Origin of the sequence: Bacillus cereus group sp. BfR-BA-01522 (genome assembly GCF_022662635.1) — a bacterium.
GTDB lineage: Bacteria > Bacillota > Bacilli > Bacillales > Bacillaceae_G > Bacillus_A > Bacillus_A cytotoxicus.
Genome location: NZ_JAKUDY010000004.1, coordinates 1 through 57,671 on the forward strand (window position 1 = coordinate 1; position 57,671 = coordinate 57,671).

Consider the following 57,671-nt stretch of genomic DNA (forward strand, 5'->3'; position numbering starts at 1 on the left):
TTATAAGTTAATCCTTTGCCTGTCTCTTTGTATGCGTCATTCCATTGTGCTAAAAAATGATTGAATACAAAACGTGAACAACCGATTGTTTTTGCAATTAGAATTTCTTGCTCCTTGTTTGGATAGATACGAAACTTATACACTTTGTTAACTAACATTGATTTCACCTCCTTTTAGCATATACTCATTATATACCAAACATAAGTATATACTGAAATGGAAGTGAAGTAGTATGGAACGTATTTCAAAATTAATTACGTTTCCTGCTGATTTAGTGGCAGAAATCGAAAAATACCAAAAAGAAAATTACATCACGAGTTTTGCAGGTGCGGTTTACGAGCTTATTCGTAAAGGTTTAAGTGTGTCGGATCGTTAACGTGGCATAAGCCACGCCCTATCCGAAGGCGATTCATCCCCCACCTACTCATTGGGCTATGCCCTGCACGTTCCTTGAGGTGGGTGTCTTCTCGCCTAAAAAGATAAAAATAAAGAAGATAGGCACAAACTGTTCCCTTCCGTAAAAGCACGACTTGTTCAACCAATAGTAAACGAAAAATAGAGAAAGTTTCTCTTTTATTCAGGTCTTTTTCTCTTCTATTTTTTACACTTCTTGTAAAATGCTACATAAACAGAAGAAAGCAGCCTATTCATGGCTGCTCAACCGTCTTGTTTTTTATATTATACCATAGCCTTTAGATAAAATCCTGCTTTTTACGAAATGGATATTCTCTGTCCTGGCTCATATTGTAAGTAGTGATCTGGATTTGTGCTTAGCAGGCGCACAATCGAATACGATTGATCTTTTTCTAAGTTCACTACCATTTCTACACCACTTACATGAATAACTTTTTGCCCTTCATTTTGCGAATAATCTGGTGGATAAATGAAATGTTCCGGCATCATTGTGTATAAAATCATTGTAACAACTTCCCATCTTGATTTTTCCCTGTCGCTCTCATATCGATCAATGCATTCAATTTTTGAATCGCATCTCCTATTCCTCCCACATCATCGATTAAGCCGTATTTCACCGCATCGCCACCAATTACATTTGTTCCAATGTCACGCGTTAAATTTCCTTTTGCAAACATAAGCTCCTTAAAACGATCTTCTGTCACTTTAGAATGCTTTGTTACAAATCGAATGACACGTTCTTGCATTTTATCCAAATACTCAAATGTTTGCGGCACACCAATGACAAGTCCTGTTAAACGAATTGGATGAATCGTCATCGTTGCTGTTTCTGCAATATAAGAATAATCGGTCGACACAGCAATTGGGACACCGATGGAATGGCCACCACCTAACACAAGAGATACTGTCGGTTTTGAAAGCGATGCTACCATTTCGGAAATAGCTAGTCCCGCTTCAACATCTCCACCGACTGTGTTCAGTATTAATAATAACCCTTCGATTTTCGGATTTTGTTCGATTGCGACGATTTGCGGAATGATATGTTCATATTTCGTCGTTTTATTTTGTGGTGGCAATTGAACATGCCCTTCTACTTGCCCTACAATTGTCAAACAATGAATTTTAGACTCATTCATTTGCGGCACGTTCGTTTGACCTAGCTGTTGAATCTTCTCTATTACTGATGCTTCTTTCGCATCTCCTTTTGGTTCAGCTTCCGTTTCTTCATTTGTATAACGTTCATGCTCTGTCATATCGCATCCCCTTTCGCTCGTATACACCTATTATTTCTTAAGTTGTAAATTTCATTCGAGAGGGATGAAAAGAAAAAAGGTCACCCACACATTATATTTAGGTCATAGATGTTAAACTCAATAAAATCAAAGGCAGGAACATATTTGATATGTATAAAATATTCCTGCCTATTTTATTATGTGGAGTTCCACCACATCCATCAACTTAAGAATTTAATAACACCCATAAAACAAATTCTGATCATTTATAAAAAAGTTTGATAATTATTAATAAAGTTTGATAAGAAATTCTGTTAGTTAAAGTTTCTTATGCAACTAACGGGGCAGTTTAGTTCGAAGCTGTCAGTTGCCGAAAACTTTATTTTATTTCCGACAAAGAAAAAACCCAATGCAATTACATTGGGTTTAAACATTGGTACAACCGCGTTCGCCAAGTAACCGAGTCAATGTAGCCCCATCTTTCACCAATAAAATACATAAGATTTGGGATGCCCTACCTTTCATCATGGAGAGTATGTAACTGTTGTCTTGAGAGCCTATGGGGTATACCTTTCCTGTAAAATTTGAGCTCAGGGCATTGGATGTTTAGCAAAGAAAACAAATATGCATAATTTTCTATTTTTATCCATACCACGCTAACGGGAGCTTTAGTGGAATAAGGAGCCTTAAAATAATCAAACTTTATTCCAAAGCTACATTTGGGGTATTTGCTTTTCTAAGCTTGATTGTGATAGACTACTGCCAGCATTTCAGAAAAAAACATGTTAAGCAAAAAAATACAATAAGCTGCCCCTATCAGCAGCTTATTTACATAATTTTCGAAAGCGGAAGTAGATTGTAAAAGGTTGGAATGATTATATCCAACCTCTTTTTATGAACTCTTAATTATATAACAGTTGATGTTATTTTGATGGTTTTATAGCATCTACTATAAGAGAAACAAAACCGAGCTCTCCATCCTTATTTCTATGGTCAAAACGTTTAGATCTGTAAATAAACCCTTGTTTTTCATCCCATTCATGAAAATGAAAATCTCCATTTTCATTACAATATTCTAGAAGCTTTACCTCGAAACCGGCTTCGTTAAACATGGAAGTTATAGTTTTAAAGTTATGTACAATTTTATGGCTTGCTGCTGGATGATCTTTAGGACCTGGTCCCCCCACTTGTACTCCATTTTGATAATCTTTATCTGGGAAAAAACTATCGGGAACGGCACAACGGATGTAACCACCAGGTTTTAGAAAATCAAAGCATATTTTTGCAGCTTCTTTCCCTTCTTCATAGGTTAAGTGCTCCCATACATGTTCAGCTAAAATAGCTGTTACAGTGTTAGGTGAAAATTTTTTCTCCCAATCATCTCGTTTTAACAAGTTTAGTTCTGTCTCTTCTGTTTGTATCCATTCGGGATTGTTATTGTATCCTCCAACACCAACAACCACTCTTATCTCTTCTTTCAAAAGCACAAGGTCATCTCCTTTACAGTATGTATAATCAAATACTTTACTTTGTATTATACCGTTTTATCTCAAAATTAAGAAATGTATATCATATTCATATAAAGTTAACATAACGTCTCATTATTGGTAGCAAGAAAAAGGCGAATCCTTACTCTTAGAATGAATCCCCTTTTATATTTTCTATAACTCTATTCATCTTTTTATACATTCCTATCTCGGTATGGGTTTTAGAGGTCTCGTTTGTTACTGGATTAGCCGAAAAGCTGTATAAAATCTTGCATACCCTTAGCGTATTTTTTTAAAACGGGCAATCCTCTAATATGTGTGGTCTTGCTTTATAACTTCGAAAAGTAATCAGTAAGCTTTTCATTTTCTCTTTCGCGTAATCGCTTATTTTCCTCTTCGAGCTCTTTTTTTCTTTTTTTCAGCTTTTCAATCTTTCTTTTAAGAGATGCAAGACATTTTGATTACTTTCATCTCGTTTAATTCTAGAGTCTACAAATGCTTTTTCTTGTTGATTCCGTAAGAATTTAATACGTTCTTTAAGTTCTGGGTGATTATAAAGCGTAGCTTTACTTACACCAGCTTCTTCCGCCACACTGTTAAAGTTAATTGCCTTAGAAATCTTTGTTAAGCGTTTAATAGCTTCCTCAACTTTAACTTTGGTTGTTTGCTTTCTTTTTTCGTGTAACTTCCTCAATTGTTCTTCACGGTTAACACCTTTCCTTTTCTTGCCCTCTAGCTACCTTTTTATACGTTCAAAACGTCCAAAAATGGTATTTCCTTTTTTAATGGTTTTATAAATGTTTTTGTATCTTTTTAAGTTCCTTTCGTTTGCTTTGACCATATCTTGGCGACCATATTCCTTTGAAACTTCAATTATTTTAGTTGTACTTTCTATATGTAGCTCATATTTTTTTACATCAAAGCTTGTCATACCAACCGATAAGTCAAAACAAGGTTTTCCATCGTTTGCTGTAAGGCAAGGGGGCTCTACTGCTAATGGACAATTACCATTAACTCGAGCACGACACATCCCGTAAAAAGGTGTAAACACATTTTAGACTATCATTTATATGTTGCTTTGGATTAGTTTTTTATATTTCAAATTATTTTTTGCATAATAATGAAGATACTCTAAATAGTTCTCGATATACTTTCTTGTAAGAGTATTTCGATTACTCCAGTTAGGTTCTAGTTGACTGATAAAATTTAGAAATCTTGAAACAAATCTTAGATAATTCATAGCTGTACCCACCGAAAATTTCTTTCCGCCTAGTAATCTAATTTTAATATATTTTTTAAAATGCTGTTTAAAAACATCGTTATGAATAGTTGTGAAATGCTTCGAAGGATCCCTAAGGCAACATCGTCCTTTTAGTTATCTATTTTGGGTCCAATTTTAAACGCATGAGCTGCTTTTTCCCAATTCTCTCGGATTGCACCATAAGAAGGGGGAACATATAGATTGATTGTTGTTTGGACTTGCGAATGTCCCAAACACTCTTGTACCATTTTAATATTTTTCGTTTCGAGATAGTAAATAGTTCCGTGTGTATGACGAAATAAATGTGGGGTTATATGAATGCCGTTTTTTCTCTCAATCTCTTTAAAAGTGACATATACATCCGAATAGGTCATTGGTTCACCAGAATTTTTCCCAAGAAGCTTTACAAAAACAAAATTATGATCCAGATTATAGTCATCATATAAGTTCATTAATGACTGAGAAATATCTAATTCCCGAGATTCTGCTTTTAACTTACCGCCATTAGGTAATTCCCCTCTATCTGTTAATTTGAGCTTATGTTTTCTTTGTTTAGCATCAAATTGAAAATCTTTAAGGAATAAAGAGATAGCTTAGCCAATACGTAAACCAGTTTCAAAAAGCAAAAGAACTAGAAATCGATCTCTAATATTCATAGTTAAATGATAGATAGTTTCAACTTGTTCTTTTGTAAATATCTTTGTTTTTTCTTTGGGTTCTTTTTCTTTATTATGTTTTTGGGGTAACTTTGTAAGGAAATGATCTTGTTGTTCCTACATGGGGTTCTAAGCCAGGTCACATAGTTAGATAAAGTCTCAAAATTGACTTGTTGGTAATCAATTTTTATTTATTGTAAGTATGTAAAATAGTGTTTTAAAGCCGTACAGTATGTCTTTAAAGTATTGCTTTTACTCTCTTTGTTATAGAGATGTTTCATATACCTAGCTACTGATACAACGGGTACTCCTTTCGAATTTAGTAGAAGATATGCCTTTCTATTACCAATGGATATTTCTTGAACTCTCATTAAAACACCATCCCATCCTTTGTCTATCTTTAAGAGTACCTCTGATTGTTTTTTAAGATCCTCGCACTGAAATTTTGCCCTCCTCCAAAAACCAAACAAACTATTCAAATTACACACCTATATTATACTAATTAAACTAAATATTCAATCTTTACTTCCCCATTCATTATATAAATAAAAAAGGATAATCAGCCCTCATAATGGACTAACTATCCTGTAATTTATTATCTAAATTTAAAGTAAAGGTAACCTGTTACACTTCCATAATAATCGGTAAAATCATTGGTTTTCTTTTCGTTTCTTCATATAAGAATTGTCCTAATAGTTCACGAATGTTTTGCTTCAACATAGACCATTCAATCGAATATTCTTTAATAGACTGTTCTACAATTGTACGTACAATGTCTGTAGATCTTTCAATTAATGCCTCTGATTCACGAACATAGACAAATCCGCGTGAAATAATTTCTGGACCAGAGATTATTTTTTTCTCTTCTTTTCCAAGCGTTACTACAACAACTAAAATACCATCTTGTGATAACATTTTTCGATCGCGCAGAACGATGTTCCCAACATCTCCTACACCTAATCCATCAATAAGAACATTACCTGCTTGTACTTTGCCAGCTGGTTTTGCCTCATCACCTTCAAAAGCAATTACATCACCCTTATCGACAATGAAAATATTTTCTCTTGCAATACCTACATCTTCAGCTAAATACGCATGTGCTTTTTGCATACGGAATTCACCATGTACGGGTATAAAATATTGCGGTTTCATTAAATTTAACATTAATTTTAATTCTTCTTGACTACCATGACCAGAAACGTGTACTTTTCTTTCACCATAATAGACAACTTCCGCACCGGCTCTAAATAATAAATCGATAATTTTAGATACCGACACTTCATTACCAGGAATTGGAGATGCTGCAATAATAACTGTATCTCCTTTGCGAATGGAAATTTGTTTATGAGATTGCTTTGCCATTCTTGAAAGGGCTGCCATCGGTTCACCTTGGCTACCTGTTGTTAAAATTGCCACTTTCTTCTCCGGGAAGTTCTCTACTTCTTGCAATGAAATAAGCATGCCATCCGGCACATCTAAATACCCAAGACGTCTTGCAATATCTACTACTTTCACCATGCTACGACCAACAACCGCTACTTTACGTCCTGTTTCAGCCGCTGCATCAAAAACTTGCTGAATACGGTGAACATTGGATGCAAAAGAAGCAACAATAATGCGTCCTTCTGCGCCATAAAAAACTTTTGATATTTCCATACCAACTTCTTTTTCAGAACCTGTGTAACCAGGTCGTTCCGCATTCGTACTATCAGATAATAAGCAGAGCACACCTTCATTTCCGATTTTTGCCATCTTTCCAAGATCTGCTCCGCTATTACCAATCGGTGTTTGATCAAATTTAAAATCTCCTGTATATACAATCGCACCTTTTGATGTATGGAAGCATACACCAACAGAATCAGGAATACTGTGCGTTGTTCCAAAGAATGAAACCGTTGTCGTATTAAATTCAACTTCCGAATTTGAATCAATTGTTTTTAAGTCTACACGACCAAGCATTCCTGCTTCATTCAGCTTTTCTTGAATTAATCCTACCGTTAACTTGGTTGCATATACCGGAATGGAAAGCTTACGCATTACATAAACAATTCCACCAATATGGTCTTCATGACCATGTGTAATAAATAAACCTTTTACTCGCTCTTGATTTTCTATTAAATATGTAATATCAGGGATTACGATATCAATTCCAAACATCTCATCTCCTGGAAACATTAAGCCTGCATCGACGATAAAAATTTCGGAATCAATTTCGACGCAGTACATATTTTTTCCGATTTCACCTACTCCACCAAGAGCAAATACCTTTACAGAATCAATCTCTTTTCTCTTCATGTTGTTGCCTGGTTTAAAAATCTTGTAAACACTGATTTCACTAAAATTGTAGAGACACCAGGGAAACTCTACAACCACCATATATTCACCGTCCAAGACGAATGTCCTTACCGTTATGCGATATCATGTTCTTTTTCATTTTTTAAACCAGGTTTCACCTCTCTTTCATTTATATAAATCAAATATCTTATGCGATATCATATGAAAATGCCGTTGAATTGTATTTTTTTCCACTTTTGCTAAGCATACCCGTACTAAGCTACTTAGCCATATTATAACTGATATAAGAATTGGAACACAAGTTAAATCGTGAGAAAGAGAGGAAAGCAGACAAATTCCATATAAAATATTCCTTTACGTTCGGCAGGAAAACAATCATCTCACGGGAATAAAAAAGGAAAGGGGAGCCATTTACATGGATTATTTCATTTTCGAATCGCTTCCAAATAAAAAGATACAAGAGGAAATCATTCAATTACACAAACCATTTTCAATCATTCGAATGATTGAATAAAACAAATGCAAAATAAACCAAAGTTACTCATCAATTTAGCTATGCACAATCAACAAGTAGTCGGTTATAAAATCGGATATGAACTGAATAACGAAATGTTTTATAGCTGGTTAAGCGGCGTTGCTGATCAGTATAGAAATCAGAGGATTGGCTCTAACTTAATGAAAGCTCAGCATCAGTTATTAAAAGAAAAGGGGTATTCTATCGTTCAGACGAAAACGAAAAAGAAATGGCGTAATATGCTCATTCTCAATATAAAAAGTGGCTTTGATATTATCGGGACATATACGAATGAGAAAGGAGAACCTAAAATTATTCTTCAGAAACGTTTATTATAAATGTAATTTTTGTTTCAAAATAAAAATGACCTAGCTGAAAACTAGGTCATTTTTTATTAACGCGGGATTGATTGTATCACTTCTTGTAAAGTTACTCGTTCTTCTTCTGTTAGTGGAAGAAGCGGTAAACGTACAGATCCTACATCTAATCCAACCATTTGTAACGCTGTTTTTACTGGTGTTGGACTCGGTGCCATAAATAATGCATTTGTTACTCTTAGAAGTAATTGATGCAATGTTTGTGCCTTCTTAAAATCTCCTGATTGGAATGCTGAAATCATTTCTTGCATTTCCTTTCCAATCACATGAGAAGCAACAGATACAATACCTTTCGCCCCAACTGCCATAGCTGGTAACGTTAACCCGTCATCACCGCTGTATACAGCAAAATCGTCCGCTGTTTTTTCAATGATTTCTGTCATTGTTAATACATCGCCGCCCGCATCTTTAATTGCAACGATGTTTGGAATTTTTGATAAACGAACAACTGTATCAACAGAAATTTGAACAATAGATCGTCCCGGAACATTATATAGCATAATCGGAAGTTCAGTACTCTCAGCAATCGCTTTAAAGTGCTGATACATTCCTTCTTGACTTGGTTTATTATAATACGGCGCCACTAACATCACTGCATCGACACCAACTTCTGTCGCTTTTTTTGTTAGCTCAATAGAAGCATGTGTATTATTGCTACCTGTTCCAGCGATTACGGGCACCCTTTTATCGACAACAGATACGACATGGCGATATAACGCTACTTTTTCTTCTGATGATAATGTAGGTGACTCTCCAGTTGTTCCTCCTACCACGATTGTAGTTGTACCGTTATCTATTAAATAATTTACCAATTTCGTTGTCTTTGCAAAATCGATATTTCCGTTTTTATCAAACGGCGTTACCATCGCAGTTGCAATTGTCCCAAAATCTATCATGGTCTCACTCCTTATTGTTCCAGTTGCTTTTCTTTAGAAAGCTCAAATGCACTATGTAATGCATTTACAGCCTCTACTAAATCTGTCTCTTTTACAAGCACCCAAATCGTTGTATGGCTATCTGCAGATTGTAAAATTTGAATACCTTTTTCTGCTAATGCAGTAACAATTTTGGCAGTAACCCCTGGAATGCCAGCCATTCCAGCTCCAACAATGGATACTTTTGCACAATGTTCCGTTACAATTGGTTCATATCCAAGTGTTCTTAATAATTCAATCGCACGACCTGAGACATGATCGCTCACTGTATACGCCACACCTGTTGGGGAAATATTAATTAAATCAACACTAATCCCTTCACTCGCCATCTCTTTAAAAACTTGTTGCTGTAAATCATATGCTCCATCTTTCGCAAGCACTTTAATTTGTGTCACATTCGATACGTGAGCAATTCCTGTAACAGGGCGTTCCTCTACATCGCGCCCTTTCGTAGCACCATCATATGCTGCAATAAGCGTACCTTCGCTATCAGAGTACGTAGAACGTACGCGAAGCGGCACTTTCGCATGCATCGCAATTTCAACGGCGCGCGGATGAACAACTTTTGCCCCTTGATATGCCATGTTACAAATTTCATTGTATGTTACAGTTTGAAGATGACGTGCATCTTTTACAATACGTGGATCTGCCGTCATTACCCCTTCTACATCTGTAAATATATCTATATATTCCGCATGAAGTGCAACACCTAATGCGGAAGCGGATGTATCACTGCCTCCACGTCCAAGCGTTGTCGTATCTCCAGCTTTCGTTTGACCTTGAAATCCTGTAACGACAATAACATCTACATTTTGTAACTCTTCATATATACGATCGCAATTCATTTCAATAATCTTTGCATTCGTAAAGTCGTCATTCGTTACAAAACCAGCTTGCGCACCATTTAGCGCCGCTGCTTTTATTCCATTTTCATTTAGCATATTTGAGAAGACGACAGCTGAGATTAATTCTCCACATGATAACAATAAATCTTGCTCACGTTTTGAAATACTGCATTTCTCTTGATTCACAAGACTTAATAATGTATCTGTCGCATATGGCTCGCCTTTTCGTCCCATTGCTGATACAACCGTAACTACTTTATAGCCAGCATCTAATGATTTTTTAATATGGTGAAGTGCATGCTTACGTCCATTTTCATCACGTACTGATGTCCCACCGAATTTTTGAACAATAATTTTCATCTTTGCACCTTCTCTTAGCCGTTTACACTAATTGTAATTTGATTAATCGTTCTGCAATTTGAACAGAGTTCCATGCAGCGCCTTTTAATAAGTTATCAGATACGACCCAAAGATGGAATCCTTTTTCGTTATTTAAATCTTTACGAATACGTCCAACGAATACTTCGTTTTTACCAACTGCAGTAGATGGCATTGGATATAGCTGTTCTGCTGGATCATCTTGTAATACTACACCTTCTGCACTTGCAAGTAGGTTCTTCAAGTCTTCTACTGTTACACCTTCTTGATCTACTTCGATATAAACAGACTCAGAATGACCTGATACAACAGGTAAACGGACACATGTTGCAGCAACTTCTAACTCAGGCATATGCATGATTTTTTTCGTTTCATTAATCATTTTCATTTCTTCAAATGTAAATCCATTATCTTCAAACTTGTCGATTTGTGGAATCGCATTAAAAGCAATTTGGAAATGTTTTTTATCACCTGATACAGGTAAAACATTTGCTTTTACTTCTTCACCATTTAAAATCGCTTGTGATTGTTCATGAAGTTCTTGAATCGCAGCAGCACCCGCTCCAGATACAGCTTGGTATGTGGAAACAATTACTCGTTTTAATCCAAACTGCTGACGAATCGGCTCAAGAGCAACTACCATCTGAATTGTAGAACAGTTTGGATTTGCAATAATACCATTATGTTCTTTTAAGTCATTTTCATTTACTTCTGGTACAACAAGCGGCACATTTTCTGCCATACGGAATGCACTTGTATTATCAACAACAATCGCACCACGTTTTGCTGCTTCTGGCGCGAGTTGTTTCGATACGGATCCACCAGCACTAAATAATGCAATATCCACTCCCTCGAAACTTTCAGGAGTTGCTTCTTGAACTATGAATTCTTCTCCTTTAAATACAAGCTTCTTACCTGCAGATCGTTTCGATGAAAGTAACGTTAACTTTCCGATTGGAAAATCTCGTTTCTCTAAAGTATTTAACATTTGTTCACCAACTGCGCCGGTTGCTCCAACTACAGCGACATGAAAAGTTCTTTGCTTTTCCATCACTATGCCCCTTTCTAGATACCAATCCTTCTATACTTAGAATTAGAAGGAGCAGAATCTCCTTCTAATCTTAATAACGTTAATTTTATCATATTCTGCAATAAGAATGATGGTTTCCGAAAAAATTGTCTGTTTTTTTTCGTCTTTTAATTCATATATCTGAATTTTTCTACAACAACTGGCTGCAATTGTTTCCCTTCTAACGCTTCTAGTACTGTATTTTCAAGCAATTCCATCCGAGCTACCATTGAGTTTGGTTTTTTCTCCGGCGCATCTTGCCCAAATGGTACGAAGTATATGTTTTTTGTTGCCATTAGGCGCATAAGGTTGACACCATTTAATCCAAGAGCATCATTTGTAGATACAGCTAATACAACAGGCTTTCCATTTCTAAGAGTAGCTTTCGCTGCCATTAAGACTGGTGAATCTGTCATCGCATTTGCAAATTTACTCATTGAGTTTCCTGTTAAAGGAGCGATTACCATACAGTCTAGTGGAATCTTCGGACCAAGTGGTTCCGCTCCAACAATTGTATTGATTACTTTATGTCCTGTTATTTCTTCAATTTTATCAATCCACTCTGCTCCTTCACCAAATCTAGTATTAGTTGATTGCACAGTATAAGAAACAACCGGTCTTACTTCGGCTCCTTCTGCAACTAACTTTTCTAAATGTGGCATCACTTCTTCATACGTACAATGGGAGCCTGTAAATCCAAAGCCAATTCGTTTTCCTTTCAAGTTCATTTTTCATTCTCCTCTCTGGCTATCATATCTGCTTTTAATAACTGAGAAAGAACATTCGCCAAAATTTGCCCAGCTGTTTTGGGAGCAACAATTCCCGGAAGACCTGGTGCTAATAATGCCTTCACACCTCGTTTCTCTGCATAACGAAAATCCGTTCCGCCTGGCTTAGACGCTAAATCAATAATTAATGTATGTGCTGGCATACGGGAAATCACATTAGCTGTTACAACAAGATGCGGAACTGTATTAATGACAATGTCAACATTCTTTACTTCCTTGCCAATATCTTGCATATAAAAAGGAGAAAACTGCATTTCTGTAATACGAGCGATATGTTCTGAACGTCTTGCGCCAACTTTGACATGTGCTCCTAATGATTGAAACGCTCTTGCGACACTCATTCCCGTTCGACCAAATCCTAAAACCATAACATTCGATCCGTGAATCGTATAATCTGTATGCTGAATAACCATCATTAAGGTACCTTCTACGGTTGGAATAGAATTATAAATAGCCACATCATCACGATCAAATAATTTTACAAGCTTTCGATTGGTAGTAGCTACAAGATTTTCCAAGTACGGCGTACCAATTCCTGAATATATAGTAAAGTTTTCTGGTGTTTTTTCAACTTGTTCCTTAGTGATTGAAACTTTTTCATTAGAAAAGATCGTATCAACTTCTCCTTTTGCATTGGTTCCTGCTACCGGTAAAATAATCGCATCTAAAGAAGTGAAATCTAGATCTTGCATAGTCTCTTTTGCTGCCCCAGTGAAGCCATGATCTAATTGATCAAATCCTATCAATGAAAGTTTCGCATCAAGTTCGACCAACTTGCGAATTACCTCTAGCTGTCTTGCATCTCCTCCTATGACAGCAATGTGCATCTCAGTCAACATTCTCTAATTCACCTTCTTTTTCTTTCATTTATAAGAAAAACGCCTATTTTTTCTTTTTTCTCCACATCATATGTACCGTACGAGTTAGAGGTGATTGAAAAACAGAAAGCGTGCATGAATAGTCTCTACAGTGCATCTGCAATCCCTTACTTTTATCCCGCTGGTTTAAGACAATAACAGCCCGATTGGTGAGGGTTCGTAATCAGTTGGGTGAAGCCCCCACTGTTTAAAATTTTACTTTATCGCTAAACTTCCATCATCTTTCTACTAAATTGTGAAGAAATAAAAAAAGATAACCAAATTGGCTATCTTTTACTTTGATTTCGGATGATTTGCTAAATCAAATATAATCATATCGTGGCCTACCTTCTTAATTCTGCTCCATTCTACTCTAACTTCCTGTTGCTCCCTTTTAAAACCGCCCCACTTTCCAACAGGAATAATGAGAGCTTGAATCTTTCCATCTTTCTCATTAATTTCTAAATCCGCATGCCCTAATACTCCCATCTTCTCCGCTCGTTCTAAGTCGACAATTTCTTTTCCGCTTAATTCACTTAACCGCACCATTTTCTCCTCCTTCATTTTTGGCAAGATAACGTTCTATAATAAGTACCCTATTCTATATATGTACAAAAAATAACAGAAATTTGATTGCCGAAAACAAAAAAACTGTATCTCGCATTCACGAGATACAGTTTTTTTTGCTTATTTCATACTTTTTGGTAACTCACCATTTGGACTAATTAGTGCTGCTGAAAATTCATTTGTAAATATATCACGAATCAATGCATCAACATTTGGTTTTGTCACGTTGTTAATGCTTTCGATAATTTCATCAAGAGAGCGATGTTTTCTTAGAAGCAATTCATTTTTACCATTGCGACTCATACGACTATTCGTACTCTCTAAACTTAACATTAAATTCCCTTTTAGCTGCTCTTTACTATTCACAAGTTCTTTTTCTGTAATACCTGTATTTTTCAATGTGTCTAATGTTTCTTGTATTGTGTCATACAATGTATCTAATTGTTGACTTCCTGTACCACCATAAATAGTTAGCATTCCCGTATCTTCGTAAGAAGAATGATATGAGAATACAGAGTATGCTAGACCGCGTTGTTCCCGTACTTCTTGGAATAAGCGACTGCTCATGCTACCACCTAAAATATTATTGAGCACAATCAAGTTATAAATATCGTCATGCCCCATTTGTAATCCTTTAAATCCTAAACATAAATGCGCTTGTTCTGTTTCTTTCTTGCGAGCGACTTTATTGAAATGGAAAATTGGGCTATGTACTTGCTCACGATTTGTTGTTCCCTCATAATTACCAAAGTATTGTTCTACCGTTTGTACAAACGTTTCATCAATATTTCCAGCAATTGATACAACAACATTTTCAGGTGTGTAATGATCTTTAATGTATTGTCGCAACGTGTCTCCTGTAAATGTTTCAAGCGTTTCTTCCGTTCCCAAAATTGGATATCCAAGTGGATGCGTTTCGTATGTTGCTTTCGTTAATATGTCATGTACAATATCATCTGGTGTATCTTCGTACATTTTAATTTCTTCAAATACAACCTTCTTCTCTTTTTTCAATTCAGCCTCATCAAATGTTGAGTTAAAAAACATATCCGCTAACACATCAAGCGCATATTTTGCGTGCTCATCAAGCACTTTTGCATAATAGCATGTGTATTCTTTGGATGTAAATGCATTTACTTGACCGCCGATACTGTCAAATGATTCCGCAATCTCTTTCGCACTACGTGTCTTTGTACCTTTAAAGAACATGTGCTCCAAAAAGTGTGAAATCCCATTATTTTTCGCATTTTCATTTCTAGAACCTGCATGGATCCATATCCCAATTGCAACTGAACGCACAGTAGGTATATTCTCCATAACAATTCTTACACCATTCTTACAAGTATATTTTTTAATCAAAAAAACTTCCTCCTAATGCCAGTTTCTCTAAATAATCGCTATTATTTAATGATAACAAGTTTGCACATGAATGTCATGCAAATGTATTTAATCAATCCGTTTTTCATCCATTAATTCTGAAATATTTCCAATCTTATATCCCTTGTTTTTCATTTGGCTAATCATCGAATCAAGTGCTTCTGCTGTCGAAGATGTAGGATGCATTAACACGATAGCACCTGGATGTATTTTTCGCATCACTCTTTGCAAAAGTACATCTGGCTCGGGTCGTTGCCAATCAATCGTATCAACTGTCCACATAATCGTTCCCATCTTTAAATCATCAGCCACCTTTACAACTTCATCGCGGAAACTTCCGCTTGGGGGTGCAAACCATCGAATTTTTTGGTTGGTCGTTGCCTCAATAATTTGATTTGTTTTTTGTAATTGTTCTTTTATTTGATGTGCGGACAACGTTTTCATATCTGGATGCGTATACGAATGATTTCCTATCTCTTGCTTTTCATCTACAATCATTTTCGCAAACCTTACATTCTCTTTCACCCAGCGTCCTTCCAAAAAGAAAGTTGCCTTCACATTGTGCTTTTTCAACGTTTCTAATATGCGCGGTACATATTCATTTCCCCAAGCTACATTTATCGTTAATCCAATCATTTTTTTCTGTGGATGACCGCGATAAATAGGAGCAGGAGCTAAGTCTTCTAAATGAATAGTAGGTGAGATTTCTCGAAATACGAGTTGTTTTTCATTAAACTTTTGCGATTTCTTCATATTCTTATAGGATGCTTCTACATCAACTTCTTTGCCATTATATCCTGGTGTCGCTTTCCAAACCTTATCAATCACTGCATTTTGCGGAGCAATAAAATGTTGTTTGGCTTGCTTTTGAATTTCGGCATACAACTCATCATTGGCAAACACTGAGTGTGAAAATAGTCCAATGCAAAATAAGAATGTCGCTAAATATATAACTATACGAGTTTTCATATAAACCCTCCCATTAACTATGCAAAAAGAGCCATATATTCTCTTCTTATCTTTGTTAATTTGAGCGTTATTATAAAAACTATACCTTGCTACATATAAAAATCTATATTATGTATATCTTTTTATATAACAAAAAAAGCCAGAAATCTGGCTTTTTTCCTCATTTTTATTCTTGTGTCGCTTCTTCTTTTGCTACCTCTTTTTCTTGCTCTTCTTTTAGCAATACTTTTCTAGATAAGTTTACACGACCTTGTTTATCAATCTCGATTACTTTCACTGAAATTTCATCACCGATTTTTACAACGTCTTCCACTTTACCTACACGCTCAAGAGCCAGTTCAGAAATATGAACAAGACCATCTTTACCGCTGAATAATTCTACGAATGCACCGAATTTTTCAATCCGTTTTACTTTTCCTAAGTAGATTTCTCCTACTTGTACTTCGCGAACGATATCTTCGATGATTTTCTTCGCTTTCTCATTCATTTGTTGATCAATTGAAGAAATAAAGACTGTACCGTCTTGTTCAATATCAATCTTCACGCCTGTTTCTTCAATAATTTTGTTAATTTGTTTACCGCTTGGTCCAATAACATCACGGATTTTATCCGGATTGATTGTCATCGTAATAATTTTCGGAGCATATTCAGATAGCTCTTTACGAGGTTCAGCGATAACAGATAACATATGATCTAGAATGTGCATGCGTCCAACCTTAGCCTGTTGTAATGCTTCTTCTAAGATTTCACGAGAAAGGCCATCGATTTTAATGTCCATTTGTAGAGCAGTTACACCTTTTGCTGTACCTGCTACTTTAAAGTCCATATCACCTAAATGGTCTTCCATGCCTTGAATATCCGTTAAAATTGTATAATGTTCACCAGATTTCACAAGTCCCATTGCGATACCAGCAACTGGCGCTTTAAGTGGTACACCCGCATCCATCATTGCTAACGTACTACCGCAAATACTTGCTTGTGAAGTAGAACCATTGGATTCCAAAACTTCAGATACAAGACGCACTGTGTATGGGAAATCTTTTTCAGATGGAATTACAGGTTCAAGAGCACGTTCTCCTAATGCTCCATGACCGATTTCACGGCGACCTGGCCCACGCATCGGTCTTGTTTCACCAACACTGAAAGAAGGGAAATTGTAATGATGCATAAAACGTTTCGATTCTTCTACACCAAGACCATCTAAAATTTGCACATCTCCTAATGCACCTAACGTACAAATACTTAATGCTTGTGTTTGTCCACGTGTAAATAGACCAGAACCGTGCGTACGAGGTAAAATGCCAACCTCTGACGCTAAAGGACGAATTTCATCACTCTTACGTCCATCTGGGCGAATTTTTTCAACGGTAATAAGACGACGTACTTCTTCTTTGACAATTTTGTATAAAATCTCACTTACTTGTCCTAATACTTCCGCCTCAACTTCTTGCTCTTCATAATGAGCAATGACCCGTTGTTTTACTTCGTTAATTGCATCTTCACGCGCATGCTTTTCATGTACTTGAATTGCAGTATGCATATCTTTCTCTGCCATTTCACGTACAGCTTTTTCCAGTTCAGCATCCACTTCATACAGTTTTACTTCCATTTTTTCTTTTCCGACAGCTTGTACAATTTCTTCTTGGAAAGCAATTAAACGTTTAATCTCTTCATGACCGAACATAATTGCTTCTAACATTGTTTCTTCAGGTACTTGATCAGCTCCTGCTTCTACCATGTTAATCGCGTCTTTAGTACCCGCTACAACAAGGTGAATATCACTTTTCTCTTGTTGTTCTACCGTTGGGTTAATAATAAATTCACCGTCAATACGACCTACTGTTGCCCCCGCAATTGGACCTTCAAATGGAATATCTGAAATAGATAATGCCAATGAAGAACCAAGCATAGCTGCCATCTCAGAAGAACAATCTTGATCAACACTCATTACAATGCTGACAACTTGCACTTCATTACGGAAACCATCTGCGAAAAGCGGACGAATTGGTCGGTCAATTAAACGACTTGCTAAAATTGCTTTTTCACTTGGACGTCCTTCACGCTTAATAAAACCACCTGGGATTTTTCCGACAGCATATAAACGCTCTTCATAGTTTACTGTAAGCGGGAAGAAATCTACATCCTTTGCCTCTTTTGATGCAGTTGCTGTAGATAGAACTGCTGTATCGCCATACCTTACTAATACTGCTCCATTCGCTTGTTTTGCAAGCTGACCTGTTTCAATTGTTAGCTGGCGACCAGCTAAATCTATCGAGAAGACTTGCTTTTCTTGACTCATTTAAGTACCCCTCTCAATTTAAAATATTCACTTCTTCTATGTAAATGGATTATATATCAAAATATTCTCCCTTTAGTATTACCGAAAATTAAGTAAGCTATAAAGAGTAGAAGATATATTTTTTACCTAACAAAAAAGCGGGAAGATTCCCGCTTTTTTGACTATCGACGTAAGCCAAGCTTTGTGATTAATTCACGGTAACGTGTGATATCGCTATTACGAAGGTAAGTAAGTAAGTTACGACGTTTACCAACCATCTTTAATAGACCACGGCGTGAATGATGATCTTTCTTGTGAGTACGTAAGTGCTCGTTTAGAGTGTTAATTTGCTCTGTTAGGACAGCAATTTGAACCTCTGGAGAACCAGTATCAGTCTCATGAGTTCTAAATTGTGCAATGATTTCATTTTTACGCTCTTGTGTTAAAGCCATCCTATTTCACCTCCTAAATAAGTAAACCCCCAATTCCCTAGCATGCGTCGGTGAGTCGCTATGCCAAGCAATGGTTGTCATAAAGTACATAACATAGAATACTACTTTTCATTGGAAAAAGCAAGCACATTCTTTTTCGTCTTAAAATATTCTTGCGCTGTATTTTTATCTTCAGCAATTTGTGCAACTAATTCATCGATACCATTAAATTTCTTTTCTTCCCGAATACGCATATGCCATTCAACAGTAACAGTCTGATCATAAATATCTTCATTAAATTGGAATACATGTACTTCAATAGATAGCTGGCGCTCATTTTCTTTAAAAGTCGGTTTATATCCAATGTTACATACACCATCATGCCACTTATCATGAACCTTTAATCGCACTGCATATACTCCAACAGGCGGCAATAAATAATCACCATTTAAAGCAACATTGGCAGTTGGAAAACCAATTTGACGCCCACGTTTATCACCGTGAACCACTTTTCCTTCCACTGTATAAAGTCTACCTAAAATAGATGGAATTTGTTCCATTTCTCCATTACGAATTAATTTTCGTAACGCTGTAGAACTTACTTTTTCTTCTTGAAATTCAACTTTTTCAATCACGGTTTGTGTAAACTCCCCTCTCGCATGAAATGGCAAAGTCTCCATCGTACCTTTCCCCAAGCGTCCATATGAATAATCAAATCCTGCTACTACATGCTTAACATTTAGCCCAATAACATATTCATCAACAAACTGCTGTGGTAATAATCCAGCGAATGCTTCATCGAATTTCACCACATATAGTAGGTCAATACCTAAATCTGCAATTACCTTTTCTTTCAAACTTGGCGGTGTAATATATGCCACATGTGCTTCTTTTTTCCCTAATACAACAGATGGGTGTGGATGAAATGTCATGACCGCACTTTTCCATCCTTTTTCATCCGCTATTTTTTTTGCCGTTTGAATTACACGTTGATGTCCTAAATGAATGCCATCAAAATATCCTAATGCCATTACAGTAGGTGGTAATTCTAGTTTATTTAAATCATGGCGATGAGTTAAATGAATGAGTTTCACGCTTGCGTTCACCTTTTTCTGTAATAATCCTTCTAATACTTCATTATAGCTTTAATTCTTGATTATTCACAAGTACTTTCATTGGCTTTAACATGCCTGGACGTTTTGGGTGATGTTCATAAATCGCTAAACAATGATTATTACGATCAAATACTGTAATAAATGGAGTTTCCGCTTGTATTTCATTTTTTAAAAACATACCGTTTTTTATTTTTTCTGCTTGTTTTTCGTCTACCACTATTTTTGGAAACTTGCTTAACGCTTCATCAATTGAAATAAAAACAGACTCTACTGTTCCATTTTGCATGTTTTCCTCAATTTCTTCAAATGATACGCAGTCATGTAGCTGAAATTCTCCTGAAGCTGTTCTAACAAGATCAGACATATGTGCCGGGAATCCTAATTTTTCCCCGATCATAACTGCTAATGTTCTCACATACGTTCCTTTGCTACATGTAACACGGAAGCGGAATGAAATATTTGCACCTTCAAATGTTTCACGGTCGTCCAGTAGTGTAAACTCATGAATTGTAATGATGCGAACTGGGCGCTTCACTTCTTGCCCCGCTCTCGCATACTCATATAATTTTTTCCCATTCACCTTTACAGCCGAATACATAGGTGGCACTTGTTCAAGCGTACCTGTCAATTCTGCTAGTACCGCTTCAATTTCCTTGCGTGTAATGGTGCGATTTACATCTTGTTTTTCAACTACTTCACCAGAAGCATCTTCAGTGGTAGTTGAAAATCCTAATGTAACTTCACCCTCATAAGTTTTTGTTTCACTCGTCAAAAATTGTGCAATCTTTGTAGCACGTCCCACACAAATCGGTAACACTCCTGTTACATCTGGATCTAATGTACCTGTGTGACCAATTCGCTTTTCACGTAATATTTTTCGTAACTTAAATACACAATCATGTGAAGTCATTCCTTTTGGTTTATGTAATAATACTACACCTTCCATATGTTCACCTCATTCTTATCTTCTTGCGAAAATTAAGTAGATATTTTTTACTATGCTTGTCTACTTACACGAGTATGTAAAACAAACTTTCTATTGAAAAAATGGATAGACAAATGTCTATCCATTATTCTTCACGTTTACCTTCTTTATTAATTTCATGTAAAAGTGTATCAATTCGATGACCATATCCGATAGATTCATCAAATTCAAAAGAGATTTCCGGTGTTTTACGAAGACGAATACGTTGGCCAATTTCTGAACGAATAAAGCCTTTCGCTTTCGCTAAGCCTTTTAATGTATTTTCTTTCTGTTCTTCATCTCCTAAAACAGAAATATATACTGTGGCAATTTGTAAATCTCCACTTACTTTTACATCTGTTACTGTTACAAATCCGACGCGTGGGTCTTTAATTTTGCGACTAATAATATCGCCTAATTCTTTTTTCATTTGTTCTCCCACACGGTTTGCACGTAGTTTCATAACTATTCACCTCATTCAATACCATTCCAAGTGCGTTATCGTCCGTTCTATCTCCGGAAATGAGTCAATATACTCTAGTACACGATTCATTTCTTTCTCGCAGACAACGCGATTTGAGGATACAGAAACAATTGCAATTTCCGCACGTTGCCATACATCTTGGTGCCCCACTTCAGAAACAGCGACATTATGTCGCTGTTTCACACGGGTTAGCACACGTTGTAAAATTGCTCGTTTCTCTTTTAAAGAATGCACATCGTATATGATGCATTCGAATGAGAGCGAAGCGATAATCATCGCTTCACTTCTTCCATAATGAATGCTTCAATGATGTCTCCTTCTTTAATATCATTGTACTTCTCAATTGTAATACCGCACTCATAGTTTTGTGCAACTTCTTTTACATCATCTTTAAAACGTTTTAATGTATCAAGCTGTCCTTCATAAATGACAACACCGTCACGAATAATACGAACGCCACTATCACGTGTAATTTTACCGTCTGTTACATAGCATCCAGCGATCGTTCCAACTTTTGTTACTTTAAACGTTTGACGAACTTCAGCTTGACCGATTACTTTTTCTTCAAATTCTGGATCAAGCATACCGCGCATTGCTGCTTCAATTTCTTCGATTGCTTTATAGATAATACGATGCAAGCGAATGTCAACATTTTCAGATTCAGCTGTACGCTTCGCATTTACATCTGGACGTACGTTAAATCCAATTACAATTGCATTAGATGCAGAAGCTAAAATAATATCAGATTCTGTAATCGCACCTACGCCTGTATGAATAATTTTCACTTTAACGCCTTCTACATCAATTTTGCGAAGTGATGCAGCCATTGCTTCTACAGAACCTTGTACATCAGCTTTAACGATTAAGTTAATTTCTTTTACATCGCCCTCTTGAATTTGTTGGAATAAATCTTCCAGGCTTAATTTAGATTTTTCACCACGTTGTGCAAGCAATGCCTGTTGTGCACGTGATTCACCAATTTGGCGTGCTTTTTTCTCGTCAGCAAATGCCATAAAACGATCTCCTGCTTGTGGAACTTCATTTAAACCTGTAATTTCAACAGGAGTAGATGGTCCAGCAACTTTTACACGACGGCCAATATCATTTACCATCGCACGAACACGACCATATGTTGTACCAACAACGATTGGATCACCAACGCGAAGTGTACCATTTTGTACAAGTAATGTTGCGATTGCACCTTTTCCTTTGTCAAGTTGTGCTTCAATTACAGTACCTGTTGCGTAGCGATTTGGATTTGCTTTATATTCTTCCACTTCACTTACAAGAAGAATCATTTCTAATAAATTGTCAATTCCTTCACCTTTAATCGCTGAGATTGGTACGAAGATTGTATCGCCACCCCAAGCTTCTGGTACTAACTCATACTCCGTTAATTCTTGCATAACGCGATCTGGATTTGCTGCTGGTTTATCCATTTTATTCACCGCTACAATAATTGGTACTCCTGCAGCTTTTGCGTGGTTAATCGCTTCAACTGTTTGTGGCATCACACCATCATCAGCTGCTACAACAAGAATTGTAATATCCGTTACTTGTGCACCGCGAGCACGCATCGTTGTAAACGCCGCGTGACCTGGAGTATCTAAGAATGTAATTTTCTTATCATTTACTTCTACTTGGTATGCACCAATATGTTGCGTAATTCCGCCTGCTTCACCAGCAGTTACTTTTGAATTACGGATAGAGTCAAGTAATGTTGTTTTACCATGGTCAACGTGACCCATAATTGTTACAACAGCTGGGCGCTCTTTTAAGTCCCCTTCCTCTTCATCTTGTTCATCGATAAATGTTTCGAACTCAATTTCATCTATGACTACTTCTTCTTCCACTTCAATACCGTAGTCACTTGCAATTAACTCGATTGTATCTTTATCAAGATCTTGGTTAATTGTTGCCATAATCCCTAGCATAAAGAGCTTCTTAATAATTTCAGATGGCTCCTTGCCAAGCTTGTTCGCAAGTTCTCCTACTGTAAGCGTTCCAGAGAAAGTAATTTTGTCTGGTGTTTCTACAGTTTGCGCTTGCTGTTTTCCAGCAAAGTTCTCTTGACGTTTATCTTGATTTCCTTTGCCTTTTTTCTTTTTCTTATTGCTGTTCTTTTTGCTGCGAACAACCTTTTCTTCTACTTCAAACTCATCTGCAACAGAAGGGTTTTTCGCTTCATTATTATACTCATTATCTAGTTTGTTTACTACTTCATCGTCTAACATTGTCATATGATTCGAAACCTCAATATTCATTTCTTTTAGTTTTGTAATAATCTCTTTACTTGAAATATTGTACTTCTTTGCATATTCATATACTCGAATCTTACTCATACCTTCACCCCCGGTAAGTTGTATCGAGCATGCTACGCAGCTTTTTCGCAAAGCCCTCATCTAACACAGCTACAACGACTCGTTCGTCTCTCCCAATCGCATGCCCTAATTGTTGTCGATTTTCGACTTTTCTCATTGGTATGTTGTAGTACGTGGTTTTATCTGTGATGCGCTTTGTCGTATTCGCAGACGCATCCTCAGAAAGCAATACAAGCTTTGCCTTGCCACTTCGTACTTCTTTTAAAACAAGTTCTTCACCCGAAATAATTTTTCGGGCACGATTTGCTAGGCCTAAAAACGATTTCCAATCGGACACTTATTTCGACTCCTTCTCAACAAGTTCAAGAAGTTCTTCATAGAGAGAACTGTCGATTTTCGCTTTTAGATGATGTTCCAAAATGTTCTTCTTTTGTGCTTGAAGAATGCATTCTTTGTCCATTGACAAATATGCGCCGCGTCCTGATTTTTTTCCAGTTAAATCAATAGACACTTCACCCTCTTTGGAACGAACAATGCGAACGAGCTCTCGTTTCGGCTTCATTTCCTGCGTTACAACGCATTTTCGTAACGGAACTTTTCGATTGCTCATACTCATCACCTCTATTCGATTTCGTCTTCAACTGAATCGAATGCGATCATGTTGTCTTCTTCTGTTACAATACCAAGTTGTTTCGCATCAGACTCGCTTTTAATATCAATTTTCCAGCCCGTTAATTTTGCTGCAAGACGCGCGTTTTGTCCACGCTTACCAATCGCTAACGAAAGCTGATGGTCTGGAACGATAACAGTTGTTGCTTTTTCTTCTTCATTCACAAGTACTGATACGACCTGTGATGGACTTAATGCATTAGCAACATATTCTACTGGATCATTTGACCAGCGAACAATGTCAATTTTTTCGCCTTTTAGTTCATCTACAATGCGTTGTACACGCTGTCCTTTCGGTCCTACGCAAGAACCAACTGGGTCAACATCAATATTCTCCGCATATACAGAGATTTTAGAACGATCGCCTGCTTCACGTGCAACAGAACGAATCTCTACTGTTCCATCATAAATCTCTGGAACCTCCATTTCAAATAAACGCTTTAGAAGACCAGGATGTGTACGTGATACGTAAATTTGTGGTCCTTTTGTCGTTTTTTCGACTTTTGTAATGAATACACGGATGCGATCATGTGGTTTATATTGTTCATTTGGCATTTGCTCACTTACTGGTAAAAGTGCTTCCACTTTTCCTAAGCTTACATAAATAAAGCGAGCATCTTGTCTTTGGACAATACCGACCATAATGTCTTCTTCACGATCGCTAAATTCTGAATAAATAACGCCGCGCTCTGCTTCGCGTACACGTTGTGTGACAACTTGCTTTGCAGTTTGCGCCGCAATGCGTCCAAAATCTTTTGGCGTTACTTCAATTTCCAGTACATCACCATTTTGATAGTTTGGATTAATTTGTCTTGCTTCTTCCACAGAAATTTCAAGACGTGGGTCAAATACGTTATCAACAACATCTTTACGTGCTAAAACTTGAATTGTCCCTACTTCTGGATTAAAGCTAACTCGAACATTTTGTGCTTGGTTAAAATTGCGCTTATAAGCAGAGATTAAAGCTGCTTCAATCGCATCAATAATAATATCTTTGCTAATACCTTTTTCTGATTCTAATACGAGCAAAGCATCTAACAACTCAGTGCTCATGAGGATCCCCCTTCTAACTAAAACGTAACTGCAAGTCGCGCATTGGCAACTTTATCCATTGGAATTTGGATTTCTTTTTTACGTGTTTTAATCGTTAATAATAGTGTAATTGTTGTACCATCATAAGAAAGCAATTTTCCTTCAAACATCTTTTCACCATCAATCGGCTCGTATGTTTTAATTGCCACTTGACTTCCTACCGCTTGTTCGAAGTCTTTTTCTTTCTTTAATGGGCGTTCCGCTCCTGGCGATGATACATCCAAAAAGTACAGATGAGGAATTGGATCCTCTTTATCTAAAGCTTCACTTAAACGTTCACTTACCGCACCGCATTCTTCAATGTCGACTCCGGTTTCAGAATCGATGAATACGCGTAGGAACCAGTCTTTCCCTTCTTTCACATATTCTACATCTACAAGTTCAAGATTTAACTCTTCAACAATCGGCTGCGCAAGTGCTTCAACAACTTCTGTAACTTTCTTATCCATAAACAGCCTCCTTCCTGCCGCCATGTACCATTTGAAAGAAAAGCCCCGCTATCATAAAGCGGTCTGCCTTATTCTTTCTTGTTAGCTAACAAAAGCCCCTGCCGTTTAGCAGGGAATATCTGTCTTAGTATTACCAAATTTAAGAAGTAAAACTTGTAACAAAATATGTATATACGACAGAAATGTCCCACCTACAATTGTAGGTAAAACATAGATAGTAACACGAAAGAGTGGGTTTCCCCACTCTTCTTTTCGAAAAATATACATGACATGGTTATCTCGGTTAATAGTGTACCATAGAAAATATTGACTTGTAAAGACTTTTCCTCCCCATTAGAACAGTGATAATTGGTTTTGATCTGGTAAATCTCCTAAACAACCTTGGCTATCTAAATACTCAATAATTGTTTTAGAGAGCTTACTTCTTTGCTGCAGATCTTCTTTTGATAAAAAGTCGCCATTTTTACGCGCTTCTACAATACTAATTGCTGCGTTTGTCCCTAGACCAGACACTGCGTTAAATGGAGGAATTAATGTATCTCCATCGATAATAAAATCTGTTGCATGCGAACGGTATAAGTCAACTTTTTGGAAAGAATAACCACGTTCACACATTTCTAATGTCATTTCTAATACAGTTAACAAACTCTTCTCTTTTGGCGAAGCATCCAATCCTTTTTGTGCAATCTCTTCAATTTTTGCGCGAATTGACGCTGACCCTTTTGCCATTACATCTACATCAAAATCATCAGCTCGTACTGTAAAGTATGCTGCGTAGAATAAGAGCGGAAAATGCACTTTGAAATAGGCAATGCGTACAGCCATTAATACGTAAGCTGCTGCGTGTGCCTTAGGGAACATATACTTAATCTTCTTACATGAATCAATATACCATCCAGGTACATTGTTATTACGCATTTCCTCTTCCCATTCTTCCGGCACGCCTTTACCTTTACGCACTGATTCCATGATTTTAAAGGCTAATGATGGATCTAGTCCTTGATAAATTAAATACACCATGATGTCATCGCGACAACCGATAACTTCACTTAATGTACATGTACCGTTATAAATCAACTCGTTGGCATTCCCAAGCCATACGTCTGTACCGTGCGATAGTCCAGAAATTTGGACAAGCTCGGAAAATGTTGTTGGTTTTGTTTCCTCTAACATCTGTCTTACAAATTTTGTTCCAAACTCCGGTATACCAAGTGTACCTGTCTTACAATTAATTTGTTCCTCTGTTACCCCTAAAGATTCTGGACTTGAAAAAATCTTCATTACTTCGGGGTCATCTGTTGGTATTGTCTTTGGATCAATTCCACTTAAATCTTGTAACATACGAATAACAGTTGGATCATCGTGTCCAAGTATGTCAAGTTTCAGTAAATTATCATGGATGGAATGGAAGTCAAAGTGTGTCGTTCTCCATTCTGCCCCAACAGAGTCAGCAGGATACTGAATTGGTGAGAAATCGAAGATATCCATGTAATCTGGTACAACGATAATACCACCTGGATGCTGTCCAGTTGTACGTTTTACACCTGTACATCCTGCAACAAGGCGATCCACTTCCGCATTTCGGATTGTTAAATTGTGATCCGACGCATACCCTTTTACATAACCGTAAGCTGTTTTCTCTGCAACTGTACCAATTGTTCCAGCACGATACACATAATCTTCACCAAATAGCACCTTTGTGTAATTATGTGCACGCGGCTGATATTCTCCGGAAAAATTCAAATCAATATCCGGTACCTTATCTCCTTTAAAACCAAGGAACGTTTCGAATGGAATATCATGTCCGTCTTTTTTATATGGAACATTACAGTTTGGACAATTTTTGTCCGGTAAGTCAAAACCAGATCCAACAGAACCATCGTTAAAGAATTCTGATTGCTTACACTTTGGACATACATAATGCGGCGGCAATGGATTTACTTCTGTAATTTCCATCATTGTCGCAACAAATGATGATCCAACCGAGCCACGTGAACCTACAAGATAACCATCTATAAGTGACTTTTTCACCAATTTGTGTGAGATTAAATAAATAACAGCAAAACCATGCCCAATAATACTTTTTAATTCTTTTTGTAAACGAGCTTCTACAATTTCCGGAAGCTCTTCTCCATAAATACTGCGCGCCATTTTGTAACTCATATCGCGCGTCTCATCGTCTGCACCTTCAATTTTCGGTGTATACAAATCGTCTTTTACCGGATGAACCTCACCGATTAACGATGCAATTTTTTGTGTATTTGTGACAACAATTTCTTTTGCTTTTTCTTCCCCTAAGAAAGAGAAACAATCTAGCATTTCATCTGTTGTACGGAAATATACCGGTGGTAAAGAATGACGATTTAACGGATTTGCTCCGCCTTGTGAACTGATTAAAATTTTGCGATAAATGGCATCTTCTGGATTCAAATAATGGACATTACCAGTCGCAACAACTGGTTTGTCTAACGTTTCACCTAATTTTACTAAATTAGAAATAATCGTTTTCAATTGTCCTTCATCTCGAACTAATTCTAGCTCTACTAAATGTCGTAATACTTCTGGAGGCATTACTTCAATATAATCATAAAACTGCGCAATTTCTTCTACTTCTTCCGGTGCTTTTTGCATCATCGCTTCAAATACTTCACCTTTATCACAAGCTGTCCCTACCAATATACCTTCTCGATGCTTTTTCAATAACGATCTCGGTATTCGCGGTACACGATAAAAATAATTCACATGCGAATAGGAAATAAGTTTGTATAAGTTTTTTAGTCCTTCATCAGACGTAGCAAGCAACGTAACGTGACTTGGTCTTCCTCGTTTATACGAATCGCCTTGTCCCATGCTGTCATTTAATTGGTCATGATATTCAAATCCTTTTTCAATAACCTCTTTCAGCATTTTCGCAAGTAAATATCCTGTTGCTTCCGTATCATAAATCGCACGGTGATGCTGCGTTAATTCAATATCAAGCTTTTTACACAATGTATTTAAACGATGATTCTTCATGTCTGGGAATAGGAATCTAGCTAACTCCAATGTATCGATAACTGGATTCTTTGGTTTATCTAAACCACATTTTTTAAACCCTACATTTAAGAATCCCATATCAAAACTTGCATTATGAGCAACAAGTGTGTGATCGCCCATCCACGCTTGAAACTTTTTAAATACTTCTCCTACTTCTGGTGCGTCTGTCAACATATCATCTGTAATGCCTGTTAACTCGATGATTGTCGCTGATAGCGGTTGATGCGGATTTGCAAATGATTCAAACCGGTCGATAATTTCTCCGCCTTTTACCTTTACTGCCGCTAATTCAATCACCGTATCATATACCGCAGACAATCCTGTTGTTTCAACGTCAAAAACAACATATGTTTCATCCTCAAGCAATCTGTGTTCTTCATTATAAGCAATTGGAACTCCATCATTGACTAAGTTTGCTTCTACACCATAAATGACCTTTATCCCTGCTTTTTTCCCTGCTGAATATGCCTCTGGGAAAGATTGCGCCACAGCATGATCGGTAATCGCAATCGCTTCATGTCCCCATTTTCCAGCCTGTGCAATAAGCTGAGATACTGATGTCACGGCATCCATTTGGCTCATTGGTGTATGCAAATGCAGCTCTACTCGCTTTTCCCCCTCTGGTGCTTTATCTTTACGAGAAGGTCCTGTGATTTCGTTAATATCATTCGCAATCATCACTAAATCGCGAACAAACGTATCATTTTGAACCGACCCTCGCGCTTTAATCCACATTCCTTTTTTCAGCGATTGTAATACTGGAATATCTTCCTTATCACGCGAGAACATTTTTATCATAATGGAGTCTGTGTAATCCGTGATTTTTAACGTTAATAATGTACGTCCGCTACGAAGTTCTTTCGTTTCCACATGGAAAACATACCCTTGAACGGTTTTTCTTCTTTCCTCGTCTTGAATTTCACGCAGCGGTGTAATTTCTTCATCAGGTTTAATGAGATAACCGAGTACAACTGGACCTTCATGCACAACTTCGCTTTCTTCAGCTTGTTTCTTCGCCATTTCTTCCATAGCTTGGATGACGCGCTGTCGATCTTCTTGCTGCGTTTGTTCTCTAAACTTTTGAACTTCTTCATCATTTTTCTTCACATTAGTATCCACTTGAAATCGTGGGAATCCAAAAGCTTCATATTGATCACCAACAGACTTAGCTACATTTTTCTTTAATGCTGTTGCTTCTAATTCATTCTTTACATCTAGTAACAACTTCACACCATTTACATGGGGAAGTTGTTTTTTTAAATATGCAAACATAGGAGAAATTGTAATTCTCTCTGTACATAGCGACCAGTACGCTTTCACTTCTTCTTCCGTAAACTGTTTGCTCTCAGTTTCTAGTGCAAATGATGTTTTTGCAATATGAGAAAATGACTGCTTAAGCTGTCTTTCAAGCAATTCATACAGTTCTGTTGGCAAAATACGCGGCACTTGTAAAGCAAAATGCCAGCTTTTGTTCGCCTTATCAACAACTAGCTTTTGAATACCTCCGCCTTGTAAATATTGATTCACAAGATCTTCTGGTATTTGTAATTGCTGAAGTAAAATATGAAAACGCTCTTGCTGTTCATTCGTTAATGACATAAACAACCTCCTTCCATCTGCTATTATAAATTGAAATGCCCTTCAAAGAAAGAGAAGGTACCCCATAACGAGGTACCCCTTTTTCTCTCTCACCAATCGGGCAGTAACAGCCCGATTGGTGAGGGCTCATAATCAGTGGGGATGAAGAAAACCTCACTGATTAAAGTTTCACTTTATTTTAAAATATCGGCAATATACGTGTGAAGATCCTCCACTTTTACTTCTGCGGATTCGTTTGTCGCACGCACTTTTACTTCTACAATTCCTTCGTCTGCTTTCTTACCAACCGTTACACGAACTGGTAGTCCAAATAAATCAGCGTCAGCAAATTTCACGCCTGCACGTTCTGTACGATCATCTAGCAATACTTCATATCCTTGCTCTTGTAATGAAGTGTAAATATTTTCAGCAACTTCACGTTGTACATCAGACTTCATATTAACTGGAATAACATGTACATGGAACGGTGCAACCGCTTTTGGCCATACTAACCCATTCTCATCATTAAATTGTTCAGCAATCGCCGCTACTGTACGAGAAACACCGATACCATAACAACCCATAATAAGTGGTTTTGTTTTTCCGTTTTCGTCTAAGAATGTTGCATTCATTGCTTCACTATAGCGCGTTCCTAATTTAAAGACATGACCAACTTCAATTCCGCGAGCAAAACGAATTGTACCTTTTCCATCTGGAGACTGATCGCCTTCTTGAATAAATCGTAAATCTGCGTATTGATTTACTTTAAAGTCACGCTCTGAATTTACATTTACATAATGGAAACCTTCTTCATTTGCACCGCAACAACCATTTACAATTGCCGCTACAGCATGGTCAGCAATCACTTCTACATCCTCTGCTATCCCAATTGGTCCTAAAGATCCTACTTCGCAATTTAAGAGGCTTCTTACCTCTTCGTGCGAAGCAAGTTCGACAACTGAAGCGCCATATACATTTTTCACTTTTACATCATTTACTTCATGATCTCCGCGAACAAGTACAACAACAAATTTTTCATCTACTTTAAATACCATTGTTTTTATACACTGAGATGGTTCAATGTTTAAGAAAGCAGATACTTCTTCAATTGCTTTTTGATCTGGCGTCGCTACCTTTTCAAGCGCTTTTTCCGCTTCATCGCTCTTTGTATAAGTAGCAACAACAGGAGCCATTTCAATATTGGCTGCATAATCAGATGTATCAGAATACGCGATTGTGTCCTCTCCTACATCGGATAATACCATAAATTCATGAGTATCTTTACCACCCATAGCACCAGAATCCGCAATAACAGCACGGAAGTTCAGACCACAGCGAGCAAAAATATTAGAATACGCTTGGAATAAGCGATCATACACTTCATCTAAACTTTCTTGTGTTGCATGGAAAGAATACGCATCTTTCATTAAAAATTCTCTTCCGCGTAATAATCCAAAACGTGGGCGTTGTTCATCACGGAATTTCGTTTGAATTTGATATAACGTTAAAGGTAATTTTTTATACGACTTAATCTCATCACGGACAAGATCTGTAATCACTTCTTCATGCGTTGCTCCTAGTGCAAATTCACGATCATTACGATCTTTCATACGCATAAGTTCAGAACCGTAAGAATACCAACGACCTGATTCTTGCCATAATTCTGCTGCTTGCAATGCAGGCATTAATAATTCCACTGCTCCTGCACGTTCCATTTCTTCACGAATAATGTGTTCTACTTTATGCAATACTTTTAACCCTAATGGCAGAAAACTATAAATCCCTGAAGCATTTTGACGCATAAAACCTGCACGAAGCAGTAACTGATGACTTTTAATTTCAGCATCTGCTGGTACTTCTCGTAATGTAGGACTAAACACCATACTTTGTTTCATCTATTCGCACCTCTTTATTTTACTCAAATACATAACAAACCCTCACCTCAAATTCGGCGAGGGATCTCAACTCAGTGTTCAATTCATTTCATTCAACATCCATAGCGGACATGATGAAATTCACACTCACTATTCATTTGATTCTATTTTACAAGAAAAACTTTCGAATGTCATTCCACGTTACAACTAACATGAGTAACATCAATAAAGCAAATCCTATAAAGTGAACCATGCCTTCTTTTTGACGGTCGATTGGCTTACCTCGCAACGCTTCGATTAAGAAGAAGAATAAGCGCCCTCCATCAAGAGCTGGAACTGGTAATAAGTTAAATAAACCAAGATTTATACTTAAAACTGCCGCCAAGCTTAGAATACGTATAACACCATAGTTCACCACTTGATCTGTTAAATTATAAATCCCAACCGGACCTGATAAATCATTAATAGAAAATTGACCGGTAACTAATTTTACAAGGGAATCAAAGATGAGTTTTGTCCATGTATAAGTCTGTTCAAACCCTGATTTAATAGAACCGATAATAGACTTTTCTACTAAAGAAGTTACGCCAATTCTACCAACCTTTTCCTTCCCTTCTTGATCAGCTGTTGGCGTAACTTTTACATTAATTTGTTCATTATCCCGTTTTACATGAAGCGTAAATTCCTTATCGGGACTTTCACGGACAATAGTTACAACATCTTTCCAAGTCGGTGTATGTTTCCCATCAATCGCTTGAATCATATCATTTGGTTTCAAGCCCACTTGTTCAGCTATACTCCCCTTCATTACCTGCCCAATGATCGGCTTATCGGCAGGAACACCTTGTATGAATCCGATGATGACGAAAACAACAAATGCAAGGATGAAGTTCATAGCTGGTCCTGCAAAAATTGTTAATGCTCGTTGTCCCAATGTTTTAGAACCAAATTGTCTATGAAATGGCGCAATTTGGATTTCCTCTCCAGTTGAAATAATGCGAGCTTTTTCATGCACACGGAATGTTTGAATTTCTTCTTCGTATTCTTCGTAACCAGAGATTGTAAGGTTATGTTCTAAGTCCACCTGTTCTACTTCTATGACGCGGACATTCGGATATTTTTCCCGATTATCTAAAACCAACTTTACAACTTCTTCGTTTTCATTTAATACCAGTCCAACCTTTGTACCTGGTTTTAATTCAACTGTTTCTGCATCTTCACCAGCCATTCTAACATAGCCGCCAAGAGGCAATAATCGAACTGTATAAACCGTTTCATTCTTTTCAAAGGAAAAGATTTTTGGTCCAAAGCCAATCGCAAACTCACGACATAAAATCCCTGCTCTTTTTGCAAAATAGAGATGCCCTAGCTCATGGAAAAATACGAGTGCACCAAAAATTAATATAAAGGCAATCGCTGTATTCAATTCCATAACCACCTTTGCTAAATTTGTTCCATCACAAACCGTCTTGTGGCCGCATCAATTTCTTGAATTTCCTCTAAGCTCGGACGTGCAATGACATTGTGATGGTGCATTGCTTTTTCAATGAGGTCTTCTACTGTTAAGAAACCGATTTTCTTTTGTAAAAAGGCCGCTACAGCCACTTCATTTGCTGCATTCATTACAGCCGGCATGCTTCCCCCCATCTTTCCAGCTTCATATGCAAATCGTAAGCAACGAAAACGATTTTGATCCATCTTTTCAAAATGCAATGTTCCTATTTCCCATAGATTTAGTTGCTTCGTATCTGCAAGTGGCAATCTATCAGGATATGTAAGTGCATATTGAATTGGTACACGCATATCTGGTGAGCCAAGCTGAGCCATTACACTACGGTCTTCAAATTCAACCATAGAATGTATAATACTTTCTTTATGTAGAACAACATCGATTTGCTCATAAGGGATGCCGAAAAGCCAATGTGCTTCGATTACTTCCAGCCCCTTATTCATCATTGTAGCAGAATCAACTGTAATTTTCGAACCCATTGACCAGTTTGGATGACGAAGCGCATCCTCTACAGTCACATGATGTAACTCATCTCTCGTTTTATCACGAAAACTTCCGCCTGAAGCAGTTATAATTAATCGAGAGATTCGCTTTTCATTTTCCCCATTCAAACATTGAAAAATAGCTGAATGTTCACTATCAACTGGTAATAGCGATACGTTATGCTTACGTGCGGCTTCCATAACAATATGGCCCGCAGTTACTAATGTTTCTTTATTTGCAATTCCGATTGTTTTTTTCGCCTCAATTGCACGAAGTGTTGGTAATAATCCAACACTACCTACAACAGCATTTATCACAACTTCTGCACGCGGATGAAGCGCTACCTCTAACAAACCTTCATTCCCATGTACAACCTTTGTATTTCCTGCAATAGCTTGTAACTTGATAACATCATCTTCTCTTTGGACAGAAACAAGCTCTGGAGAAAATTCTTGAATCACTTTTACTGCATAGTCAATATTTTTCCCTACAGAAAATGCAACGAGACGGAATTGATCTGGGTGCGAACGTAGCACATCCAATGTTTGTGTTCCGATTGAGCCACTTGCCCCTAATAAACTAATGTTTTTCATAATTCCAACCCCTCGTTCATTTATGAAATGAAATGTAAAAAGTGTAAAATTGGCAATACAAATAACCAACTATCTGTTCGATCCAAAATACCGCCATGGCCTGGCAAAATTGTACCGGAATCTTTCACACCGTAATGACGTTTAAATGCTGATTGTACTAGATCACCAATTTGTCCAAATATTGAAATGGCAATTGTTACAATAATTAACATTGCAATGTTCTCTTGAACTTGAAAGAATAGATTGTACACAAATGCAACAACAATTCCACAAACAATTCCACCTAGTGAACCTTCTATTGTTTTATTTGGACTAATTTCTGGCCATAACTTTCTCTTTCCAATTGCTTTCCCTATGAAATATGCTCCTGAATCCGTTGCCCAAATAACAAATAATGCATAAAACACGTAATGGATTCCTGCTATTCTTGTCTCATTTAAGTATAAGAATCCCATTGCAACATACGTTGTTGCCATTAATAAAAATGCAGCATTATCAAAAGTAAATGTATTCTTTGAAAGGACTGTATATGATAAAAGTAGTAAAACAATCAAAAATGTGATTTCTAATTTATCTAACCCAATCCAATCAAACGCTCCTATCGTATTACTTGGAACTAAAATAATCCATAACAATACCGCAGCTAAAACTGTTGGCACTGAAATAAGTGGAAGCTTGTTCATACGAATCAATTCATACAATCCAATTGAAGCTAGTGCATACACTAAAACTGTAAAAGGCAACCCTCCGTAAAATACGATGGGAATGAATAGTGCGGCAGCAATCACTCCAGTAATAATTCTCTGTTTCACTACCAAACCCTCTCTTTCTAAACGCCTCCGAATCTGCGCCCTCTCTGTTGAAAGTCAGTAATCGCATGCAGCAAATGTTCCTCGGTAAAATCCGGCCAGTACACATTTGTAAACCAAAGCTCTGTATACGCAATTTGCCATAACATGAAATTACTGATACGCACTTCCCCACTTGTACGAATAAGCAAGTCTGGGTCAGGTAAAGCACTTGTCATTAAGTAGGAAGAAATCATTTCCTCATTGATATCTTCTGAACGCACTTTTCCTTCTTCGCTATCTTTCATCATATGTTGCACAGCCGAAACGATTTCATCGCGACTTCCATAGTTTAACGCAAAATTAAGAATTAATCCCGTATTCTCTTTTGTATCTTCCATAGCTTTTTCCATCGCTCTGCGCGTATGCATAGGAAGGCGATCTTTTTGTCCAATTACTCGAACTTGTACATTTTCTTCAATTAGTTCTGGCAAAAATGTACCTAGAAATTCTTCTGGAAGCTTCATTAAATACTCAACTTCCTTTTTCGGTCTTTTCCAATTCTCAGTAGAAAAAGCATAAAGAGTCAACACTTTCACATCAAGTTTACTAGCAAATTTCGTAATCTTCTTTACGACTTGCATCCCTTCATGATGTCCAGCAATACGAGGCATCGCTCTTTTTTTTGCCCACCTTCCATTACCATCCATAATGATTGCAATATGCTCTGGGATGTGTCCCTTTTTTGCTTCTTCTATGAGATGGTCAAACGATGTGACCTTTTTACCTTTAAAAAAAGGAAACTTTTTTAACATCATTCATACCCTCCAACAAGCAGACGTATGCCAAAAAGTGTAAAAAGACCCCCTTAAGAAGAGGGTCATATTTGCGAAGGTACCGCTATTACACTTCCATGATTTCTTGTTCTTTGTTTTTTGCGATTTCGTCAACTTTTGCAATATATTTATCTGTTTCTTTTTGGATATCTTCTGTATATCCTCTTAAATCATCTTCTGTCATTTCACCAGCTTTTTCAAGCTTTTTAAGTTCATCGTTACCGTCACGACGAACGTTACGAATAGCAACTTTTGCATCTTCAGCATATTTCTTTACAACTTTAACAAGTTCACGACGGCGCTCTTCTGTTAATGCAGGGAATGCAATACGAATTACTGACCCATCGTTAGAAGGATTTAATCCTAAATCTGCTTTTAAGATTGCTTTTTCAATATCACCAATAGAAGTTTTGTCATAAGGTTGAATAACAAGTAGACGTGCTTCTGGAACAGTGATGTTCGCTAATTGCACAACTGGTGTTGGTGCACCGTAGTAATCTACTTGTACTTTGTCTAGTATAGACGCGCTAGCACGACCAGCACGAACTGTTGCTAATTCACGAGAATAAGCAGCAACTGCTTTTTCCATTTTTTCAGTTGACGATTTAATTACTTGTTGTCCCATAGTTATTTCCCCCTTACAATTGTTCCGATATTTTCGCCTAAAACAGCACGCTTAATATTTCCTTTTTCCATAATCGAGAATACAATTAATGGAATATCGTTATCCATACATAATGAAGAAGCTGTAGAATCCATTACACCTAAACCTTCTTTTAATACGTCTAAGTATGTAAGTGATTCATATTTTGTAGCTGTTGGATCAACAGATGGATCTGCGTTATATACGCCATCCACATTATTTTTTGCCATTAAAATAACATCCGCTTCAATTTCTGCTGCGCGTAATGCTGCAGTCGTATCTGTAGAGAAGTATGGGTTACCTGTACCGGCTGCGAAAATAACAACGCGTTTTTTCTCTAAATGACGAACTGCTTTACGACGAATGTAAGGCTCTGCTACTTGACGCATTTCAATTGACGTTTGAACACGCGTTTGAATGCCCATGTTCTCTAAACTGTCTTGAAGAGCTAATGAATTCATTACTGTCGCTAACATGCCCATATAATCTGCGCCTGCGCGGTCCATGCCCATTTCACTTCCGATTTTCCCACGCCAAATGTTACCGCCACCAACAACAACAGCAACTTCAACATCAAGTTCTGCAATTTCTTTTACTTGCTCCGCAACTGACTTAATAACAGCTGGGTTAATTCCAAAGCCTTTTTCACCAGCTAAAGCTTCACCGCTTAACTTTAATACTACACGATTATATTTCGGTTTAGTCATAATGAACCTCCAATTACTTACATCTTTATTTTAAAAAAGGGAACACAATGTGTTCCCTAATCTGTATTAGTTGTTACCTTTTACTTGGTTCATTACTTCTTCGGCAAAGTTGTCTTCACGCTTCTCAATACCTTCACCAACAGCGTAGCGAACAAATCCTTTTACTGTTCCGCCTTTAGATTCAACGAACTGACGAACTTTCATATCAGGGTTTTTAACGAATGCTTGGTCAAGTAAGCAAATCTCTTCGAAGAATTTACCTAGACGACCTTCAACCATCTTAGCAACGATTTTTTCTGGTTTTCCTTCGTTAAGAGCTTGTTGAGTTAATACTTGACGCTCATGTTCAACTTCTTCAGCTGTTACAGCATCGCGGTCGATATATTTAGGGTTAACTGCTGCAACGTGCATTGCTACATCTTTAGCAGCTTCTTCATCAGTAGTACCTTCAAGAACTGTTACTACACCGATGCGTCCGCCCATGTGTAGGTAAGCACCGAATGCATCCGCATCAGTTTTTGAAACAATTTCAAAGCGACGAAGAGTAATCTTTTCACCAATTTTTGCGATTGCTTCGTTGATGTGCTCTTCTACTGTTTTACCGTTCTCATATGATTGAGCTAACGCTTCTTCAACAGTTGCAGGCTTGTTAGCTAATAAGTGAGCCGCTAATTCTTTTGTTAAAGCTTGGAAACCTTCATTTTTCGCAACAAAGTCAGTTTCAGAGTTTAATTCTAAGATTAAAGCTTCGTTACCTTTTGTTTCGATATAAGTTAGTCCTTCAGCAGCGATGCGGTCTGCTTTTTTAGCAGCTTTAGCAATACCTTTTTCACGTAAGAAATCAATTGCTTTCTCCATATCGCCATTCATTTCTGTTAAAGCTTTTTTGCAGTCCATCATACCTGCGCCAGTTTTTTCGCGAAGTTCTTTTACCATTTGTGCAGTAATTGCCATGCTTTTCATCCTCCTAAAATATGTATTTATACCTTAAAAAAAGGTGATAAAAGGCCGAACCCCTTATCACCTTTCCAAATTTGTTACGCAGTAACAGTTTCTTCACCTTGTTTTGCTTCAAGGATTGCGTCTGCCATTTTAGATGTAAGAAGTTTTACAGCACGAATTGCATCATCGTTTGCTGGGATTACGTGATCGATTTCGTCTGGATCACAGTTTGTATCAACGATACCGATGATTGGAATGTTTAATTTGCGTGCTTCAGCAACGGCGATACGCTCTTTACGAGGGTCTACTACGAATAATGCACTTGGAAGACCTTTCATATCTTTAATACCGCCTAAGAATTTTTCAAGACGCTCTAACTCTTTTTTAAGTTGAACTACTTCTTTCTTAGGAAGTACATCGAATGTACCATCTTCTTGCATTCTTTCGATGTCTTTAAGACGTTTAATACGTTTTTGGATTGTTTGGAAGTTTGTTAACGTTCCACCTAACCAACGTTGGTTTACGAAGTACATACCCGCACGAGTTGCTTCTTCTTTAATCGCTTCTTGCGCTTGTTTTTTTGTACCTACGAATAAAATGTCGCCACCTTCAGCAGCGATGTTACGCATTACGTTGAAAGCTTCTTCAACTTTTTTCACAGTTTTTTGTAAGTCGATGATGTAAATACCGTTACGCTCTGTGAAAATGTAACGTTTCATTTTTGGGTTCCAACGACGTGTTTGATGTCCGAAATGAACACCAGCTTCAAGCAATTGCTTCATAGAAATTACTGACATAATTTAGTTCCTCCTAAATGGTTTTTGATATCCTCCGTCCGCTTCATCTTTAAGTGAAACTACAAAAGTAGCACCAACACTTAAATCAGCAAACGTGTGTACTTTGTACTGACACCACTGATTACTATATCATAATGAAATATCACAATCAAGCCGAAAATACAATCAATGTAAAACTTTCTTTTTACTTCTGATTGTATTCACCTGTTTCCTCAATATAATTACAGTATAGCCACTCTTTTTCTTTTCAAAACTTTATATAAAGTAGACTAGAAAAACGGAGCCATTACTTTTTTACAAGGATTCCACCTTAGAATTTCTCCACCAGTTGCTTGTCGGCTACTAGGCGATTTGGCTCTTACCTAAGCTTATCTTTCACTAGCAAGTAAGCTGGGCACGCAAAACAAAAAAGCTCTCCTCATTTTTGAGGAAAGCTTTTTACTTACATTAGTTTGTTTTTAATTTTGCAAGTTCGTGTAAGAATTTGTCATTTAATACTTTAATGTATGTTCCTTTCATACCTAAAGAACGCGATTCAATTACTCCCGCACTTTCTAATTTACGAAGTGCATTCACAATTACAGAACGAGTAATTCCTACGCGATCAGCAATTTTACTTGCAACAAGTAAACCTTCTGTTCCGTTTAACTCTTCAAAGATATGTTCAATCGCTTCTAACTCACTGTAAGATAGAGAGCTAATCGCCATTTGAACAACAGCTTTGCTGCGAGCTTCTTCTTCAATCTCTTCTGCTTTTTCACGTAAAATTTCCATACCTACTACAGTTGCACTGTACTCAGCAAGAATTAAATCATCATCTAAGAATTCACGACCTAGACGAGCTAATACTAATGTACCTAGACGCTCACCACCGCCCACGATTGGCACGATTGTCGTTAAGCCTTGCCCGAATAAATCTTTGTTTTCTACAGGGAAAGCTGTATATTCGCTATTTACATCTAAATTTGAAGATGTTTCAGTAACGTTGAATAAGTTTTGTGTATATTCCTCTGGGAATTGACGCTCTGCAAGCATTTGTTTCATACGCTCATTCTCGATTTGTTGATGGATTGCATATCCTAGTAATTTACCGCGACGGCTCACAACGAATACGTTCGCTTCAATTACTTCACACATTGTGTCAGACATTTCTCTAAAGTTTACAGGTTTTCCTGCTGCGCTTTGTAATAAAGCATTTAATTTTCTTGTTTTTGCTAATAATTCCATTTCAAAAGTTCCTCCTACATGTTACTCACATATTTTTCATCACTTGGAAACTAGGGCGAGTCACCTGATGATACTATTACAAAATAAACTGGCTCACATCTTTATTTTTGGCAATTGTCGCTAATTTCTCCTCTACATATTGAGGTGTTATCGTTACTTTTTCTAACGTAATTTCAGATGCTTCAAATGATAAATCTTCAAGAAGCTTCTCCATAATCGTATGAAGTCTTCTTGCTCCAATGTTATCTGTATCTTGATTAACTTGATAAGCAATCTCAGCAATCTTACGAATAGCTTCGTCAGAAAATTCAATTTCTATACCTTCAGTTGCCAACAGCGCTGCATATTGCTTCACTAAAGCATTGTCTGGCTCAATAAGAATCTTCACAAAATCGTCTACGGACAATTTCGTCAATTCCACTCTTATTGGAAATCTACCTTGCAATTCCGGAATCAAATCAGACGGTTTCGACATATGGAATGCCCCGGCTGCAACAAATAAAATATAATCTGTTTTTACTGATCCATATTTTGTAGCAACATTTGCCCCCTCTACAATCGGTAAAATGTCACGTTGCACACCTTCACGTGATACGTCTACGCTATTCGACTGCTTACCAGCAATTTTGTCAATTTCATCAATAAAAATAATTCCGAGCTGTTCAGCACGATAAACAGCCTCTTGTGTAACTTCATCCATATCAATTAAGCGCTGTGCTTCTTCATTTGTCAAGACTTTTCTTGCTTCTTTTACAGAAAGTTTTCGTTTTTTTGTTTTTTTCGGCATAAAACTTCCTAGTGCATCTTGGAAATTCATCCCCATTTGTTCCATTCCAGTTCCTTGTAACATATCAAACATGGATGACTGTTGTTCTGTTACTTCAATGGATACAATTTCCTCTTCAAGTAATCCAGCAGCAAGTTGTTTCTCAACTTCTTGACGTTTCTTTTGGATTTCTGTATCATCTTGTGATTCAGATGTTTGATTTACATTTTGATTTCCACCAAATAACATTTCCAATGGATTTTTGAACCCTGTTTGCTTTTGGGGACTTGGTACTAAAATCTCAACAAGACGTTGATTTGCTTGCTCTTCCGCCTTATCTTTCACCTTTACCATCATCTCTTCTTTCACAATACGAACAGATGTTTCAACAAGATCCCGCACCATAGATTCTACATCACGACCGACATATCCAACCTCTGTGAATTTTGTCGCTTCAACCTTAATAAAAGGAGCGCCAACAAGCTTCGCCATGCGTCGTGCTACCTCTGTTTTCCCAACACCTGTCGGACCGATCATTAAAATGTTTTTCGGCGCAATTTCATCACGTAAATCCTCCGGTAACTTACTGCGACGATATCGATTTCGAAGCGCAACCGCAACCGCTTTTTTCGCGTCTTTTTGACCAATGATATATTGATCTAATTTTTCCACAATTTGCCGCGGAGTAAAATGTAAATGCATATAAAATGCCTCCCTTACGATTCTACAATTCTTCCACAATTATGTTGTGATTTGTATATACACAAATATCGCCAGCAATTTCTAGACTCGCTTTCGCGATCTCTTTCGCCGTTAAATGTTCGCTCGCATGCCTCTTTAATGCGCGCCCTGCAGCTAATGCATAATGGCCCCCTGAACCAATCGCTAAAATACCATCATCTGGTTCTATTACTTCTCCTGTACCTGAAACAAGAAGTAAAGTCGTTTCATCCATAACGATCAGCATCGCTTCCAATTGACGCAACATTTTGTCACCACGCCATTGCTTTGCCATTTCAACAGCAGCTCGTTGTAGATTCCCGTTATACTCTTCTAATTTCCCTTCAAACATTTCAAAAAGAGTAAATGCATCTGCAACGGATCCCGCAAAGCCTGCTAACACTTTCCCTTGAAATAATTTTCGAACTTTGCGAGCTGTATGCTTCATTACAACGGCATTCCCAAATGTCACCTGTCCATCACCAGCCATGGCACACTTTCCATTATGATGAATTGCAAATATCGTTGTAGCATGGAAATTTCCCATAGAAAAAACTCCTTTTATATGTTTTTCTCGCTTTAAAAGCAATTTATGCTCGTGGGTGATGCTTCATGTAAACAGAACGTAACCTTTCTTTCGAAACATGCGTATAAATTTGTGTCGTTGATAAATTTTCATGACCTAATAGTTCTTGTACCGCGCGCAAATCCGAACCTTCATCAAGCATATGTGTCGCAAATGTATGCCGCAGCATATGTGGACTAATTCGCATCGTAAGAGAAGTCTTCTTTATTAGCTCATTTAAAATATAGCGCACACCTCGATCTGTTAACGGGGCCCCCTTCGCATTTAAAAACACCATTTGAGAGTATTCCTCTGTTTTTTTAGCTAATTGTTTTCTCCCGTTTTCTATATAAGTAATTAAAGCATCTTGTGCATAACTTCCGAACGGAATATATCTTTGTTTTTTCCCTTTTCCCATCACCAAAATTGTTCCCACTGAGAAATCAATATCTGTAAGCTTTAAAGTTACACATTCACTCACGCGAATTCCCGTTGCATACATAAGTTCTAATAACGCTTGATTTCTTTGCCCTAGCGGGGTCTTCGTATCAGAAACTTCAAACAATTTCTCCAGCTCTTCAGCGTATAAAAATTTTGGGATTGACCATTCTTTTTTTGGGAGTGACGCAAGTGCAAACGGATTATCTTCTCGGTATCCTTCACGCATCAAAAAACGATATAAACTTCGTAAGCTTGATACTTTCCTTGCGACAGATTTACGGGCTAATTTTTCATCATGCAATGTTGTTAAATATAACCGAACATCGACGTATGTAACATCTAAAAAAGAGGATATACCTTCTCGTTCCATAAATTGCACAAAATGTTCTAAATCGTTTTGATAACTTGCAATTGTATATTTTGAATAATTTCTTTCAATTTGTAAATATCCAACGAATAATTGTAACAATTTCTTCACATTCACATAAATCACCCCAATAAAGGCTACTAAATCGTATCACAACTCAGTAGCCTTTGCAAGAAATTTAACTAAATATTTACAAAATTTTGAATTGTTTCTAAAGCACGTGTTGCGTATGCTTCATTGCGCTCTTGTTTCTTTTTAATTTTCTTTTCTAGCGGTGCAAATAAACCGAAGTTGGCATTCATTGGTTGGAAATTTTTCGCGTTTGTCGAAGTAATGTAATTTGCCATACTTCCCATTGCCGTCACAGATGGTAATACAACAGGTTCTTCTCCTTTAAGAAGACGAGCTGCATTAATACCAGCTAATAAACCTGAAGCTGCAGACTCTACGTATCCCTCTACCCCAGTCATTTGACCAGCAAAGAATAAATCATCACGATGTTTATATTGATACGTTGGACGAAGTAACTTTGGCGAATTAATAAATGTATTGCGATGCATAACGCCATAACGTACAATTTCTGCGTTTTCAAGACCTGGAATTAACTGTAATACCTCTTTTTGCGGTCCCCATTTTAAATGCGTTTGAAAACCTACGATATTATATAGTGTTCCCGCTGCATCATCTTGACGTAATTGAACAACCGCATATGGTGTTTTACCTGTCTTTGGATCTTCTAATCCAACCGGTTTCATCGGTCCGAATAATAATGTTTGTCTTCCTCTTGCTGCCATTACTTCAACTGGCATACATCCTTCAAAGAAAATTTCTTTTTCAAACTCTTTTAATGGTACTGTCTCAGCGGCTATTAACGCATCATAGAAACGGTTGAATTCATCTTCTGTCATTGGACAGTTTAAATACGCCGCTTCTCCTTTATCATATCGAGATTTTAAATATACTTTATTCATATCAATGCTGTCTTTTTCTATAATTGGTGCAGCTGCATCATAGAAATAGAAATACTCTTCACCCGTCAACTCTTTTAATTGCGCTGCAAGAGCTGGAGAGGTAAGTGGACCTGTCGCAATAACTGTTGGCCCTTCTGGTATTTCTGTAATCTCTTCATTCATTACAGTTACGTTTGGGTGATTCTTCACATATTCTGTTACCTTTGCTGCAAACTCGTGACGGTCTACAGCTAATGCTCCCCCTGCTGGTACAGAACATTCATCCGCTGCGCGAATAATGACAGAATCCATTCGACGCATTTCCTCTTTAATAACTCCCACTGCGTTTGTTAATGTATTCGCACGAAGTGAATTACTACATACTAATTCAGCGAATTTGTCTGTATGGTGAGCTGGCGTTTGCTTTACAGGTCTCATTTCATATAAATGGACTTGGATACCACGTTTTGCAATTTGATAAGCTGCTTCACTTCCCGCAAGACCCGCTCCAATGACCTTTACCACTTGTGTTGTCATATCTATATCACCTTTCCTTTTCTTTCCCGAAAAAAATGTGAGCAGTTACGCTCACATTTGTTGTTCTTCTTCATAATCACACGAAATACATTGTACCTGAACGCCTTTTTTCAACTTTTTCTCTATAAGCATTCCTTCACATTTTGGACATTTACGACCAATTGGCTTATCCCAGGATACAAAGTCACATTCTGGATATGTACTACACCCATAGAAAAGTCGTTTCTTATTATTGCTTCGACGTTCAATAATTTGTCCTTTTTCACATTTCGGACAAGTTACACCGATTTCTTTTACAATCGGCTTTGTATTACGACAATCTGGAAAATTCGAACAAGCCATAAACTTCCCATATCTACCCATTTTAAAAACCATTGGGTGACCACATAATTCACAGTCTTCCCCAGCTGGTTCGTCTTTAATCTCTATTTCACGCATTTCCTTCTCCGCTTTCTCTAAACGCGGCGCAAATTCTGTATAGAAATCATCGACAATTGTTACCCAATTTGCTTTTCCTTCTTCTATTTCATCGAGATTTTGCTCCATATTGGCAGTGAATTCGATATTAATAATTTCTGGAAAAAACTCTAACATAAGTTCAGTTACAATTTCACCTAGTTCAGTAGGAACAAATCGCTTATTGTCTAGTGCAACATATCCGCGCTTTTGAATCGTTTCAAGCGTTGGCACATACGTTGATGGTCTTCCAATTCCAAGTTCCTCAAGTGTGCGAACGAGCCGCGCTTCTGTATAACGCGGTGGCGGCTGTGTAAAATGTTGCTTCGGTTCTACATCTTTTGAGAATACCGTTTCTCCCACTTCTAAAGGTGGCAACATCTTATCTTTTTCTTCCGCACCATCATCTTTTGATTCCACATACACTTTCATAAAACCTGGGAATTTCACTACAGATCCACTCGCCCGGAACTGAACATCATTATTAATGAGCTTTGCTGTAACAGTATCCATTATAGCAGATGCCATTTGACTTGCAACAAATCGCTCCCAAATTAATTTATACAAACGATACTGATCTCGGCTTAGAAAACTTTTCAATTCATCCGGTTTTCTCATTACAGAAGTTGGACGAATTGCTTCATGCGCATCTTGTGCATTCGCTTTTTTTGTTTCCTTTTTCTTCCCTGTTCCTATGTATTCTGAACCAAATGCATCAGCGATGTAAGAACGAGCTTCTTCTTGCGCAGTTTCAGAGATACGTGTTGAATCTGTTCTCATATACGTGATGAGACCTACGGTTCCTTGCTTTCCAATGTCTATTCCTTCATATAGTTGCTGTGCAAGCATCATTGTTTTCTTCGCACGCATATTTAACTTGCGTGCCGCTTCTTGCTGTAATGAAGATGTTGTAAACGGTAAAGCTGGATTACGTTTTCGTTCTTTCTTTGTTACATCTTCAACTGAAAACGCATTATCTTTTATTTTTTCAATTATATCTTTTACTTGCGCTTCATTCGTCAGTTGAACTTTTTCACCATTTACACCGTAAAAAGCTGCTTCAAATGTTTCTTTCCCTTTGACAAATTCTGTTTTAATTGTCCAGAACTCTTCAGGAACGAAGTTTTGAATTTCTCGTTCACGCTCAATGATTAAGCGAACCGCTACAGATTGTACGCGCCCTGCACTTAATCCTTTTTTCACTTTCTTCCATAATAAAGGACTAATATTATAGCCAACAAGACGATCTAGTATCCGTCTCGCCTGCTGTGCATCTACTAAATCCATATTGATCGCACGAGGATGTTTAAAGGACTCTTTTATTGCATCTTTCGTAATTTCATTAAACACAACTCGGCAGTCGGACTCAACGTCAACATTTAACGTGTTCGCTAAATGCCAAGCAATCGCTTCTCCCTCGCGATCTGGATCGGCTGCGAGATAAACTTTCTTTGCTTTTTTTGCCGCTGATTTTAACTCTTTTAAAACAGGACCCTTACCACGAATGGTAATATACTTTGGAGTAAAGTTATTTTTTACCTCTATCCCCATTTGACTTTTAGGTAAATCGCGTACATGTCCCATAGACGCGACAACTTTGTATTTTTTTCCTAAATATTTTTCAATGGTCTTCGCCTTAGAAGGCGACTCCACGATTACAAGGTAATCTGACATGCTAGTGCCTCCTTAAGAGGTGGATTCAAGTCTTCATTAATCTTATTGATTTCTCTTGTTTTTGTCAATCAAGAATGAGTATACCATACAGTGCCAATCTATCATTTGTCAATAATTGTTTAATAAAAACATAAAAATATACGGTTAATTTACAAATTCTTCGAGTATATCTTTTGCGTTTTGAACAAGTTTTGCCCCTTGCTGAATTAATTGATTTGTTCCACATGCACTCTCTACAAATATAGGGCCTGGCAGTGCAAATACCTCTCTATTTTGCTCTAAAGCAAAGTCGGCAGTAATAAGTGAGCCACTTCTTGCTTTCGCTTCTATAACTAAAATTCCTTTACAAAGCCCACTTATAATGCGATTTCTTTTAGGAAAATACCATTTTTTCGGCGGATAATGCGGCGGATATTCGGTTAATAGCAACATTTGTTTTTTCCATATTGCATACAAACGATCATTTTCTTTCGGATACATATACTGTAATCCATGTCCTAACACCGCAATAGTCGCTCCTTCTTGCTCCACTGCAATTCTATGAGCCATAGTATCAATTCCGCTTGCAAATCCGCTCACTATTAACCATCCTTTATTTATCAGTGGTTGTAAAATAGATTGTATGCTTTCTCTCGAATATAAAGACGGCTTTCTTGTCCCAACTACTGCGAACGTATTGATGTTCTTTAAATACCCTCTTTGTCCTTTCCCATACAAAACGAAAGGAGGATCTGGTATTTCTCTTAATAAACGAGGATAATCTTCATCCCATATCGTGACATAAAATGTTTGATTTTTTTCTAAATGCTGCATACATTGCGGAGGTGTTGATGTTTGAAGAAAATTTACAAGTTCAAATGATAGCTTTGGGGATAATCCTGTATACTGTTCAAATTGTTCCGAACTAAAATTATAAACATCTATTAACTGTGGATCCATATGAAGTAATTTTTTTAATACTTTCCAATGGTCTGCTAAAAAATAGTGTAAATGGAGTAATCGTTCTCGCTTCACAAACATTCTCCTTACCCATAATTTTTATTATGTAAACAAAAAATAGGTAAAAAGACACCCTCAATTAGAAGGTGCCTTTCAAAAAGATTAGTAGTTTTTACAAGTTTCAAATAATCCCTTTTCTTTCAAAACAGAGATTAATGTTTCACCCATTACAGCTGGCGTTTCAGCAACTTTAATACCGCATGCTTCCATTGTTTTAATTTTTTCAGCAGCTGTTCCTTTACCGCCAGAAATGATCGCACCAGCATGGCCCATACGCTTACCTGCTGGCGCTGTTTGACCGCCAATGAAACCAACAACAGGTTTTGTCATATTTGCTTTTACCCATTCAGCAGCTTCTTCTTCTGCTGTTCCGCCGATTTCACCAATCATAATAACCGCATGTGTTTCCTCATCTTCATTAAATGCTTTTAATGCATCGATAAAGTCAGTACCATTAACAGGGTCTCCCCCAATACCTACAGCAGTTGATTGACCAATTCCTGCTTGCGTTAATTGATGCACAGCCTCATATGTTAATGTACCAGAGCGAGACACGATACCTACATGACCTTTTTTATGAATATATCCTGGCATAATACCAATCTTACACTCATCTGGCGTAATAATACCAGGACAGTTCGGTCCAAGTAAACGCGTATGTTTACCTGCCATATATTTCTTAACTTTTACCATATCTAATACAGGAATTCCTTCTGTAATACATACAACTAAATCAAGTTCTGCATCAACAGCTTCCATAATTGCATCCGCCGCAAAAGCAGGTGGAACGTATATAACAGAAGCATTCGCACCAGTTGCTTTCACTGCATCTTCTACTGTATGAAATACAGGTACACCTTCGATTTCTGTTCCACCTTTACCAGGTGTAACACCGCCGACAATTTTTGTACCATATTCAATCATTTGTTTTGTATGAAATATACCTTGAGAACCAGTAATACCTTGAACAATAACTTTTGTATCTTTATTAACTAATACGCTCATTTTTCTCCCCCGCTTTCTATTAGCCCACTAGTGAAACAATTTTTTGCGCACCGTCTGCCATAGATTCTGCTGCAACAATATTTAAACCAGATTCATTTAAAATTTTCTTACCTAATTCTACATTTGTACCTTCCAGACGAACAACAAGTGGTAATTCTAATCCTACTTGTTTTGTTGCTTCAACAACGCCTTCTGCGATTACATCACATTTCATAATGCCACCAAAAATATTAACAAAAATACCTTTTACGTTTTTGTCAGAAAGGATAATTTTGAATGCTTCTGTAACTTTTTCAGCTGTAGCGCCACCACCAACATCTAAGAAGTTAGCTGGATCACCATGATAATGCTTAATAATATCCATTGTGGCCATCGCTAAACCAGCACCGTTAACCATACAACCGATATTTCCATCTAAAGGAATATAGTTTAAATCATATTTAGAAGCTTCAATTTCTTTTGGATCTTCTTCATCAAGATCACGGAGCTCTAAAATGTCTTTGTGACGATATAATGCATTCGAATCAAAATTTAATTTCGCATCTAGTGCCATAACTTTACCGTCGCCTGTTGTAACAAGTGGGTTGATTTCCGCAATAGAGCAGTCTTTTTCGATAAATACGCGATATAAGCCCATCATAAACTTCACAGCTTGTCCAACAAGCTCTTTTGGGATATTGATATGAAATGCGATTCGGCGCGCTTGGAAGCCTTGTAAACCTACTGCCGGATCGATATATTCTTTAAAGATTTTTTCTGGTGTTTTTTCTGCTACTTCTTCGATTTCTGTTCCACCTTCTTCAGAAGCCATTAAAACAACTTGAGAAGTTGCACGATCTAACACAAGACCTACATAATATTCTTTTTTAATGTCGCATCCTTCCTCGATAAGTAAGCGTTTTACTTCCTTACCTTCAGGACCTGTTTGATGTGTAACAAGCGTACTACCTAAAATATTTTCCGCATATGTACGAACTTCTTCTAAATTTTTTGCAACTTTTACACCGCCGGCTTTGCCGCGTCCACCAGCGTGAATTTGCGCTTTTACTACACATACGTCTGTGCCTAATTCTTTCGCAGCTTCTACAGCTTCTTCTACTGTAAATGCAACCTTCCCGTTCGGAACGCTAACCCCATAGCTTCTAAGGATCGCCTTACCTTGGTACTCATGGATATTCATGGTCCCATCCTCCCCTGTTTTCCTGTTTTACTCAAAAAATTTTTTAATGTTTAAAAAACATTACATTGCCATTGTATAAAATGATTGCCACCATGTCTACAATAAAGTGTCAGAAAACTGAAATCGCTTTATTCTTTTTGGAAAATAGTAATGTTCATATACGAAAATAAAAAAATAAGCTGTAGATTCACAGCTTATTTTTTATCATGTCTTTAATGGGAGCAAAGGTTTTGCGGTGCTCTTCTAGCACTCCGTATGTCTCGATTGCTTCTAAATGTTGTTTCGTACCATAACCCATATGTTTTTCAAAACCATACTCAGGATATGTTTTGCCCAGCTCTTTCATCATTCGGTCACGAGTAACCTTGGCGATAATGGAGGCTGCAGAAATAGAAATACTTTTCGCGTCTCCTTTCACAATCGATGTTTGAGGAATCGATGTCGGTAGTTTCATTGCATCGATTAATAAATGCTCTGGTGCATAAGATAAATTGGCAACCGCATCTAACATCGCTCGTTTCGTCGCTTGATAAATATTCAGTTCATCAATCACTTGAGGCGAGACAATCCCAACGCCAATTGCAATAGCTTTCTCTCTAATCTCATCATAAAACAGCTCACGCTTTGCTTCACTGAGCTTTTTCGAGTCATTTAGCCCTGGTATATAGAATTCCTCTGGAAGAATGACAGCAGCCGTTACAACAGGTCCAGCTAAGGGGCCTCTTCCAACTTCATCTATGCCAGCAATATAGGAAATCCCCTGCTTGCGTAATGCATTTTCATATTTAGACATTTCTAGAAATTGTTCTTTCTCTTCTTGCATTTTCTTCTTCTGTTTTCGCCATTTGGAGATTAAATTTTGAATTCCTTTTCGCTCATCTTTCAATAATATTTGAAAGCGCTCATCCTCTTCCGTTCCAATTTCTTGCAATAATTCACTTGCTTCTTTAATTGTCCATTTGCCCATGATCTGTCCCCCTTTTTGAAACACTCAAAAAAAGACGTACAACCGCACGTCTTCTTATGCTTCTTCTGCAAATTCCTCCGGTGATTCAAATGTCATTCTTCCCAGTTTACCACCGCGCAGTTCACGAAGAATAAGCTCTGAAGTCTTATCATAATCAATAAGTCCGCCACCCATTAAACAGCCTCTATTTTTTCCAATTGCATCAAATAGTTCAACAATGTCTTCTGGAATATCTTCTAATTTATAACGCTCTTTTAAACGTTCTGGATAATGTTTCTCCATAAAACGAAGAGCATAGACTGCGACGTCTTGTAAGTTTAAAATGGAATCTTTAATGGCACCAGTCGTTGCAAGACGAAGGCCAACTAATTCATCTTCAAATTTCGGCCATAAAATTCCTGGCGTATCTAACAACTCCATTTCTTTACCAACTTTAATCCATTGCTGCGCTGTTGTTACCCCTGGACGGTCGCCAGTTTTTGCAATATTTTTCTTCGCTAATTTATTAATGAGTGTCGATTTACCGACATTCGGGATACCAACAATCAATGCACGGATTGCTCTTGGTTTAATTCCTTTCGCAATCATTTTATCAAACTTTTCCTTGACAAGTTCTTTACATGCAGCTGTAATCTCTTTCATACCTTGTCCAGCTTGAGCGTTGATTGAAATTGCCTTATGACCTTTTTCTTCAAAATATGTAATCCATTGTTTAGTGAGACGATCATCCGCCATATCTGCTTTATTTAAAACAACTAACCTTGGTTTATGTGTAATGATTTCATCAATCATTGGGTTTCGAGAAGATAAAGGTAAACGTGCATCTACTAATTCAATTACAACATCGATTAACTTTAACTTTTCTGTTACTTGGCGTCTAGCTTTTGCCATATGCCCTGGAAACCATTGAATTGCCATGTTGCCACCTTCTTTTTTGTTTATTTCACAATACGTGCATCTTTTAACGGCCAGTATAATACATTTGCTTTTCCAATTACTTGATCCATTTTAATTGTACCGATGCTACGACTATCTTTACTGAAACGACGATTATCACCTAATACAAATAGTTGACCTTCTGGAACAGTTTTCTTACCTGTAATTTCTTCAAGTTTGAAATCATATGTAAGCGGCGCATCAGCAAGTTGTTTTTTCTGTTTCTCTAAGTACGGTTCCTCATAAGGTTTTCCGTTTACATATAGTGTATCATTGCGATATTCGATTTCATCACCCGGTAAGCCAATAACACGTTTAATATAATCCTTATCCTCCGTTGCTCGGAATACAATAATATCAAAACGCTTCGGTTCACCGATGTGATATCCAATTTTATTCACAATCATTCGATCCCGATCATGAAGTGTTGGTGACATCGAAACACCGTCTACGAGAATTGGCGCAAAGAAAAACTGCTTAATAACGCCCGCTAATACAACAGCAATCAAAATTGCTTTGATCCATTCCCAAAGCGAACTTTTTTCCTTTTTCATCTATAACCCCTCCACAATTCTATAAGCTGCTCGCATTATATCAAAATCTATATAGATTGGAAAAAGGGAGCTTGTGCATTTACAAGCTCCCATACATGTCTTATCGAATTTCTTTAATACGTGCTGCTTTACCGCGAAGGTTACGTAAGTAGTATAACTTAGCACGACGTACTTTACCACGACGAAGTACTTCGATTTTCGCGATTCTTGGTGTGTGAATTGGGAATGTACGTTCAACACCTACACCGTAAGAAACTTTACGAACTGTGAACGTTTCACTAATTCCGCCACCACGACGTTTAATTACAACACCTTCAAAAATCTGAATTCTCTCACGAGTACCTTCAACTACTTTTACGTGTACACGTAAAGTGTCACCAGGACGGAATGAAGGTAAATCAGTTTTTAATTGGCTTTTTGTAATTTCTGCAATTAATTGTTGCATATTCAATTCTCTCCTTTAAACAGATGCTCTTATAAAGTCATTCATAAATTACAGCGGAACATCGTTAATATAGCTACTGCCTTCAGTAGCACAAATGTTATGATAGCATATTGCTAGGCCTGTTGCAATAGAAAATATATGAAGTTTTTATTGTTCTTCTTTTATTTGCTCAAGCCATATTTCTTCTTGTTTTGTTAGCTCGCGCCCTTCCAGTAAATCCGGTCTACGCGTATACGTACGACGCAACGATTCCTTATGGCGCCATTCATCAATTTTTTTATGGTTTCCTGACATAAGTACATCCGGCACCTTCATCCCGCGAAAGTCAGCCGGACGCGTATAATGTGGATGTTCTAGTAATCCCGTACTAAAAGAATCTTCTACTTGTGAGTTTTGATTTCCTAATACTCCTGGTAAAAGACGTACAACGCTATCTGTTATGACCATTGACGCTAATTCTCCGCCAGTTAATACGTAGTCACCAATGGAAATTTCATCCGTTACTAGATGCTCACGAATGCGCTCATCGTACCCTTCATAATGACCACATACGAAGATCACATGCTCTTCCTTAGCTAATTCTTCAGCTTTTTTTTGTGTGAACCTTTCCCCTTGTGGGCACATTAATACAATTCTTGGCTTTTGTGTCGTTTCTTTTGTTAAATCTTCTACTGCATCAAATATAGGCTGGGGCGTTAATACCATACCAGCGCCCCCACCGTACGGATAATCATCTACACTATTATGCTTATTTGTTGTATAATCACGAAAATTTACGACCCGAAGTTCAACCGCTTCTTTTTCTTGCGCTTTCTTTAAAATGGAAGACCCAAATACACCGGTGAACATCTCTGGAAATAGTGTTAAAATGTCAATTTTCATCATAGCAATCCTTCCATTACATGAATGGTCACTTGTTTTTGTTCCACATTAACCTGCAATACAATATCATCAATGTATGGAATTAACAAATCTTGTCCTTTTGGACGCTTAATTACCCAAACATCATTCGCACCAGGAGATAAAATTTCCGTAATCGTCCCTAACTCTTCACCATTTTCCGTTACAACTTTGCAACCGATCACTTCATGGTAGTAATATTCACCTTCTGCTAGCTCACCCAATTGCTCTTCTGGTACTTTTAACAGGGAACCTTTAAATTTCTCAACCTCATTTACATTGCTATACCCTTCAAATGTTAATAGGTCAAACGTTTTATGTTGACGATGAGATGTAACCTTTACCGGAAGAGGTTCAGTCCCTTTCTCTCCCCATATGTACAATGTATTCCCAACTTTATATCGCTCTTCTGGGAAATCGGTGCGAGAGATGACGCGAACCTCTCCTCTCACACCATGGGTATTTACAATTTTTCCTACATTAAACCATTTTGTCATAAACAGTATGTCACCTCTGGCTTCTATATAAATTCAGCATCTCCATTTTATATACGGAGCATACAAATTCTCTTTACATGTTAAAAAAGGGAGAGGAAATCACTCCTCGCCCTTTTTATGCTTATTTAATTTCCAGTGTTACTTTTTCATGATTATGATGTCCCACTGAATACAAGAGAGTTCGAATTGCTTTGGCAACTCGCCCTTGCTTGCCAATGACTTTTCCAACATCCTCAGGATGTACTGTTAATCGATACTTTATCTCTCCGCTGTGGAATTCCTGCATAACCTTTACATCTTCAGGATGATCTACAAGAGGCTTGACAATCGTTTCGATTAACCTTTCCATAGTCATGACCTCAATTACTTACCTTGTTTAGATAAGTGGAATTTCTCCATGATACCTTGGCTAGAGAAAAGATTGCGAACTGTATCAGATGGCTTCGCACCATTTCCTAACCATTTTAATGCTGCTTCTTCATCGATTTTTACTTCAGCTGGTTGAGCAACTGGATTGTAAGTACCGATTTCCTCGATGAAACGTCCGTCACGAGGAGAACGAGAATCTGCAACAACTACACGATAGAAAGGAGACTTCTTAGCTCCCATACGTTTTAAACGAATTTTAACTGCCATTTATAAAGCACCTCCGAATTTATTTCACACAGATAATTATATTAGCAAAAAGACTATTGCTTTGTAAAGTATTTTTTCTTAACAGAGCTATCTTTTTTCTCTTACATAAATGGAAACTTCAATCCACCTAGTCCTTTTTTCTTCCCTTTTTGCATGCCTGTCAGCGTCTTCATCATTTTTTTCATGTCTTCAAACTGTTTGAGGAGACGATTAATTTCTTGTACAGTTGTACCACTGCCTTTGGCGATACGTTTTTTTCGACTAGCATTGATTATTTCCGGTTGTTCTCGCTCTAGTTTTGTCATAGAACGAATAATTGCTTCAATATGCCCAATTTGCTTGTCATCAACTTTTGCATTTTTGAGCCCTTTTATTTTATTCGCACCAGGAAGCATTCCTAATAACTCATCAAGCGGTCCAAGTTGACGCACTTGTCCAAGTTGTTCCAGGAAATCATCCAGTGTAAACGAGAGCGTACGCATTTTTTGCTCAAGCTCTTTTGCCTTTTCTTCATCAACTGTAGCTTGCGCCTTTTCAATTAATGTCAAAACGTCACCCATCCCTAAAATACGAGAGGCCATACGTTCTGGATGAAACGGTTCAATGGCATCTAGCTTTTCGCCCATACCTGCAAATTTAATTGGTGTATTCGTTACCGCTTTAATAGATAGCGCTGCACCACCGCGCGTATCACCATCTAGTTTCGTCAACACAACACCAGTTAAACCTAACTGTTCATGGAAGCTTTTCGCAACATTTACCGCATCTTGTCCTGTCATTGCATCTACAACAAGGAAAATTTCATCAGGATTCGCAACTTCTTTAACTTTTGCTAATTCATCCATGAGTTCTTCATCAATATGCAGACGACCTGCCGTATCAATTAAAACATAATCATGATGTTCTTCTTTCGCCTTAGCAATCGCTTGTTTTGCGATTTCTACTGGACTCACTTGATCCCCTAGCGAGAATACAGGCATGTCCAATTGTTTTCCTAATGTTTCAAGCTGTTTAATCGCTGCTGGACGATAAATATCTGCCGCAACAAGCATTGGTTTACGATTATGCTTTTTTCGAAGCAAATTCGCAAGTTTCCCTGTTGTTGTTGTTTTCCCTGCACCTTGTAAACCGACCATCATAATGACAGTAGGTGGCTTATTTGCGACAGCAATTTTACTTTGCTCTCCACCCATAAGCCCTGTCAGTTCTTCCTGTACTACCTTAATGACTTGTTGGCCAGGTGTTAAACTTTTCATTACATCTTGTCCGACAGCACGCTCAGACACACGCTTTACAAAATCTTTTACAACCTTAAAGTTAACATCTGCTTCTAAAAGAGCTAGACGAACTTCTCTCATCATTTCTTTCACATCGGCTTCGGAAACTTTTCCTTTGCCGCGGATTTTTTGCATCGTCTGTTGAAGTCGGTCGGCTAATCCTTCAAATGCCATATTGCCGCCCTCCTAATCTAGTTTTTCGATATCTTCAACAACTTGTTTCATCTTGTCATTCACATGCTCTTCTTCATTGATAAGCTGTTTTAGCTCTGCAACAAGTTGCTGCCTTGCTTGAAATTTATGAAGTAGCATTAATTTCTCTTCATATTCTTCAAGCATCGCCTCAGTCCGTTTAATATTATCATACACGGCTTGGCGACTTACATCAAATTCTTCCGCAATTTCACCAAGAGATAAATCGTCTAAATAATAAAGCGACATATAACTTCTTTGTTTTTGCGTTAACAACGATTGATAAAAATCAAACAAGTAATTCATTCTCGTTGTTTTTTCGAGCATGTTGGATCATCCTTTGTTAAGTGATTTCCCTTTACATGAATTAGTTTACATGCACTCTAAAATAGTGTCAAGTTTTTTTCTTAACATCTCTATATTTTTATAAAAAAGAAGCGGAAATACCGCTTCTTTTCGCCTACGCTTCGTCTTTTTCTACTAAATTTGCAAATAATCCGTATACATATTGTTCTGGTTGAAATTGCTGTAAATCATCCATTTGTTCTCCAAGTCCAACAAATTTAACCGGAACGTCCATTTCATTGCGAATTGCTAATACAATACCACCTTTAGCCGTTCCATCCAATTTTGTTAAAACGATACCTGTGACATTTGTTGCCTCGCGGAATGTTTTCGCTTGGCTTAAACCATTTTGTCCAGTTGTTGCATCAATTACTAATAATACTTCATGAGGAGCTCCTGGTATTTCACGTTCAATAACACGTTT

Annotated in this window: 57 protein-coding genes and 2 pseudogenes (1 of these 59 running past the window's edge); 2 read left to right on the forward strand and 57 right to left on the reverse strand. The window is 37.4% G+C overall.

The genetic code is table 11. The features are described from left to right. A partial coding sequence (locus tag MR059_RS07040; RefSeq protein ID WP_242161721.1) for a helix-turn-helix domain-containing protein occupies positions 1 to 158 on the reverse strand: 158 nt, incomplete at its 3' end. A 74-nt stretch (positions 159 to 232) separates the two neighbouring features. Here MR059_RS07040 and MR059_RS07045 point away from each other — a divergent pair. Then, positions 233 to 376, forward strand: coding sequence for a hypothetical protein (locus tag MR059_RS07045; RefSeq protein WP_164468624.1), 144 nt, complete (start codon positions 233 to 235; stop codon positions 374 to 376). A 335-nt stretch (positions 377 to 711) separates the two neighbouring features. On the opposite strand, the gene MR059_RS07050 is transcribed toward MR059_RS07045, so the two are convergent. The 7 genes and pseudogenes from MR059_RS07050 to MR059_RS07080 form a co-directional block, all read right to left on the reverse strand. Further along, a complete protein-coding gene (locus MR059_RS07050) occupies positions 712 to 918 on the reverse strand; it encodes a YlzJ-like family protein (protein ID WP_012094887.1) in 207 nt (68 codons plus the stop codon). Continuing rightward, positions 915 to 1,667, reverse strand: coding sequence for a ClpP family protease (locus MR059_RS07055; protein ID WP_012094888.1), 753 nt, complete (start codon positions 1,665 to 1,667; stop codon positions 915 to 917). The genes MR059_RS07050 and MR059_RS07055 overlap by 4 nt, the downstream gene beginning before the upstream one ends. A 902-nt stretch (positions 1,668 to 2,569) precedes the next feature. Continuing rightward, a complete protein-coding gene (locus MR059_RS07060) occupies positions 2,570 to 3,133 on the reverse strand; it encodes a class I SAM-dependent methyltransferase (protein ID WP_242161687.1) in 564 nt (187 codons plus the stop codon). A 329-nt stretch (positions 3,134 to 3,462) separates the two neighbouring features. Next, positions 3,463 to 3,827 (reverse strand): annotated as a pseudogene (locus MR059_RS07065) (DUF6262 family protein). Positions 3,828 to 3,869: 42 nt separating this feature from the next. Continuing rightward, a complete protein-coding gene (locus MR059_RS07070) occupies positions 3,870 to 4,184 on the reverse strand; it encodes a hypothetical protein (RefSeq protein ID WP_242161688.1) in 315 nt (104 codons plus the stop codon). Positions 4,185 to 4,504: 320 nt separating this feature from the next. Then, positions 4,505 to 5,421 (reverse strand): annotated as a pseudogene (locus MR059_RS07075) (tyrosine-type recombinase/integrase). A 253-nt stretch (positions 5,422 to 5,674) separates the two neighbouring features. After that, on the reverse strand, positions 5,675 to 7,345 hold the full coding sequence (locus MR059_RS07080; RefSeq protein ID WP_041809900.1) for a ribonuclease J: 1,671 nt from the start codon (positions 7,343 to 7,345) through the stop codon (positions 5,675 to 5,677). A 519-nt stretch (positions 7,346 to 7,864) separates the two neighbouring features. Between MR059_RS07080 and MR059_RS07085 the strand changes: the two genes are divergently transcribed. Continuing rightward, complete coding sequence (locus tag MR059_RS07085; protein ID WP_313932404.1) at positions 7,865 to 8,197, forward strand: GNAT family N-acetyltransferase; 333 nt, start codon at positions 7,865 to 7,867, stop codon at positions 8,195 to 8,197. A 56-nt stretch (positions 8,198 to 8,253) separates the two neighbouring features. Here the strand turns inward: MR059_RS07085 and dapA are convergent, their stop codons facing one another. The 49 genes from dapA to ftsY all read right to left on the reverse strand — a co-directional run. Beyond that, on the reverse strand, positions 8,254 to 9,132 hold the full coding sequence (gene dapA / locus MR059_RS07090; protein WP_012094891.1) for a 4-hydroxy-tetrahydrodipicolinate synthase: 879 nt from the start codon (positions 9,130 to 9,132) through the stop codon (positions 8,254 to 8,256). A gap of 11 nt (positions 9,133 to 9,143) precedes the next feature. Beyond that, the gene (gene dapG, locus MR059_RS07095) at positions 9,144 to 10,376 is read right to left on the reverse strand and encodes an aspartate kinase (protein WP_012094893.1); all 1,233 of its coding nucleotides are present in this window, start codon (positions 10,374 to 10,376) and stop codon (positions 9,144 to 9,146) included. 22 nt (positions 10,377 to 10,398) lie between these two features. Continuing rightward, positions 10,399 to 11,445 carry an aspartate-semialdehyde dehydrogenase gene (gene asd, locus MR059_RS07100; RefSeq protein ID WP_012094894.1) on the reverse strand — a complete coding sequence of 349 codons (1,047 nt, stop codon included), beginning with the start codon at positions 11,443 to 11,445 and terminating at the stop codon, positions 10,399 to 10,401. A gap of 146 nt (positions 11,446 to 11,591) precedes the next feature. Then, positions 11,592 to 12,191: a dipicolinate synthase subunit B gene (locus MR059_RS07105; RefSeq protein WP_012094895.1), complete on the reverse strand. Its 600-nt coding sequence runs from the start codon at positions 12,189 to 12,191 to the stop codon at positions 11,592 to 11,594. Then, positions 12,188 to 13,090 (reverse strand): dipicolinic acid synthetase subunit A, encoded by a 903-nt coding sequence (gene dpaA, locus MR059_RS07110; RefSeq protein ID WP_048722043.1) that lies wholly within the window; start codon positions 13,088 to 13,090, stop codon positions 12,188 to 12,190. The genes MR059_RS07105 and dpaA overlap by 4 nt, the downstream gene beginning before the upstream one ends. 312 nt (positions 13,091 to 13,402) lie before the next feature. Further along, positions 13,403 to 13,654, reverse strand: coding sequence for a YlmC/YmxH family sporulation protein (locus tag MR059_RS07115; RefSeq protein WP_041810486.1), 252 nt, complete (start codon positions 13,652 to 13,654; stop codon positions 13,403 to 13,405). Positions 13,655 to 13,795: 141 nt separating this feature from the next. Beyond that, positions 13,796 to 15,034, reverse strand: coding sequence for a M16 family metallopeptidase (locus MR059_RS07120; RefSeq protein WP_048722041.1), 1,239 nt, complete (start codon positions 15,032 to 15,034; stop codon positions 13,796 to 13,798). A gap of 87 nt (positions 15,035 to 15,121) precedes the next feature. Beyond that, the gene (locus tag MR059_RS07125; RefSeq protein WP_012094899.1) at positions 15,122 to 16,021 is read right to left on the reverse strand and encodes a polysaccharide deacetylase family protein; all 900 of its coding nucleotides are present in this window, start codon (positions 16,019 to 16,021) and stop codon (positions 15,122 to 15,124) included. Positions 16,022 to 16,187: 166 nt separating this feature from the next. Beyond that, entirely contained in the window at positions 16,188 to 18,320 is a 2,133-nt protein-coding gene (pnp, locus tag MR059_RS07130) for a polyribonucleotide nucleotidyltransferase (protein WP_012094900.1), read from the reverse strand. A gap of 161 nt (positions 18,321 to 18,481) precedes the next feature. Next, entirely contained in the window at positions 18,482 to 18,751 is a 270-nt protein-coding gene (gene rpsO / locus MR059_RS07135; RefSeq protein WP_001229392.1) for a 30S ribosomal protein S15, read from the reverse strand. 101 nt (positions 18,752 to 18,852) lie between these two features. Then, positions 18,853 to 19,824 carry a bifunctional riboflavin kinase/FAD synthetase gene (gene ribF, locus MR059_RS07140; RefSeq protein ID WP_012094901.1) on the reverse strand — a complete coding sequence of 324 codons (972 nt, stop codon included), beginning with the start codon at positions 19,822 to 19,824 and terminating at the stop codon, positions 18,853 to 18,855. A gap of 43 nt (positions 19,825 to 19,867) precedes the next feature. Continuing rightward, positions 19,868 to 20,791, reverse strand: coding sequence for a tRNA pseudouridine(55) synthase TruB (gene truB, locus MR059_RS07145; RefSeq protein WP_048722032.1), 924 nt, complete (start codon positions 20,789 to 20,791; stop codon positions 19,868 to 19,870). 124 nt (positions 20,792 to 20,915) lie between these two features. Then, positions 20,916 to 21,272 (reverse strand): 30S ribosome-binding factor RbfA, encoded by a 357-nt coding sequence (rbfA, locus tag MR059_RS07150; RefSeq protein WP_012094903.1) that lies wholly within the window; start codon positions 21,270 to 21,272, stop codon positions 20,916 to 20,918. A gap of 15 nt (positions 21,273 to 21,287) precedes the next feature. Continuing rightward, the gene (locus MR059_RS07155; RefSeq protein WP_012094904.1) at positions 21,288 to 21,569 is read right to left on the reverse strand and encodes a DUF503 domain-containing protein; all 282 of its coding nucleotides are present in this window, start codon (positions 21,567 to 21,569) and stop codon (positions 21,288 to 21,290) included. Next, positions 21,566 to 23,635 (reverse strand): translation initiation factor IF-2, encoded by a 2,070-nt coding sequence (gene infB, locus MR059_RS07160; RefSeq protein WP_087095232.1) that lies wholly within the window; start codon positions 23,633 to 23,635, stop codon positions 21,566 to 21,568. Before infB ends, MR059_RS07155 begins: the two co-directional genes overlap by 4 nt. A gap of 4 nt (positions 23,636 to 23,639) precedes the next feature. Further along, a complete protein-coding gene (locus MR059_RS07165; RefSeq protein ID WP_017151266.1) occupies positions 23,640 to 23,951 on the reverse strand; it encodes a YlxQ family RNA-binding protein in 312 nt (103 codons plus the stop codon). Beyond that, a complete protein-coding gene (gene rnpM / locus MR059_RS07170) occupies positions 23,952 to 24,224 on the reverse strand; it encodes an RNase P modulator RnpM (RefSeq protein ID WP_041809905.1) in 273 nt (90 codons plus the stop codon). Positions 24,225 to 24,235: 11 nt separating this feature from the next. After that, positions 24,236 to 25,336 (reverse strand): transcription termination factor NusA, encoded by a 1,101-nt coding sequence (gene nusA, locus MR059_RS07175; protein WP_012094908.1) that lies wholly within the window; start codon positions 25,334 to 25,336, stop codon positions 24,236 to 24,238. A gap of 17 nt (positions 25,337 to 25,353) precedes the next feature. Further along, positions 25,354 to 25,824, reverse strand: coding sequence for a ribosome maturation factor RimP (rimP, locus tag MR059_RS07180; RefSeq protein ID WP_012094909.1), 471 nt, complete (start codon positions 25,822 to 25,824; stop codon positions 25,354 to 25,356). Between the two features lie 333 nt (positions 25,825 to 26,157). Next, positions 26,158 to 30,459, reverse strand: a complete 4,302-nt coding sequence (locus MR059_RS07185) for a PolC-type DNA polymerase III (protein ID WP_242161689.1) — start codon at positions 30,457 to 30,459, stop codon at positions 26,158 to 26,160. A 173-nt stretch (positions 30,460 to 30,632) separates the two neighbouring features. After that, positions 30,633 to 32,333, reverse strand: coding sequence for a proline--tRNA ligase (locus MR059_RS07190; RefSeq protein WP_048722023.1), 1,701 nt, complete (start codon positions 32,331 to 32,333; stop codon positions 30,633 to 30,635). A gap of 148 nt (positions 32,334 to 32,481) precedes the next feature. Next, a complete protein-coding gene (gene rseP / locus MR059_RS07195) occupies positions 32,482 to 33,738 on the reverse strand; it encodes an RIP metalloprotease RseP (protein WP_242161690.1) in 1,257 nt (418 codons plus the stop codon). Positions 33,739 to 33,755: 17 nt separating this feature from the next. After that, positions 33,756 to 34,898, reverse strand: a complete 1,143-nt coding sequence (gene dxr / locus MR059_RS07200) for a 1-deoxy-D-xylulose-5-phosphate reductoisomerase (protein ID WP_012094913.1) — start codon at positions 34,896 to 34,898, stop codon at positions 33,756 to 33,758. 20 nt (positions 34,899 to 34,918) lie between these two features. Further along, positions 34,919 to 35,710: a phosphatidate cytidylyltransferase gene (locus MR059_RS07205; RefSeq protein WP_012094914.1), complete on the reverse strand. Its 792-nt coding sequence runs from the start codon at positions 35,708 to 35,710 to the stop codon at positions 34,919 to 34,921. A gap of 17 nt (positions 35,711 to 35,727) precedes the next feature. After that, positions 35,728 to 36,504 (reverse strand): isoprenyl transferase, encoded by a 777-nt coding sequence (locus MR059_RS07210; RefSeq protein ID WP_012094915.1) that lies wholly within the window; start codon positions 36,502 to 36,504, stop codon positions 35,728 to 35,730. A gap of 85 nt (positions 36,505 to 36,589) precedes the next feature. Beyond that, positions 36,590 to 37,147, reverse strand: a complete 558-nt coding sequence (gene frr / locus MR059_RS07215) for a ribosome recycling factor (RefSeq protein WP_012094916.1) — start codon at positions 37,145 to 37,147, stop codon at positions 36,590 to 36,592. 2 nt (positions 37,148 to 37,149) lie between these two features. Then, positions 37,150 to 37,872 carry a UMP kinase gene (gene pyrH / locus MR059_RS07220; RefSeq protein WP_012094917.1) on the reverse strand — a complete coding sequence of 241 codons (723 nt, stop codon included), beginning with the start codon at positions 37,870 to 37,872 and terminating at the stop codon, positions 37,150 to 37,152. A 66-nt stretch (positions 37,873 to 37,938) separates the two neighbouring features. Beyond that, entirely contained in the window at positions 37,939 to 38,826 is an 888-nt protein-coding gene (gene tsf, locus MR059_RS07225) for a translation elongation factor Ts (protein ID WP_012094918.1), read from the reverse strand. A gap of 83 nt (positions 38,827 to 38,909) precedes the next feature. Then, positions 38,910 to 39,611, reverse strand: a complete 702-nt coding sequence (gene rpsB, locus MR059_RS07230; protein ID WP_012094919.1) for a 30S ribosomal protein S2 — start codon at positions 39,609 to 39,611, stop codon at positions 38,910 to 38,912. Between the two features lie 447 nt (positions 39,612 to 40,058). After that, a complete protein-coding gene (gene codY / locus MR059_RS07235) occupies positions 40,059 to 40,838 on the reverse strand; it encodes a GTP-sensing pleiotropic transcriptional regulator CodY (RefSeq protein WP_012094920.1) in 780 nt (259 codons plus the stop codon). A 76-nt stretch (positions 40,839 to 40,914) separates the two neighbouring features. Next, positions 40,915 to 42,306 (reverse strand): ATP-dependent protease ATPase subunit HslU, encoded by a 1,392-nt coding sequence (gene hslU / locus MR059_RS07240; RefSeq protein WP_012094921.1) that lies wholly within the window; start codon positions 42,304 to 42,306, stop codon positions 40,915 to 40,917. 22 nt (positions 42,307 to 42,328) lie between these two features. After that, a complete protein-coding gene (gene hslV / locus MR059_RS07245; RefSeq protein ID WP_012094922.1) occupies positions 42,329 to 42,871 on the reverse strand; it encodes an ATP-dependent protease proteolytic subunit HslV in 543 nt (180 codons plus the stop codon). 43 nt (positions 42,872 to 42,914) lie between these two features. Next, entirely contained in the window at positions 42,915 to 43,814 is a 900-nt protein-coding gene (gene xerC, locus MR059_RS07250) for a tyrosine recombinase XerC (RefSeq protein ID WP_087095235.1), read from the reverse strand. A gap of 65 nt (positions 43,815 to 43,879) precedes the next feature. Beyond that, positions 43,880 to 45,184 (reverse strand): FADH(2)-oxidizing methylenetetrahydrofolate--tRNA-(uracil(54)-C(5))-methyltransferase TrmFO, encoded by a 1,305-nt coding sequence (gene trmFO, locus MR059_RS07255; RefSeq protein WP_012094924.1) that lies wholly within the window; start codon positions 45,182 to 45,184, stop codon positions 43,880 to 43,882. Between the two features lie 51 nt (positions 45,185 to 45,235). Beyond that, positions 45,236 to 47,314, reverse strand: a complete 2,079-nt coding sequence (gene topA / locus MR059_RS07260) for a type I DNA topoisomerase (protein WP_012094926.1) — start codon at positions 47,312 to 47,314, stop codon at positions 45,236 to 45,238. Positions 47,315 to 47,458: 144 nt separating this feature from the next. After that, entirely contained in the window at positions 47,459 to 48,328 is an 870-nt protein-coding gene (dprA, locus tag MR059_RS07265; protein ID WP_041809908.1) for a DNA-processing protein DprA, read from the reverse strand. 87 nt (positions 48,329 to 48,415) lie between these two features. Beyond that, positions 48,416 to 49,318, reverse strand: a complete 903-nt coding sequence (sucD, locus tag MR059_RS07270; protein ID WP_012094928.1) for a succinate--CoA ligase subunit alpha — start codon at positions 49,316 to 49,318, stop codon at positions 48,416 to 48,418. 19 nt (positions 49,319 to 49,337) lie between these two features. Then, positions 49,338 to 50,498, reverse strand: a complete 1,161-nt coding sequence (gene sucC, locus MR059_RS07275; protein WP_012094929.1) for an ADP-forming succinate--CoA ligase subunit beta — start codon at positions 50,496 to 50,498, stop codon at positions 49,338 to 49,340. Between the two features lie 187 nt (positions 50,499 to 50,685). Continuing rightward, on the reverse strand, positions 50,686 to 51,465 hold the full coding sequence (locus tag MR059_RS07280; RefSeq protein ID WP_048721998.1) for a ribonuclease HII: 780 nt from the start codon (positions 51,463 to 51,465) through the stop codon (positions 50,686 to 50,688). A 54-nt stretch (positions 51,466 to 51,519) separates the two neighbouring features. Then, positions 51,520 to 52,383, reverse strand: coding sequence for a ribosome biogenesis GTPase YlqF (ylqF, locus tag MR059_RS07285; RefSeq protein ID WP_012094932.1), 864 nt, complete (start codon positions 52,381 to 52,383; stop codon positions 51,520 to 51,522). A 20-nt stretch (positions 52,384 to 52,403) separates the two neighbouring features. Next, positions 52,404 to 52,955 carry a signal peptidase I gene (gene lepB, locus MR059_RS07290; RefSeq protein WP_012094933.1) on the reverse strand — a complete coding sequence of 184 codons (552 nt, stop codon included), beginning with the start codon at positions 52,953 to 52,955 and terminating at the stop codon, positions 52,404 to 52,406. A 100-nt stretch (positions 52,956 to 53,055) separates the two neighbouring features. Continuing rightward, on the reverse strand, positions 53,056 to 53,400 hold the full coding sequence (rplS, locus tag MR059_RS07295) for a 50S ribosomal protein L19 (protein ID WP_012094935.1): 345 nt from the start codon (positions 53,398 to 53,400) through the stop codon (positions 53,056 to 53,058). Between the two features lie 147 nt (positions 53,401 to 53,547). Further along, a complete protein-coding gene (trmD, locus tag MR059_RS07300) occupies positions 53,548 to 54,282 on the reverse strand; it encodes a tRNA (guanosine(37)-N1)-methyltransferase TrmD (protein ID WP_041810489.1) in 735 nt (244 codons plus the stop codon). Continuing rightward, positions 54,282 to 54,797 (reverse strand): ribosome maturation factor RimM, encoded by a 516-nt coding sequence (gene rimM / locus MR059_RS07305; protein ID WP_012094937.1) that lies wholly within the window; start codon positions 54,795 to 54,797, stop codon positions 54,282 to 54,284. Before rimM ends, trmD begins: the two co-directional genes overlap by 1 nt. Positions 54,798 to 54,918: 121 nt before the next feature. Then, entirely contained in the window at positions 54,919 to 55,146 is a 228-nt protein-coding gene (locus MR059_RS07310) for a KH domain-containing protein (RefSeq protein WP_012094938.1), read from the reverse strand. A 14-nt stretch (positions 55,147 to 55,160) separates the two neighbouring features. Then, on the reverse strand, positions 55,161 to 55,433 hold the full coding sequence (rpsP, locus tag MR059_RS07315; RefSeq protein ID WP_012094939.1) for a 30S ribosomal protein S16: 273 nt from the start codon (positions 55,431 to 55,433) through the stop codon (positions 55,161 to 55,163). Positions 55,434 to 55,534: 101 nt separating this feature from the next. Next, entirely contained in the window at positions 55,535 to 56,884 is a 1,350-nt protein-coding gene (ffh, locus tag MR059_RS07320) for a signal recognition particle protein (protein WP_012094940.1), read from the reverse strand. 12 nt (positions 56,885 to 56,896) lie between these two features. After that, positions 56,897 to 57,229, reverse strand: coding sequence for a putative DNA-binding protein (locus MR059_RS07325; protein ID WP_012094941.1), 333 nt, complete (start codon positions 57,227 to 57,229; stop codon positions 56,897 to 56,899). Positions 57,230 to 57,362: 133 nt separating this feature from the next. Next, positions 57,363 to 57,671, reverse strand: partial view of a signal recognition particle-docking protein FtsY gene (gene ftsY / locus MR059_RS07330; protein WP_012094942.1) — the 3' end only. It continues 681 nt past the right edge of the window; only the last 309 of its 990 coding nucleotides appear in the window; the start codon falls outside the window, past its right edge; the stop codon is at positions 57,363 to 57,365.

Bases quoted from the DNA above. Each gene is read 5' to 3' on its own strand.
- asd (WP_012094894.1), bottom strand. From the start codon at position 11,445: ATGGAAAAGCAAAGAACTTTTCATGTCGCTGTAGTTGGAGCAACCGGC.
- MR059_RS07055 (WP_012094888.1), bottom strand. From the start codon at position 1,667: ATGACAGAGCATGAACGTTATACAAATGAAGAAACGGAAGCTGAACCA.
- rimM (WP_012094937.1), bottom strand. From the start codon at position 54,797: ATGACAAAATGGTTTAATGTAGGAAAAATTGTAAATACCCATGGTGTG.
- pyrH (WP_012094917.1), bottom strand. From the start codon at position 37,872: ATGACTAAACCGAAATATAATCGTGTAGTATTAAAGTTAAGCGGTGAA.
- sucD (WP_012094928.1), bottom strand. From the start codon at position 49,318: ATGAGCGTATTAGTTAATAAAGATACAAAAGTTATTGTTCAAGGTATT.
- ylqF (WP_012094932.1), bottom strand. From the start codon at position 52,383: ATGGCAATTCAATGGTTTCCAGGGCATATGGCAAAAGCTAGACGCCAA.
- rimP (WP_012094909.1), bottom strand. From the start codon at position 25,824: ATGGATAAGAAAGTTACAGAAGTTGTTGAAGCACTTGCGCAGCCGATT.
- MR059_RS07125 (WP_012094899.1), bottom strand. From the start codon at position 16,021: ATGAAAACTCGTATAGTTATATATTTAGCGACATTCTTATTTTGCATT.
- truB (WP_048722032.1), bottom strand. From the start codon at position 20,791: ATGGAAGGTGTAGTATTATTACATAAACCAAAAGGAATGACTTCACAT.
- MR059_RS07045 (WP_164468624.1), top strand. From the start codon at position 233: ATGGAACGTATTTCAAAATTAATTACGTTTCCTGCTGATTTAGTGGCA.
- ffh (WP_012094940.1), bottom strand. From the start codon at position 56,884: ATGGCATTTGAAGGATTAGCCGACCGACTTCAACAGACGATGCAAAAA.
- sucC (WP_012094929.1), bottom strand. From the start codon at position 50,498: ATGAATATCCATGAGTACCAAGGTAAGGCGATCCTTAGAAGCTATGGG.
- dxr (WP_012094913.1), bottom strand. From the start codon at position 34,898: ATGAAAAACATTAGTTTATTAGGGGCAAGTGGCTCAATCGGAACACAA.
- rpsO (WP_001229392.1), bottom strand. From the start codon at position 18,751: ATGGCTTTAACACAAGAGCGTAAAAATGAAATCATTGCACAATTTAGA.
- MR059_RS07210 (WP_012094915.1), bottom strand. From the start codon at position 36,504: ATGATGTTAAAAAAGTTTCCTTTTTTTAAAGGTAAAAAGGTCACATCG.
- tsf (WP_012094918.1), bottom strand. From the start codon at position 38,826: ATGGCAATTACTGCACAAATGGTAAAAGAACTTCGCGAAAAAACTGGC.
- trmFO (WP_012094924.1), bottom strand. From the start codon at position 45,184: ATGACAACACAAGTGGTAAAGGTCATTGGAGCGGGTCTTGCGGGAAGT.
- dpaA (WP_048722043.1), bottom strand. From the start codon at position 13,090: ATGTTGACTGAGATGCACATTGCTGTCATAGGAGGAGATGCAAGACAG.
- topA (WP_012094926.1), bottom strand. From the start codon at position 47,314: ATGTCAGATTACCTTGTAATCGTGGAGTCGCCTTCTAAGGCGAAGACC.
- MR059_RS07105 (WP_012094895.1), bottom strand. From the start codon at position 12,191: ATGAACTTGAAAGGAAAACGAATTGGCTTTGGATTTACAGGCTCCCAT.
- rnpM (WP_041809905.1), bottom strand. From the start codon at position 24,224: ATGAGCAATCGAAAAGTTCCGTTACGAAAATGCGTTGTAACGCAGGAA.
- dapG (WP_012094893.1), bottom strand. From the start codon at position 10,376: ATGAAAATTATTGTTCAAAAATTCGGTGGGACATCAGTACGTGATGAA.
- codY (WP_012094920.1), bottom strand. From the start codon at position 40,838: ATGGAATTATTAGCAAAAACAAGAAAATTAAATGCTTTATTACAAAGC.
- rbfA (WP_012094903.1), bottom strand. From the start codon at position 21,272: ATGAAACTACGTGCAAACCGTGTGGGAGAACAAATGAAAAAAGAATTA.
- frr (WP_012094916.1), bottom strand. From the start codon at position 37,147: ATGGGACAACAAGTAATTAAATCGTCAACTGAAAAAATGGAAAAAGCA.
- MR059_RS07190 (WP_048722023.1), bottom strand. From the start codon at position 32,333: ATGAAACAAAGTATGGTGTTTAGTCCTACATTACGAGAAGTACCAGCA.
- hslU (WP_012094921.1), bottom strand. From the start codon at position 42,306: ATGCATTTACATTTTACTCCGCGGCAAATTGTGGAAAAATTAGATCAA.
- rpsB (WP_012094919.1), bottom strand. From the start codon at position 39,611: ATGTCAGTAATTTCTATGAAGCAATTGCTTGAAGCTGGTGTTCATTTC.
- MR059_RS07085 (WP_313932404.1), top strand. From the start codon at position 7,865: ATGCAAAATAAACCAAAGTTACTCATCAATTTAGCTATGCACAATCAA.
- trmD (WP_041810489.1), bottom strand. From the start codon at position 54,282: ATGAAAATTGACATTTTAACACTATTTCCAGAGATGTTCACCGGTGTA.
- dapA (WP_012094891.1), bottom strand. From the start codon at position 9,132: ATGATAGATTTTGGGACAATTGCAACTGCGATGGTAACGCCGTTTGAT.
- infB (WP_087095232.1), bottom strand. From the start codon at position 23,635: ATGAGTAAGATTCGAGTATATGAATATGCAAAGAAGTACAATATTTCA.
- rplS (WP_012094935.1), bottom strand. From the start codon at position 53,400: ATGCAACAATTAATTGCAGAAATTACAAAAAGCCAATTAAAAACTGAT.
- MR059_RS07325 (WP_012094941.1), bottom strand. From the start codon at position 57,229: ATGCTCGAAAAAACAACGAGAATGAATTACTTGTTTGATTTTTATCAA.
- MR059_RS07185 (WP_242161689.1), bottom strand. From the start codon at position 30,459: ATGTCATTAACGAATGAACAGCAAGAGCGTTTTCATATTTTACTTCAG.
- lepB (WP_012094933.1), bottom strand. From the start codon at position 52,955: ATGAAAAAGGAAAAAAGTTCGCTTTGGGAATGGATCAAAGCAATTTTG.
- hslV (WP_012094922.1), bottom strand. From the start codon at position 42,871: ATGGGAAATTTCCATGCTACAACGATATTTGCAATTCATCATAATGGA.
- nusA (WP_012094908.1), bottom strand. From the start codon at position 25,336: ATGAGCACTGAGTTGTTAGATGCTTTGCTCGTATTAGAATCAGAAAAA.
- MR059_RS07280 (WP_048721998.1), bottom strand. From the start codon at position 51,465: ATGGGCAAATGGACAATTAAAGAAGCAAGTGAATTATTGCAAGAAATT.
- MR059_RS07310 (WP_012094938.1), bottom strand. From the start codon at position 55,146: ATGGAAAGGTTAATCGAAACGATTGTCAAGCCTCTTGTAGATCATCCT.
- MR059_RS07050 (WP_012094887.1), bottom strand. From the start codon at position 918: ATGATTTTATACACAATGATGCCGGAACATTTCATTTATCCACCAGAT.
- pnp (WP_012094900.1), bottom strand. From the start codon at position 18,320: ATGAGTCAAGAAAAGCAAGTCTTCTCGATAGATTTAGCTGGTCGCCAG.
- MR059_RS07155 (WP_012094904.1), bottom strand. From the start codon at position 21,569: ATGATTATCGCTTCGCTCTCATTCGAATGCATCATATACGATGTGCAT.
- rpsP (WP_012094939.1), bottom strand. From the start codon at position 55,433: ATGGCAGTTAAAATTCGTTTAAAACGTATGGGAGCTAAGAAGTCTCCT.
- MR059_RS07080 (WP_041809900.1), bottom strand. From the start codon at position 7,345: ATGAAGAGAAAAGAGATTGATTCTGTAAAGGTATTTGCTCTTGGTGGA.